The 52,719-nt window shown below is 63.1% G+C and carries 62 protein-coding genes; 11 read left to right on the top strand and 51 right to left on the bottom strand.

Annotation, left to right across the window (positions count from 1 at the left end; all coding sequences use genetic code 11):
* A partial coding sequence (locus tag BLR85_RS15905) for a transposase (RefSeq protein ID WP_170844596.1) occupies positions 1-298 on the top strand: 298 nt, incomplete at its 5' end.
* 12 nt (positions 299-310) lie between these two features.
* Here the strand turns inward: BLR85_RS15905 and BLR85_RS15900 are convergent.
* The 5 genes from BLR85_RS15900 to BLR85_RS15880 all read right to left on the bottom strand — a co-directional run bounded on the left by BLR85_RS15900 (position 311) and on the right by BLR85_RS15880 (position 6,866).
* Positions 311-1,978, bottom strand: coding sequence for a peptidoglycan-binding domain-containing protein (locus BLR85_RS15900; RefSeq protein WP_093158062.1), 1,668 nt, complete (start codon positions 1,976-1,978; stop codon positions 311-313).
* Positions 1,979-2,043: 65 nt separating this feature from the next.
* A complete protein-coding gene (locus BLR85_RS15895) occupies positions 2,044-3,264 on the bottom strand; it encodes a phenylacetate--CoA ligase family protein (protein WP_093158059.1) in 1,221 nt (406 codons plus the stop codon).
* 319 nt (positions 3,265-3,583) lie between these two features.
* A complete protein-coding gene (locus BLR85_RS15890) occupies positions 3,584-4,546 on the bottom strand; it encodes an acetyl-CoA carboxylase carboxyltransferase subunit alpha (RefSeq protein WP_093158056.1) in 963 nt (320 codons plus the stop codon).
* Positions 4,547-4,738: 192 nt separating this feature from the next.
* On the bottom strand, positions 4,739-5,695 hold the full coding sequence (locus BLR85_RS15885) for an L-malyl-CoA/beta-methylmalyl-CoA lyase (protein ID WP_093158053.1): 957 nt from the start codon (positions 5,693-5,695) through the stop codon (positions 4,739-4,741).
* A gap of 193 nt (positions 5,696-5,888) precedes the next feature.
* On the bottom strand, positions 5,889-6,866 hold the full coding sequence (locus tag BLR85_RS15880; RefSeq protein WP_093158050.1) for a zinc-ribbon domain-containing protein: 978 nt from the start codon (positions 6,864-6,866) through the stop codon (positions 5,889-5,891).
* Positions 6,867-7,038: 172 nt separating this feature from the next.
* Here BLR85_RS15880 and BLR85_RS15875 point away from each other — a divergent pair, with 172 nt between their 5' ends.
* Genes BLR85_RS15875 through BLR85_RS15865 form a run of 3 tightly spaced genes read left to right on the top strand, consistent with a single transcriptional unit; the run spans position 7,039 to position 9,342 of the window.
* Entirely contained in the window at positions 7,039-7,716 is a 678-nt protein-coding gene (locus BLR85_RS15875) for a cell division ATP-binding protein FtsE (protein WP_093158047.1), read from the top strand.
* Entirely contained in the window at positions 7,713-8,615 is a 903-nt protein-coding gene (locus tag BLR85_RS15870) for a cell division protein FtsX (protein ID WP_093158044.1), read from the top strand. The genes BLR85_RS15875 and BLR85_RS15870 overlap by 4 nt, the downstream gene beginning before the upstream one ends.
* A gap of 1 nt (position 8,616) precedes the next feature.
* Entirely contained in the window at positions 8,617-9,342 is a 726-nt protein-coding gene (locus BLR85_RS15865; RefSeq protein ID WP_093158041.1) for a lysophospholipid acyltransferase family protein, read from the top strand.
* Here the strand turns inward: BLR85_RS15865 and BLR85_RS15860 are convergent.
* From BLR85_RS15860 to BLR85_RS15840, 5 genes are all read right to left on the bottom strand, one after another.
* On the bottom strand, positions 9,324-10,373 hold the full coding sequence (locus BLR85_RS15860) for a class I SAM-dependent methyltransferase (RefSeq protein ID WP_093158038.1): 1,050 nt from the start codon (positions 10,371-10,373) through the stop codon (positions 9,324-9,326). The genes BLR85_RS15865 and BLR85_RS15860 overlap by 19 nt on opposite strands.
* Positions 10,374-10,450: 77 nt before the next feature.
* Positions 10,451-11,989, bottom strand: coding sequence for a sulfatase-like hydrolase/transferase (locus BLR85_RS15855; RefSeq protein WP_093158035.1), 1,539 nt, complete (start codon positions 11,987-11,989; stop codon positions 10,451-10,453).
* Between the two features lie 229 nt (positions 11,990-12,218).
* Positions 12,219-13,085 carry a carbohydrate ABC transporter permease gene (locus BLR85_RS15850; protein WP_093158032.1) on the bottom strand — a complete coding sequence of 289 codons (867 nt, stop codon included), beginning with the start codon at positions 13,083-13,085 and terminating at the stop codon, positions 12,219-12,221.
* Complete coding sequence (locus BLR85_RS15845) at positions 13,082-13,999, bottom strand: carbohydrate ABC transporter permease (RefSeq protein ID WP_244520752.1); 918 nt, start codon at positions 13,997-13,999, stop codon at positions 13,082-13,084. Before BLR85_RS15845 ends, BLR85_RS15850 begins: the two co-directional genes overlap by 4 nt.
* A gap of 172 nt (positions 14,000-14,171) precedes the next feature.
* Positions 14,172-15,680, bottom strand: coding sequence for an ABC transporter substrate-binding protein (locus BLR85_RS15840; RefSeq protein WP_093158026.1), 1,509 nt, complete (start codon positions 15,678-15,680; stop codon positions 14,172-14,174).
* Between the two features lie 137 nt (positions 15,681-15,817).
* On the opposite strand from BLR85_RS15840, the gene BLR85_RS15835 reads away from it, so the two are divergent.
* Together BLR85_RS15835 and BLR85_RS15830 are read left to right on the top strand one after the other, a co-directional pair.
* Positions 15,818-16,213, top strand: coding sequence for an ACT domain-containing protein (locus tag BLR85_RS15835; RefSeq protein WP_093158023.1), 396 nt, complete (start codon positions 15,818-15,820; stop codon positions 16,211-16,213).
* A 3-nt stretch (positions 16,214-16,216) separates the two neighbouring features.
* Positions 16,217-17,137, top strand: coding sequence for a LysR family transcriptional regulator (locus BLR85_RS15830; protein ID WP_093158020.1), 921 nt, complete (start codon positions 16,217-16,219; stop codon positions 17,135-17,137).
* A 4-nt stretch (positions 17,138-17,141) separates the two neighbouring features.
* Here the strand turns inward: BLR85_RS15830 and BLR85_RS15825 are convergent, their stop codons facing one another.
* The 11 genes from BLR85_RS15825 to BLR85_RS15780 all read right to left on the bottom strand — a co-directional run bounded on the left by BLR85_RS15825 (position 17,142) and on the right by BLR85_RS15780 (position 26,985).
* Positions 17,142-17,507, bottom strand: a complete 366-nt coding sequence (locus BLR85_RS15825; RefSeq protein ID WP_093158017.1) for a rhodanese-like domain-containing protein — start codon at positions 17,505-17,507, stop codon at positions 17,142-17,144.
* Positions 17,508-17,840: 333 nt separating this feature from the next.
* Entirely contained in the window at positions 17,841-18,671 is an 831-nt protein-coding gene (locus BLR85_RS15820; protein WP_093158014.1) for an ABC transporter ATP-binding protein, read from the bottom strand.
* Between the two features lie 77 nt (positions 18,672-18,748).
* Positions 18,749-20,038 (bottom strand): ABC transporter substrate-binding protein, encoded by a 1,290-nt coding sequence (locus BLR85_RS15815; protein WP_093158011.1) that lies wholly within the window; start codon positions 20,036-20,038, stop codon positions 18,749-18,751.
* Between the two features lie 81 nt (positions 20,039-20,119).
* Positions 20,120-21,196, bottom strand: coding sequence for a branched-chain amino acid ABC transporter permease (locus BLR85_RS15810; protein ID WP_093158008.1), 1,077 nt, complete (start codon positions 21,194-21,196; stop codon positions 20,120-20,122).
* The gene (locus BLR85_RS15805; RefSeq protein ID WP_093158005.1) at positions 21,196-21,465 is read right to left on the bottom strand and encodes a hypothetical protein; all 270 of its coding nucleotides are present in this window, start codon (positions 21,463-21,465) and stop codon (positions 21,196-21,198) included. The genes BLR85_RS15810 and BLR85_RS15805 overlap by 1 nt, the downstream gene beginning before the upstream one ends.
* A gap of 64 nt (positions 21,466-21,529) precedes the next feature.
* A complete protein-coding gene (locus BLR85_RS15800; RefSeq protein WP_093158080.1) occupies positions 21,530-22,483 on the bottom strand; it encodes a branched-chain amino acid ABC transporter permease in 954 nt (317 codons plus the stop codon).
* Positions 22,477-22,620: a hypothetical protein gene (locus BLR85_RS29185; RefSeq protein ID WP_170844595.1), complete on the bottom strand. Its 144-nt coding sequence runs from the start codon at positions 22,618-22,620 to the stop codon at positions 22,477-22,479. The genes BLR85_RS15800 and BLR85_RS29185 overlap by 7 nt, the downstream gene beginning before the upstream one ends.
* Positions 22,613-23,431: an ABC transporter ATP-binding protein gene (locus BLR85_RS15795; RefSeq protein WP_068315560.1), complete on the bottom strand. Its 819-nt coding sequence runs from the start codon at positions 23,429-23,431 to the stop codon at positions 22,613-22,615. Before BLR85_RS15795 ends, BLR85_RS29185 begins: the two co-directional genes overlap by 8 nt.
* Positions 23,428-25,401: an AMP-binding protein gene (locus tag BLR85_RS15790; protein WP_244520751.1), complete on the bottom strand. Its 1,974-nt coding sequence runs from the start codon at positions 25,399-25,401 to the stop codon at positions 23,428-23,430. The genes BLR85_RS15795 and BLR85_RS15790 overlap by 4 nt, the downstream gene beginning before the upstream one ends.
* A 203-nt stretch (positions 25,402-25,604) precedes the next feature.
* Complete coding sequence (locus BLR85_RS15785) at positions 25,605-26,177, bottom strand: L,D-transpeptidase (protein ID WP_093158003.1); 573 nt, start codon at positions 26,175-26,177, stop codon at positions 25,605-25,607.
* Positions 26,178-26,331: 154 nt separating this feature from the next.
* Positions 26,332-26,985, bottom strand: coding sequence for a peroxiredoxin (locus BLR85_RS15780; RefSeq protein WP_093157999.1), 654 nt, complete (start codon positions 26,983-26,985; stop codon positions 26,332-26,334).
* Between the two features lie 141 nt (positions 26,986-27,126).
* Between BLR85_RS15780 and BLR85_RS15775 the strand changes: the two genes are divergently transcribed.
* Positions 27,127-28,566, top strand: a complete 1,440-nt coding sequence (locus BLR85_RS15775) for an aldehyde dehydrogenase family protein (protein WP_093157996.1) — start codon at positions 27,127-27,129, stop codon at positions 28,564-28,566.
* A 237-nt stretch (positions 28,567-28,803) separates the two neighbouring features.
* Here BLR85_RS15775 and BLR85_RS15770 read toward each other — a convergent pair whose 3' ends face one another.
* A complete protein-coding gene (locus BLR85_RS15770) occupies positions 28,804-30,042 on the bottom strand; it encodes a urate hydroxylase PuuD (RefSeq protein WP_093157993.1) in 1,239 nt (412 codons plus the stop codon).
* A 220-nt stretch (positions 30,043-30,262) separates the two neighbouring features.
* On the opposite strand from BLR85_RS15770, the gene alc reads away from it, so the two are divergent.
* Complete coding sequence (gene alc / locus BLR85_RS15765; protein ID WP_093158074.1) at positions 30,263-31,285, top strand: allantoicase; 1,023 nt, start codon at positions 30,263-30,265, stop codon at positions 31,283-31,285.
* Here alc and BLR85_RS15760 read toward each other — a convergent pair.
* From BLR85_RS15760 to BLR85_RS15740, 5 genes are all read right to left on the bottom strand, one after another.
* The gene (locus BLR85_RS15760; RefSeq protein ID WP_093157990.1) at positions 31,282-31,986 is read right to left on the bottom strand and encodes a phytochelatin synthase family protein; all 705 of its coding nucleotides are present in this window, start codon (positions 31,984-31,986) and stop codon (positions 31,282-31,284) included. The two genes, alc and BLR85_RS15760, sit on opposite strands and share 4 nt — an antisense overlap.
* A gap of 150 nt (positions 31,987-32,136) precedes the next feature.
* On the bottom strand, positions 32,137-33,492 hold the full coding sequence (gene secY, locus BLR85_RS15755; RefSeq protein WP_093157987.1) for a preprotein translocase subunit SecY: 1,356 nt from the start codon (positions 33,490-33,492) through the stop codon (positions 32,137-32,139).
* A 100-nt stretch (positions 33,493-33,592) separates the two neighbouring features.
* A complete protein-coding gene (rplO, locus tag BLR85_RS15750) occupies positions 33,593-34,066 on the bottom strand; it encodes a 50S ribosomal protein L15 (protein WP_093157985.1) in 474 nt (157 codons plus the stop codon).
* A gap of 137 nt (positions 34,067-34,203) precedes the next feature.
* Positions 34,204-34,770, bottom strand: coding sequence for a hypothetical protein (locus tag BLR85_RS15745; protein WP_093157982.1), 567 nt, complete (start codon positions 34,768-34,770; stop codon positions 34,204-34,206).
* The gene (locus tag BLR85_RS15740; protein ID WP_093157979.1) at positions 34,757-36,604 is read right to left on the bottom strand and encodes a glycerophosphodiester phosphodiesterase family protein; all 1,848 of its coding nucleotides are present in this window, start codon (positions 36,602-36,604) and stop codon (positions 34,757-34,759) included. The genes BLR85_RS15745 and BLR85_RS15740 overlap by 14 nt, the downstream gene beginning before the upstream one ends.
* Before the next feature lie 155 nt (positions 36,605-36,759).
* On the opposite strand from BLR85_RS15740, the gene BLR85_RS29180 reads away from it, so the two are divergent.
* On the top strand, positions 36,760-36,930 hold the full coding sequence (locus BLR85_RS29180; RefSeq protein ID WP_170844594.1) for a hypothetical protein: 171 nt from the start codon (positions 36,760-36,762) through the stop codon (positions 36,928-36,930).
* A gap of 56 nt (positions 36,931-36,986) precedes the next feature.
* Here the strand turns inward: BLR85_RS29180 and rpmD are convergent, their stop codons facing one another.
* From rpmD to rpmC, 11 genes are all read right to left on the bottom strand, one after another.
* Positions 36,987-37,172 carry a 50S ribosomal protein L30 gene (gene rpmD, locus BLR85_RS15735; protein ID WP_068315515.1) on the bottom strand — a complete coding sequence of 62 codons (186 nt, stop codon included), beginning with the start codon at positions 37,170-37,172 and terminating at the stop codon, positions 36,987-36,989.
* Between the two features lie 13 nt (positions 37,173-37,185).
* A complete protein-coding gene (gene rpsE, locus BLR85_RS15730) occupies positions 37,186-37,779 on the bottom strand; it encodes a 30S ribosomal protein S5 (RefSeq protein ID WP_093157976.1) in 594 nt (197 codons plus the stop codon).
* Between the two features lie 115 nt (positions 37,780-37,894).
* A complete protein-coding gene (rplR, locus tag BLR85_RS15725; RefSeq protein WP_093157973.1) occupies positions 37,895-38,254 on the bottom strand; it encodes a 50S ribosomal protein L18 in 360 nt (119 codons plus the stop codon).
* An 11-nt stretch (positions 38,255-38,265) separates the two neighbouring features.
* Entirely contained in the window at positions 38,266-38,799 is a 534-nt protein-coding gene (gene rplF / locus BLR85_RS15720) for a 50S ribosomal protein L6 (RefSeq protein ID WP_093157970.1), read from the bottom strand.
* 12 nt (positions 38,800-38,811) lie between these two features.
* Positions 38,812-39,201 (bottom strand): 30S ribosomal protein S8, encoded by a 390-nt coding sequence (gene rpsH, locus BLR85_RS15715; RefSeq protein ID WP_093157967.1) that lies wholly within the window; start codon positions 39,199-39,201, stop codon positions 38,812-38,814.
* A gap of 14 nt (positions 39,202-39,215) precedes the next feature.
* Entirely contained in the window at positions 39,216-39,521 is a 306-nt protein-coding gene (gene rpsN, locus BLR85_RS15710) for a 30S ribosomal protein S14 (protein ID WP_093157964.1), read from the bottom strand.
* Between the two features lie 11 nt (positions 39,522-39,532).
* On the bottom strand, positions 39,533-40,096 hold the full coding sequence (gene rplE, locus BLR85_RS15705) for a 50S ribosomal protein L5 (RefSeq protein ID WP_093157961.1): 564 nt from the start codon (positions 40,094-40,096) through the stop codon (positions 39,533-39,535).
* Positions 40,096-40,401, bottom strand: a complete 306-nt coding sequence (rplX, locus tag BLR85_RS15700) for a 50S ribosomal protein L24 (RefSeq protein WP_093157958.1) — start codon at positions 40,399-40,401, stop codon at positions 40,096-40,098. Before rplX ends, rplE begins: the two co-directional genes overlap by 1 nt.
* Positions 40,401-40,769 carry a 50S ribosomal protein L14 gene (rplN, locus tag BLR85_RS15695; RefSeq protein WP_068315491.1) on the bottom strand — a complete coding sequence of 123 codons (369 nt, stop codon included), beginning with the start codon at positions 40,767-40,769 and terminating at the stop codon, positions 40,401-40,403. Before rplN ends, rplX begins: the two co-directional genes overlap by 1 nt.
* 77 nt (positions 40,770-40,846) lie before the next feature.
* Positions 40,847-41,077 carry a 30S ribosomal protein S17 gene (gene rpsQ / locus BLR85_RS15690; RefSeq protein WP_093157955.1) on the bottom strand — a complete coding sequence of 77 codons (231 nt, stop codon included), beginning with the start codon at positions 41,075-41,077 and terminating at the stop codon, positions 40,847-40,849.
* Between the two features lie 4 nt (positions 41,078-41,081).
* Positions 41,082-41,288 (bottom strand): 50S ribosomal protein L29, encoded by a 207-nt coding sequence (gene rpmC, locus BLR85_RS15685; protein WP_093158071.1) that lies wholly within the window; start codon positions 41,286-41,288, stop codon positions 41,082-41,084.
* A 281-nt stretch (positions 41,289-41,569) separates the two neighbouring features.
* On the opposite strand from rpmC, the gene BLR85_RS15680 reads away from it, so the two are divergent.
* Both BLR85_RS15680 and BLR85_RS15675 read left to right on the top strand, forming a co-directional pair.
* The gene (locus tag BLR85_RS15680) at positions 41,570-42,739 is read left to right on the top strand and encodes a hypothetical protein (RefSeq protein WP_093157953.1); all 1,170 of its coding nucleotides are present in this window, start codon (positions 41,570-41,572) and stop codon (positions 42,737-42,739) included.
* A 498-nt stretch (positions 42,740-43,237) separates the two neighbouring features.
* Positions 43,238-43,843 (top strand): thermonuclease family protein, encoded by a 606-nt coding sequence (locus tag BLR85_RS15675; protein ID WP_093157950.1) that lies wholly within the window; start codon positions 43,238-43,240, stop codon positions 43,841-43,843.
* A 189-nt stretch (positions 43,844-44,032) separates the two neighbouring features.
* Here the strand turns inward: BLR85_RS15675 and BLR85_RS15670 are convergent, their stop codons facing one another.
* The 13 genes from BLR85_RS15670 to tuf form a co-directional block, all read right to left on the bottom strand.
* Complete coding sequence (locus tag BLR85_RS15670; RefSeq protein ID WP_093157947.1) at positions 44,033-44,368, bottom strand: type II toxin-antitoxin system Phd/YefM family antitoxin; 336 nt, start codon at positions 44,366-44,368, stop codon at positions 44,033-44,035.
* Positions 44,369-44,612: 244 nt separating this feature from the next.
* Complete coding sequence (locus tag BLR85_RS15665; protein WP_093157944.1) at positions 44,613-45,233, bottom strand: 2OG-Fe(II) oxygenase family protein; 621 nt, start codon at positions 45,231-45,233, stop codon at positions 44,613-44,615.
* 152 nt (positions 45,234-45,385) lie between these two features.
* On the bottom strand, positions 45,386-45,799 hold the full coding sequence (gene rplP, locus BLR85_RS15660) for a 50S ribosomal protein L16 (protein ID WP_068315476.1): 414 nt from the start codon (positions 45,797-45,799) through the stop codon (positions 45,386-45,388).
* Between the two features lie 12 nt (positions 45,800-45,811).
* The gene (gene rpsC, locus BLR85_RS15655; protein WP_093157941.1) at positions 45,812-46,537 is read right to left on the bottom strand and encodes a 30S ribosomal protein S3; all 726 of its coding nucleotides are present in this window, start codon (positions 46,535-46,537) and stop codon (positions 45,812-45,814) included.
* On the bottom strand, positions 46,537-46,917 hold the full coding sequence (gene rplV, locus BLR85_RS15650) for a 50S ribosomal protein L22 (RefSeq protein WP_093157939.1): 381 nt from the start codon (positions 46,915-46,917) through the stop codon (positions 46,537-46,539). Before rplV ends, rpsC begins: the two co-directional genes overlap by 1 nt.
* A gap of 6 nt (positions 46,918-46,923) precedes the next feature.
* Positions 46,924-47,202, bottom strand: a complete 279-nt coding sequence (gene rpsS / locus BLR85_RS15645) for a 30S ribosomal protein S19 (protein ID WP_068315468.1) — start codon at positions 47,200-47,202, stop codon at positions 46,924-46,926.
* Positions 47,203-47,205: 3 nt separating this feature from the next.
* Entirely contained in the window at positions 47,206-48,048 is an 843-nt protein-coding gene (gene rplB / locus BLR85_RS15640) for a 50S ribosomal protein L2 (RefSeq protein ID WP_093157936.1), read from the bottom strand.
* Positions 48,049-48,567: 519 nt separating this feature from the next.
* The gene (locus BLR85_RS15635; protein WP_093157933.1) at positions 48,568-49,269 is read right to left on the bottom strand and encodes a hypothetical protein; all 702 of its coding nucleotides are present in this window, start codon (positions 49,267-49,269) and stop codon (positions 48,568-48,570) included.
* 174 nt (positions 49,270-49,443) lie between these two features.
* Complete coding sequence (locus BLR85_RS15630; RefSeq protein ID WP_093157930.1) at positions 49,444-49,740, bottom strand: 50S ribosomal protein L23; 297 nt, start codon at positions 49,738-49,740, stop codon at positions 49,444-49,446.
* Positions 49,737-50,357, bottom strand: a complete 621-nt coding sequence (gene rplD, locus BLR85_RS15625; protein WP_093157927.1) for a 50S ribosomal protein L4 — start codon at positions 50,355-50,357, stop codon at positions 49,737-49,739. Before rplD ends, BLR85_RS15630 begins: the two co-directional genes overlap by 4 nt.
* Positions 50,354-51,091 (bottom strand): 50S ribosomal protein L3, encoded by a 738-nt coding sequence (gene rplC / locus BLR85_RS15620; RefSeq protein ID WP_093157924.1) that lies wholly within the window; start codon positions 51,089-51,091, stop codon positions 50,354-50,356. The genes rplD and rplC overlap by 4 nt, the downstream gene beginning before the upstream one ends.
* A gap of 15 nt (positions 51,092-51,106) precedes the next feature.
* Positions 51,107-51,418 carry a 30S ribosomal protein S10 gene (gene rpsJ, locus BLR85_RS15615; RefSeq protein WP_068315453.1) on the bottom strand — a complete coding sequence of 104 codons (312 nt, stop codon included), beginning with the start codon at positions 51,416-51,418 and terminating at the stop codon, positions 51,107-51,109.
* 134 nt (positions 51,419-51,552) lie between these two features.
* A partial coding sequence (gene tuf / locus BLR85_RS15610) for an elongation factor Tu (protein ID WP_139188422.1) occupies positions 51,553-52,719 on the bottom strand: 1,167 nt, incomplete at its 5' end.

The raw sequence follows: 52,719 nt of genomic DNA, 5'->3' as shown, positions 1-52,719 counted from the left end.
ACTGGGGCCGACGCTGCGCGAAGGCGACGTTGTCATACTCGACAACCTGTCGAGCCACAAAGCCCCGGCCGCAGCGGCGTCCCTACGCGCGATTGGTGCATGGTTCCTGTTCCTGCCACCCTACAGCCCAGATCTGAATCCCATCGAGATGGCCTTCTCGAAACTCAAGACACTGATCAGGAAGGCCGCCGCGCGAACCTATGACCAACTCTGGGCCGCCGTCGGACAGGTCTGCAACCTCTTCTCGGACGAAGAATGCTACAACTACTTCAAAGCCGCAGGCTATGAGGCCGATTAAACGCGACACGCTCTAGAGCGGCCCCAGAAGGAAATTGCCGAGATCGGCGAGCATCTGGGACACGACCTGCTGGCTCATGTAGCCGGTCACCTCCAGCCCTCGCTCCCGCTGGTAGCGCCGCAGCGCGGCGCGGGTATCCGCATCGAAAGTCCCGTCGACACTGCCCGGCGCAAGGTTCAACTGCTCCAGCCGCCGCTCGATCATCGTCCGCGTGACGGCATTCAGGCCCAGCGCCTCTTCGGCGGCACGCGCCTGTTGCATGGCCGCGCTATCGGCCCCTTCCAGTGCCGCAACGCGTTCCCTGGCCTGCGCGGCATGGGCCCCCTCGGGATGAGCCGCGAGATAGGCGTTCAGCGCGGTGACGGTTCCCGCCTCGGACGCCGCCTGCCAATCCGCCAGCTCAAGCGCCTCGGCGCGCGCCTTTGCCGCCGCTTCGATAGCCGCCAGCCGTTCGCGCGCAATCGGCGCGTAGAGCCCCTCGGGATAGCGTTCGAGATAGGTCCGCAGCCCGGCCTCGTCCTCGGCCCCGGTCACCGCGGCCCAGGCCTCCCGGTCCAGTTTTTCCTTTTCAAGCTCCTGCCGCCGCTGCTCGGCAGCCACTTCCGCCGCACGGCGTTCCGCCTGCAGGGCCAGCCGTTCCACCTGGGTTGCATCCAGGTACCCCGTGCCGGGAAAACCGTTCCTGACCTGGAAACGGGTGATCGCCGCTCGCGAGCCCGGCCCGAAAACGCCGTCCACCCCGCGCGGCTCGTAATCCAGCAAGGTCAGTTCGCGCTGGATGCGCCGACGGTCGGCACGGCTCAACGCAAGCTCCTCCTCCGCCAGCCGCGCCAGCCGGTTCGGCTCGGTGCGGATCCGTTCGATGGCCTCGCGCGCCTCGGCAACGAAGAACCCTTCCGGGAAACGCTCCAGGTAGCTCTCATACCCACCGACGCTGTCCTGCGCCGTCGTCGCCTGCCAGATCGCCCGCTCGACCTCCGCCGCGTTCGGCGGCGCAACCGGGCGCTCCTCGCCCACCGGCAGGAAGACGACGCTCTCCGACAGGAACCCGCGCCCACGCAAGCCGCGCGCCGCGGCAATCGCCTCCGGCAGGCTCCGCCCCTCTTCCAGCAGCGGCCCGGCGACAAACCCCGCGACGGCCTCGGCGTTGCCCTCGACAATCGTCACGCCTTGCGGCACCGCGCCCCGAAACAGGCCGGTTCCCAGCCCATCCCCAGCCTCGACCTTGCCGCTCGCCGCGCCCAGCGCCACCACCGCCGCGCCCGGCACCCGCCCGGCCACGGCCAGAACGGTATCCACCGAAAGCCCGATATCGTCGATATTGGCCAGATCCGGACGCGCCACCTTGTCGGCCTCGATCAACCAGCTCCGCTCCGCCCCCTGCAGGAAGCTTCCCGAGAGATGGACGACAATACGGTCCTCTCCCTCGATCCCGGCGAGAAAGCGCGACAGCGCCGCGCGCATCGCGGAGACCGACCCGGCATCCGCCGTGATCACCTCGAACCCGGCATCGCGCAACGCTTGCGCCGTATCCACCCCGTCGCCCGATCCCCACAAGCCGCGCCGCTCGGCTTCCGGGGCGCCGATCACCAGCGCCCGGTCCGCCCAGACGGTCCCCGCCGAGACAGTCATGCCGATAGATGCGGCCAGCGCCGCGAGGTTGGACATCAATCTGCTCATACCCGCCTCCGAGTGTTTCTTTTGGGGCAAGTCTACGCCTGTGGCGTCGGTTATCAAATAGCGGCTCAGTCGTAGACCCGGCGATCCTCGATCACGATTCCGTCTTTCGGCAGCTCGCCCGGCGCAAGAACCTCGATCGACGCTTTGAGCTTCAGCAGGTCCTTCACGTCCTCGCCATATTCCGTCCAGTCGCCACCATCGGCCTCGATCTGGACATGCATCGCATCCATCTCGTTCTCGCGGCTGATGATCACCCGCGCCTTGTGAACATGGGAATGCCGCGCCACCAGCTGCGCCACCTGTTCGGGCCGCACGAACATGCCCTTCACCTTGGCGGTCTGGTCGGCCCGTCCCATCCAGCCCTTGATCCGCGCATTGGTTCGCCCACAGGGGCTCTCGCCCGGCAGCCAGGCCGACATGTCGCCGGTGGCAAAGCGGATCAGCGGGTAATCGGGGTTGAGCGTGGTCACCAGCACCTCGCCCACCTCGCCGGGGCCAACCGGATCGCCGGTGCCGGGGGTGACGATCTCGACGATGACCCCCTCATCGACGATCATCCCCTCCATCGCCTCGCTCTCATAAGCGATATTGCCGAGATCCGCCGTGGCGTAGCATTGCAGCGTGGCAATGCCGCGATCTGCATATTCCTGCCGCAGCGACGGGAACAGCGCGCCGCCCGACACGACGGCCCGGGACAGCTTGAGCGCCTCGCCCATCTCTTCGGCCCGGTCCAGGATCACCTTCAGGAAATCCGGCGTGCCAGCATAGGCGGTCGTGCCCACATCCACCGCCGCGCGCACCTGCAGGTCGGTCTGGCCGGTTCCCGCCGGCAGCACCGCAGCCCCCACCGCACGGGCGCCGTTCTCGAACATCGTCCCCGCCGGCGTCAGGTGGTAGCCGAAGCAGTTCTGCACGATATCGCCCTTGCCGATCCCGGCGGCGTGAAGGAAACGGCCCAACCGCCACCAGTCCTGCGAGGTCATTCCCGGCTCGTAAAGCGGCCCCGGCGACTGGAACACGTGGTCAAAACCGTGCGCGGGCCGCGTGGTGAAACCGCCAAAGGGTTCATCGACCGTTTGCTTCCCACCCAGCTCCGATTTCCGCAAGACCGGCAACCCGGCCAGCGCCCCTGCATCCGTGATCTTCGCCGGATCCACCTTGGCCAGGCTATTGGCATAGCCCGCCAGTGCCTTCGCCGCCGCGATCTGCCGGGGCAATTCTTCCGCCAAGGCCACCGCCCGCTCATCCACGCTGCGCCGTTCCAACCCGTCAAATGGCTTGCTCATGTTTCCAATCCCTCCCTCGTCGCCAGCCGCGCGCCCCTACCGGCGCCGAACACGGCCATGCTCTGCCTTTCGAACTCCCCCGCAGTTCACGCCACCCGCCTTTTGAAATCAACCGCCTAGATCAGAGTCCGGCCAAGGCTTACGCCAGGCAGCGCCGCGAACCGCAACACCTCCATGGCTTCGCCTTTCCCAAAATATCCCGGGGGGAGCGCTCGAACGAGCGCGTGGGGGGCAGCGCCCCCCTTGGCACAAGGCCAACAGCCTGCGATGGCCGCCAGATCTTCCACGCTGGCGGCAAACACCCCGCCGGCGAGAAACGTCAGGCAGCGAGGCCCTTGCTACCGAGCTCGAGATATTTCCGCCGCCGGTCCGCGATCAGCCCCGCCCGGTCCAGCCCATCCAATTCGCCCAGCATCGCGGCAATCGCCGCGCCGACGCTGGCAATGGCCTGCTCCCGGTTACGATGCGCCCCGCCAACCGGCTCGGCCACCACGCGGTCCGTCACGCCAAGCTCCAAGAGGTCCTGCGCCGTCAGGCGCAGCGCCTCGGCGGCCTCGCGCATCTTCTCGGCATCTTTCCACAGGATCGACGCGCAGCCCTCCGGCGAAATCACCGAATAGATCGAATGCTCCAGCATCGCCAAACGGTTGCCGGTCGCAAAGGCCACCGCCCCGCCCGAGCCACCCTCGCCGATGATCACCGAGACGAGCGGCACACCGATGGTCAGGCAGGCCTGCGTCGAGCGCGCAATCGCCTCCGACTGGCCGCGCTCCTCGGCGCCCTTGCCCGGATAGGCGCCGGGCGTGTCCACCAGCGTCACCACCGGCAGGTTGAACTTGTCGGCCAGCTCCATCAAACGGATCGCCTTGCGATAGCCCTCCGGGCGCGCCATGCCGAAATTGCGCTCGATCCGGCTCTGCGTGTCGTGGCCCTTCTCGTGGCCGATCACCACCACGGGCCGATCGTTGAAGCGGGCCATGCCGCCCATGACGGCGTGGTCATCGGCGAAATTCCGGTCGCCTGCCAGCGGCGTGTATTCGGTGAACAACGTCTCGATATATTCTTGGCAATGCGGGCGCTCCGCGTGGCGGGCGACCTGGCATTTCTGCCAGCGCGTCAACTTTCCATAGAGATCCTTGAGCATGGCGGCCGCCTTGGCGTCCAGCGCCGCGGCCTCGGCCTTCACGTCCATCCCCTCGTTCGAACGGGCCATCGCCCGAAGCTCCTCGGCCTTTCCTTCGATCTCGGCCAGAGGCTTTTCGAACTCCAGATAGTTCATCACGCGGCTCCCTTACTGCTCGCACCCATATGCGTCCGAACGGTGGGATTTGCAACAGAACCCGGACCGCCCGACCACGAACACGGAACATCGCCGCACGATCGGGGCGGCGCCCAACCGGGACGCCTGGAAAAAGGTGCGCCCGCCGTGGGTCTCCCCTCCCCCGGCGGGCGCAGCAGGACCTGGTCGAACGGATCAGCCGGCGATAAGCTCAGCCTGCTTCACGATCACTTCGGCCTGCTTGATCGAGGCGATGTCCACGAGACGGCCCTTGTAGACCGTGGCGCCGGCCCCCTCTGCCTTTGCCTTCTCCATCGCCGCGAGAATTTCCTTTGCCTCGGCCACCGCCGCTTCGGACGGTGTGAACACCTCGTTGGCCAGCGCCACCTGCTTGGGGTGGATCGCCCATTTTCCGACCATGCCGAGCGTCGCGGAACGCCTCGCCTGCGCGACAAAGCCGTCATCATCCGAGAAATCGCCGAACGGCCCGTCCACCGGCAGAACGCCATGGGTCCGGCAGGCGGCAACGATCGCGGCCTGCGCCCAGTGCCACGGGTCGGACCAATGCTTCACGCCCTCTCGGATCATGTAGTAGTTTTCCTGCGTGCCGCCGATACCGGTGGTCTGCATGCCCATGGAGGCCGCGAAATCGGCGGCGCCGAGGCTCATCGCCTCCATCCGGGGCGAGGCGGCGGCGATCTCCTCGACATGGGCAATGCCGGCCGCGCTCTCGATGATCACTTCGAAACTGATCGGCTTGGCGCGCGCCTTGGCACGCTCGATCGCGGTCACAAGCGCGTCCACGGCATAGATGTCGCCCGCGCAGCCCACTTTCGGGATCATGATCTGGTCGAGCCGGTCCGAGGCCTGCTCCAGCAGGTCCACCACGTCACGATACCAATAGGGCGTGTCGAGCCCGTTGATCCGCACTGACAGCGTCTTGTTGCCCCAGTCCACGTCGCCAATGGCCTGGATGATGTTCTTGCGCGCTTCCGCCTTGTCGTCGGGGGCCACCGAATCCTCGAGGTCGAGATTGATGACATCGGCCGCGCTCGCCGCCATCTTCTCGAAGATCGCCGGGCGGGACCCCGGGCCAAAGAGCTGGCAACGGTTCGGGCGGGCGGGGGCGGCAGGCTGAATGCGGAAGCTCATGACTCTCTCCGGCAAGTATATTTCGAATCTGGTTCGATACGGGGTAGATTATTGCGCGCACCCTGACAAGACTCTTTTCGCAGTGGCAGCATAACGGCACGCCACGCGCCCCCGAACGCGGGCAATCACGTCGTTTTCAGAATGGGTTACCGGCAGAGACGGCAGGCTGCCGATGCGGCATCGACAGGGCGGGCTACTCGCCGCTTCCCTGCAGCCTGGCCACGGAGGACCGCAGCGCCCGGTCCAGCCGCAGGCGCGCCGCATCGACCGACGTCACATATTGCTCCAGCACCGGCGCCGCCTGCGGCAGCTTGTCCGCAACCGTCTTGTGCTGGCTGTAGAGCAAGGCAAGGCCGCCGAAGACCAGGAACGCGAGCCCCATGCCGATCCGGCGGCCACGGCTGCGCTCTTCCCGGGGAACCCGGTTTTCCGCGCTCCGGGCGGAAGCGGCCTCCTCTGGCCGAAGGGTCGAATTGATCTCCTCGACATCGGGAAGGCGTTCGCGGCGCGGCGCCGGCTTGTCGCTGCGTTCCTCTTCCTCGGCCGGAATCGTGTCCGACGGCACGACCCGCGCCGGTTCGCGCGGGACCAGATCCGGCTCCGGCCGGCGCGCAGCGCGCTCCGGGGCAGGCATGTCCAACTCGCCCTGCGTCTCCAGCGCGCCGCGTTCCGCCTGGCGGGCAGCCTGCTCACGCGCGGCTTCCTCACGCAAAACCGCCATCGCAGCCGCGTCGACGGGCCGGCGGGGCGGAATCGGCTCGGAGTCGGGTGCCTCTTCGGGCTCTTTTTCCTCGACCTCCGGCGTCGCTTCGTCGGGCAGGTCAGCCTCTATGGGCAGATCATCGGGCTCGTCGGGCTCATCGAAAATCCCAGCCGCCGACCCCAGCGCAGGATCCGGAATTTCGTCGGCCGTTTCAGGCTCGGCGACAGCCGCGGAGGCGGGCGCAACGGAGGCTGGCTGCCGCGCGGGTGGTTCGGGCTCGGGGTCCGGCGGGGGCGGCGCGGAAATTTCCGGCTCTTCGACGGGCGTTTCCGGAGCTGACGGATGATCTGGATGATGCTGGAACCACGTCTTGCCGCAATTCGAGCATTGCACGTCCCGACCGGTATCCGGAATCACACGGGCATCGACCGCGTACTGGGCTCCGCAATTTGGACAGGTAAGGCGCATGTCCCCTCTCGACGGGGCTTGCAAACTGCCCCACTGCTCTGACTTTTCTACGTTTATGCCTCGGGATCGGGGGGATGACAAAGAAAATGCACATCCCTTCGGATGCGAACCCCGTTGAAACGCGTCCGTTGCTCAGGCACAACGGGCCGCGCAGGGAGGGGAAGGAGATTTCGTGATCGAACTGAACGATGTTGCCTATTCCTATGGCAACGGCACCCTTCTTGGAGACGTCACGCTGCACCTTGCACCGGGATCGTTTCATTTTCTCACCGGGCCCTCGGGCGCCGGCAAGTCGACCTTGCTCAAGCTGTGCTACATGGAATTGCTGCCAACATCCGGGCAGCTTTCCATTTTCGGCCGCGATGTGAAGTCTATGAGCCGCGATGATGTCGCGCGCACGCGCCGCCGGATCGGCGTGGTGCATCAGGATTGTCAGTTTCTCGACCACCTGCCGCTGACCGAGAACCTCGCCATGCCGCTCGCCGTCACCGGGCGCGATGCGGCCCCGGAGGACCAGAACCTGAAAGAACTCATGGCCTGGGTCGGGCTGTCTTCGCGCGCAGACGCGCTGCCGCCGCAGCTTTCGGGCGGGGAGCGCCAGCGCGCCGCCCTTGCCCGCGCGGTGATCATGGACCCGGAGATCGTGCTGGCCGACGAGCCGACCGGCAATGTCGACTGGGAGATGTCGCTGCGCCTGCTGCAATTGCTGGTGGAGCTGAACCGGATGGGCAAGACGATCCTCGTGGCCACGCATGATCTCAACCTGATCCGCGCCGCCAAGACCCAGGTCTCGGCCCGCGTGCTGCGCATTGCCGGCGGCACGCTGTCTCTGGCGGGAGCGGAGCTATGAGCGTGTTCGGCAAGGCGGGCGCCTTCCTGGCGGGCACGAGCGGGGCCGATCGCGTGGTGCCACCGACCGGCTTCACCGCGCGGCTCACCGTGTTTACCGCCGCCGCCATGGCCTTTCTCGCCGTGTTCGCGCTGGCGCTGTCGCTGGCGACCGACCGGCTGGCGACCCGCTGGTCCGAAGCGCTGGCGCGCACCGCCACCATTCGGATCTCCGCCCCGCCCGAGCAGGCCGCCCAACAGCTGACCAACACCCTGACCGTGCTGGAGACCACCCCCGGGGTGGCAGAGGCGCGCCCGCTCGGCAATGCCGAACGCATGGCGCTGCTGGAGCCGTGGTTCGGGCCGGACCTGCCGCTCGACGCGCTGCGCATTCCGGAGCTGATCGAGGTGGTCGAGACCGAGGAGGGCGTGGACGTGGCCGGGCTCAGGGCACGGCTCGCGGGCGAGGCGCCCGGCGCCGTTTACGACGATCACACCCGCTGGCGCGAACCGCTGGTCCACGCCGCCGAGCGGCTTCGGATGCTGGGCTTGCTGTCGCTTGGGCTGATCTCGGCCGCGACCGCCGCCATGATCACGCTAGCCGCGCAGGCCGCGCTCGCCGCCAATGAACGGGTGATCGCCGCGCTGCGCCTGATCGGGGCGCTCGACACCTATATCGCCCGCGCCTTCGTGCGCCGCTTCACGCTGCGTGCGCTGGTGGGCGCGGCGACCGGCACAGCGCTCGGCATGGCCGCCATCGCGCTGCTGCCAAGCGCCGATGCCGAGGGCGGCTTCCTGACCGGGCTAAGCCTCACCGGCACGAGTTGGCTGCTGCCACTGGCCATTCCGCCCATCGCCGCCATCGTCGCCTTCGCGGCAACACGCTATGCCGCCTTCCGGCAATTGCGAAAGACAACGTGACATGCTGCAATACCTGCGCTCGCTGATTTTCAACACCCAGATGTACCTGATGATGGTGCTGATGGCGCTGTTCTTTACCCCCATCACGCTGGTCCACCGCCCGATGGCCTTCACCGCCTGCCGCACCTATTGCCGCTGGGTGCGCTGGACGGCGTCGTGGATGGTCGGGCTGCGCTCGGAGCTGCGCGGAACGGTTCCCACCGGCGAATGCATCATCGCCTCCAAGCACCAGAGCTTCTTCGACATCATCATGATCGTCTCGCAGGTGCCGCGACCGAAATTCATCATGAAGGCGCAGTTGCGCTTCGTTCCCATCGTCGGGTGGTACGCCAAGTGGATCGGTTGCATTCCCGTCGATCGCGGCAAGCGCGGCCAGGCAGTTCTGGAAATGAAAAAGCGTGTCGCGGCCGGGCTCAGCTCGCCGGGGCAGCTCATCATCTATCCGCAAGGGACCCGCGTCGCGCCGGAGGCAAGGCTGCCCTACAAGATCGGCACCGGCGTTCTCTACGGCCAACTGGAGCAAGATTGCGTGCCTGCGGCCACCAATGTCGGCGTTTTCTGGCCGCGCTTCGGCGTGCTGCGCAAGCCCGGCCTTGCGGTGGTCGAGTTCCTGCCGGTCATCCAGCCGGGCCTCAAGCAGCGTGTTTTCATGACGGAACTCGAAGAGGCGGTCGAAACGGCCTCCATCCGGCTGATGGCCGAGGCTGGTTACCATGTGCCCGAATAGCGGTTCACAAGGGGCGAGAAGCCGCGCAGCCGCGATGCTTCGAGGATAGGCGCCCAGATCTTTGGAAGCTCCGGCAGTTCGCGCTTCACATGCGGACCGATCAGTTCCGCCTTTTTCCGCAGCACCTCCGCCTCCGCGTCCTCCAGACCCGAAACATAGAGAAAACCGCCCAGATGGGCGCAACCGAGCTCCTTGAACTTGTAACGGAAGCCCTCATACGGCGCGATCAGGAGCGTGCCCGCGCGACAGGTCTCGACCACCTGGCTTTCGAGCTGCGCCAGCGCCTTTGGGTAGCGCATGGGGCGGTAGAAATAGATCACGTCCTGTTGCGCGCAGCCTTCGTATGTGCGCGCATCGGTCTCGACGATATCCGCATTTCCGATACGCGCGCGGTGGGTGATGTCGCGGGCCAGCGCGGCATAACCCGGATCGATCTCCACTCCGGTCACGCGCTCGAAACAGGGCGCCGCAGCAAGAAGCTTCTCGCCGCTGCCGCAGCCGATATCGACGAAGCGCCGGTCTTCATGGCGCCCGAGCGCCAGCAGGACGCGGCAAGCGGCGTGGATATTCTCCAGGAAAACGGACAGGGGAAGAGAGATATCGCTGAAAGCCCCTTCCACTTCGGTATCCGCGTCCTGTGTCAGTGTATTGAGCAGCCGGTGCTGCCCATGGGCAAACTGATTGGCAAGCTCAGCTTGGAGCCGGCGCGGATGCAAGGGATCCTCGAACTCGGGAAAGAGCGGGCGGGCAACCGCGGGGCACTGCGCCTGCAAGAGCGCCTCGATGCGTGGCCAACTTGAGATCCACCCCCGGATCACTTGCGCCTTGACGGCATCGGCTTCCCCCAGCGACATGGCGTTGGAGCGCGCCAGGTCGCCTATAGCCCGGCCAAGCTTCAAGATTTCGGGCGGTATCGCCGCGCCGGAATGCGGGAGTTTTTCCAACTCGGTGGCGAGGGACGCCACAAGCCGCCTGATCGCCGCCGTCTCCGGCCAGGCATCTTGTTTCTTCTCGCCAAATGATCGTTGCACGCAGACAGCCTCCAGAAGCCCTTCGGAAAGTCTAGTGTGGCTCCCTGCGAAACTGAATATCCGGTTTTCACCCGCCTTCAGGCCTGCGCCACCCGCGGCGTCTTCATCGGTTCGGAGGCGAGCATGGCCTGCACCATCCGGTGCAACAGCTCGCGCTTGAGCGGTTCGCGCTGTGGATCTTCCCACAGATTGCGGATCTCGCCCGGATCCTCCCGCAGGTCGAAAATCTCGCCGCAATCGCCCTCGCGATAGACCGAGATCTTGTAGCGGGCATCGATAAAGCTCGTCACATGCGGGCGCACCGGGTTGTGCCGGTTCTCGCAAAGGACGAAATCCCGGAGACTCCCGGCCTCTGCCGTCCAGACGGGAAGCTGCGAAATACCCTGCAGATTGTCCGGCGCGCCGAACCCGGCCGCGTCGAGAAAACTCGGCATCAAATCCACCAGCGATTGCAGCGCATCGCTCACCCGCCCCGCCGGCACGCGGCCCGGCCAACGGACGATGAAGGGCAGCCGCAGCATGTCCTCGTAGTGGAACGGCCCCTTGGCCACGAGGCCGTGCTGGCCGAGGAAATGCCCGTGATCGGTGGTGAAGACGATCAGCGTATCCTCTGCCAGCCCGAGCTGTTCCAGGTGGTCGAGGATGCGGCCGATCTCGTGATCGAGGAAGGACATCATGCCGTAATAGACGGCCATGTCCTTTTTCAGCGCGTCTTCGGGGTAAAGGTGGCTGGCACAACCATGGGCCTCATACGGCTCGTGCCAGCCGGCGAAGTCAGGCGCTGCCTGCTGGGTCTTCGCGAAATGCGGTGGGTTGCGGTCGTGCTCACCGGGCGTCAACCGCCCCGGCTCCATGTCCTCGGGGTCGTACATCGTCGCCCAGGGTTCGGGCACCGTGTAGGGCGGGTGCGGATCGGGGAAGGACGTCCAGAGCAGGAAAGGCGTGTCCGCCTCGGCGGCGCGGTCGAGGAAGGCCATGGAACGCTCGCCGATCCAGGTCGTGTAATGCATCTCCTCCGGCAGCGCCCAGACGCGCCCCTCGCGCGCCCAATAGGGCGCACCCTGCGCCATAACAGGCGCTTTCGACGCGGAGTCCCCCGGAAGCGGCTGGAAATACTCTTTCCAGTCCGCCAGCCCGTTATCCTCCATCCACGCCGCGTAATGCTGGCCGACATGGGCCTCGTCGGCGTGGTTTCGGCACAGTTCGATATGATCGAAGCCGTAGAAGGGGCCGTGGAAGCCGCGCCAGAAGTCCAAATCCCGCAGGATCGGCTGTTTTTCTAGCGAGCCCTCGCCCGCCAGCGGCTGGAAATGCGCCTTGCCGATCAGGCCGGTGGCGTAGCCCGCCTCAGAGAGCGCCGCGCCCAGCGTCGGCACCTCCTCGGGCAGCTTGCAGCCGATGGTCCAGGCGCCGTGCTGCGAGGGCATCAGCCCGGTGATGATCGAGGCGCGCGAGGGCGTGCAGGTCGGCGCGGGGCAATAGGCGCGGTCGAACCGCGTGCCCTCGGCACAGAGCCGGTCGAGATTGGGCGTCCGGATCGCCGGGTTCACCGCGCCGAGCGCGCTGAAATGCTGCTGGTCGGTGGTGATGAGCAGGATGTTTGGGCGCTTGGTCACCGGTTTATCCTTTTCGATCTTAGGGCGTTTTGCTCACAATAAGAACTGGCACGGGCGTCCAGCCCGGGCCGCGCCCGACCCTCCCCGCGGGAGGGCGCATTGGTGATGTCGTATGTCGTTGATCCGGCGTCCGGGGCTTTGAGATAAACCGCGTTGAAACTGCGTTGCGGCGCGCCCACCCAGGGTCGGGCGCTGCCCTCATCGCCTATTACGTATGTCGGAAGCATCGTCATCCCTTCACCGCCCCGGCGAGGCCGTTGATGAAATACCGCTGCAACAGCATGAACAGCACAACGATCGGCACGATGGAGATCGTCGCTGCCGCCGCCATGCCGGTCCAGTCGATGAACTGCTCGCCCTTGAAGGCATAGATGCCGACCGAGAGCGTGCGGATCGCCGGGTTGGCCAGCGTCACCACCAAGGGCAGCAGGAAGTCGTTCCACGCATGCAGCACCTGCATGATCACCACCGTCACCACCATCGGCCGCGCCAACGGCAGCATCACGTACCAGAAGATCTTCAGGAAGCTCACGCCATCCACCCGCGCGGCCTCCTCCAGCTCCCGCGGGAGTTGCGCGAAATAACCGGCGAAGAGCACGACGAAGATCACCATAGCGTGGCCGGAGGTGGCAATCGTCAGGCCGAACAGGTTCGAGGAGAGTCCCAGTCGCGACAGCAACTCGAAAACCGGGATGATGGTGAAGCCCTGCGGAATGAAGACCGTCGCCACGAAGGAGAAGAAGAGGATGTTGCGGCCCGGGAAGCGGTAGCGTCCCAGCACATAGCCGAGCATCGAGGTGCAGGTCGTGACGATGACCACCGAGCCAACGGTCACGATCAGCGTATTGAAGAAATAGCTGCCCATATGCGCCTCGGTCCAGGCGCGGGCATAGTTCTCGGTGGCCCAGCTTTGCGGGATCAGGCCGGGGTTGGAGAACATCTCGGCATTGGATTTGAGCGAGGTCGAGATCATCCAGACGAAGGGATAGATCCAGATCAGGCAGATCACCGTCAGGAAAGCCGAGACGAGGCCGATGCGCCAGTTGGCCCGGTGGTCGCCATAGACGATGCGGAGCGGAGAGAGGCGCGATCTCATGAGCGGATCTCCTTGGCCCCGGCGCGGGCGCGCCGCGTGGCGATGGCCTGTCCGATGGTGAGCGAGAGCACGACGAAGCCGAAGAACACGCCCGCCGCCGCCGCGTAGCCGAGCCGCGGGATCGAGCCGTCGCCGGTGGCGAAAGCGGTGCGATAGATGAAGATCTCCATCACCTCGGAGGCGAAGAACGGCCCGCCATTGGTCATGGACATGATCAGCGGGAAGACGTTGAGCGCGCCCACGGCCGAGATCAGCGTGATCGCCACGGCAAAGGGCAGCACGATGGGCAGCACGATATACCAGACGAGCTTCGCGCCCCGGCACCGGTCGAGCTTGGCGCTGTCATAGACATCGTCCGGCACGGTCTGCAGCGCGGCCAGCCAGTAGATCATGGTGATGCCGAGCCATTTCCAGACATAGACGCCGATCACCGAGGGCATCACCGTGTCGGTCGAGCCGAGGAAGTCCACCGGCCGCGAGATCAGCCCGAGATCGAGCAGCAAGCCGTTCACCGGCCCGTTGAAGGGCGAGAGCAGGAAGGTCCAGATGATGCCGATCACCGCGACCGGGGTCACCACGGGCAGGAAGATCATCGTCCGAAAATAGGTGCTCATCTTCAGCAGCTGGTTGTTGAGCAGCACGGCAAGCACGAGCGAGATGGTCATCTGCAAGGGCACCGTGCCCAGCAGGAAGATCAGCGCGCGCTGGAAGGCATCCCAGAAGATCGGGTCCGTGAACAGTTTCACGAAATTCCCCATGCCCACGAAGACCTTGTCGGAGTTGAAACCCGACCAGTCATGCATCGCGTAATAGCAGGCCGCGAAGATCGGATAGAAAACGAACATGCCGCCCAGGATCAGCCCCGGAAGCAGCATGAGGTAGTGATACCTGTATCGGTGCAATGTCTCGAACACGGTTCGCGCCTTGCCTCAAATGGGGGGTGGGGCCGCCCTCTAGGGGAGGCGGGCGGCCCCGGTCAGCCGATCATAGCGTTTTGCCATCAACCTGAGTTATCTCGTATCGTCTTTCGCATTCGAGGCTGTGCCGAGAGACAGCGAAAGACGATTCAGGTCACGGCGAAATGCTTCAATAGTCGGCAGCTCCGAAATCCTCGTTCGGATTCCAGTTCGAGAAGACCAGGTCAGAACGATCCACGGCGGCACCATCCGCCTTGGCCTTGGCGAAGGCGGCGTCGAGCGCGGCGTTGTAGCGGTCCTTGAGGCCCTTCATCTCCTGTGCGACGCCCTTCAGCTCGCCGGCGACAAGCCCCTGCACGGTGCGGGCAAAGTTCACCTCCGGCGCCTGGAAGGCTCCGATCACCTTGCCCAGTTCCGAATTGCCCACCACCGGGTTCGGCCCGACGCGGATCGCCTCGTTGAAATGCTGCAGGATCGCCTTGGAACGGTACGACATCTCTGCGCCTTCCAGCGCTTCGGGGAAGATCGGCGGATCGCCCGCTCCGACGATATTGGCCCAGGCGGTCTGCCCCTCGACCGTGCCGAGATAATGGAAGATATCGCCCGCGATGGGGCCAAGCTCGGAGCCCTTGAAGAGCCACATCGTGTTCGGCGCCAGCGCGCCCTGGCCGATGGTCAGCTTGCCAACCGGGCCCTCATCCGGCACCGGGCCGGAGGAGACGCCGAAATCGAATTCCGGGTTTTGGCCTTCCCAGCCGCCGATATTCCACGGTCGTTGCAGGATCATGCCCGCCGCGCCCTGCGGCATGTAGGCCCGCGCCTGCGGGGCGTTCATCGACATGATGCCGGGGAAGACGGAGCCATCCGCCTGCATGGCGATCAGCAGCTCGATCGCGGCGATATAGGCGTCGCTGTCGAAGACGTAATCGCCGGTGCGGAAATCGATATCCGCCTCGATCACGCTGTCGCCACCCGCGCTGGCACCCGCCATCCGGCCCATGTTGCGCACCGTCTGGCTCCAGCGTCCAAGCTGGTTGCCGCCGATGATGAAGCCGAAATAGCGGCCCTTGCCGGCTTCGGTGATCTTTTTCGCGGCGTCGCGGAACTCGGTCCAGTTGAGCGGCTTGGCCTCCGGATCGTAGCCCGCCTCGGTCATGTAGGCCTTGTTGTAGAGCAGATGCGTGCCGTAGCGCTTGTTCGAGGTAAACGGCAGGCCATAGGTCTTGCCGTCGAACTCGTTGATGCCGGGCAGGAAGGCACCGGCCGGGAAGCTGGCCTTCCACGTGGCAATATCGGGGATGAAATCGTCATAGGGCTGCACCCAGCCCTGCGCCACGGCATCGGCCGGGTTCACGTTCTGCGGCAGCGCGAAAACGTCATGGGCGGAGTTGTTGCGCACGCCCAGCGGCACGACCTGCGCGATCTCGTTCCACGGCAGCGCGTCATAGACCACCTCGATGCCGCGATCCTTGGCGTAATCGGCAAAGAACTTCTTGTAGAACACCGCCTTCTGGTCGCCCGAGTCGATCCAGCGGAAGGTGACGCCCTTGGGAAGATCGCCAATCGGCGCGGGTACACTTGCGGCCGCACGATGCGCCCCAAACGCGGCAGCCCCAATGACGGCGGTGGTTCCCTGGATAAAGGCACGGCGCGAAAGCCCGGTCTTGGCGAATGTCATGAGTTCCTCCCTGGCATGACGGATTCGGTTCTCCTCGCCACCGAGCCTGCGTCAAAGCTTCGATCAGTAAAAGTTGACATTTTTTAAATATCGATAACGATTATGCATCACATGTAGCCGCCAAGTGGAGAGACCTCATGTCCGGAGAAACCAACCTCGACGCGCTTCTCCGCAGCCTTTCGGCCAGACTGGACCCGGATCTTTACGTCTTCGCCACCGTGCGAGGGTTGCGCCCCGCCGACCTGTCCCCCCGCATGGTTTTCGAAGAGGCCGAGGGGACGACGCTGATCCTGCGAAAGGCCGAGGCAGTGGCCCGTGGCCTGGATCACGCGTTTCCCTGCCGAATGATCACGCTCGACGTGCATTCCTCGCTCGAAGCCGTCGGCTTTATCGCCCGCATCGCCACGGAGCTTGCCCGACATGGCATGGGGGTGAACCCGGTCTCGGGCTTCTACCACGATCACCTCTTCGTGCCGGACGGGCGAGAGGACGAGGCGATGACGATCCTCGCCCGCATCGCCGAAACCGCGTGAGTCATGCTTGAGAATCTCGAAAGCCTGAAACGTTTCGTCGCCGTGGCCGAGTCCGGTTCCGTGCGCCGCGCCGCCGACCAGATCGGCCTGACACAGCCAGCGCTCACCCGCTCGATCCGCCTGTTGGAGGAGCAGGTCGGCGCGCCGCTGTTCGAACGCCGCTCGCGTGGTGTCCACCTGACATCGCTTGGCGGCCGCGTGCTGATCCACGCCCGCCACCTGCTGCGCGAAAGCCACCTCGCCGAGATCGAGATTCGCGCCCTGCGCGAAGGCGAGCGCGGCACAATCCGGATCGCTGCGGCGCCGGTCTGGATGCACACGATCCTGCCCTATTGCATTGCCCGCATGCATGCCCGCCACCCGGCCCTTTCCGTCACGCTGGAGCCGATGGACTACACCACCGCCTCCCCGCGGCTGCAAAACGGCGAGTTGGACGCGTTTTTCGGAGGGTTCCAGCGTATCGAGGGCCTGCCGAGCTTCCTCATCCGCCGGGCGCTGATGGCGGCCGAACTCACGGTTATCGGGCGCGACACGCACCCGCTGCTGTCAAAAGGCGTGGCATCGGCGCGGGACCTGCTGTCATGGCCCTGGCTCTCCTACCAGAGCGACCTGGCCTATCTCGATACTGTACGGGACGCGATCCAGGAGGAAACCGGCACCCGCGTCCACGCGGCCATCCAGTGCGAATCCATGATCACCGTGCTGGAACTGCTGCGCGAAGGCGATTTCCTCGCCCTTCTGCCGTCCTCGTCGCTGACCTCCAGCCACGGCACGGGCCTCACGATCATCCCGACGAACCTGAAGCCCATAGCCTTTCAATCCGGTCCAATCCATCGGCGCTCGCTTCAGTCAAACCAGGCGTTTCGCACCCTGCTGAGCCTCGCCGAGGAACGGATAGACGCGCTCGGGCTGCGAGCGCGGTGATCGGTCAGAGTTCGACATCTCCGCCGGAAAATGTCCACTTCTTCAGTTCGCCGAAGTTGAACACCTTCTCGTGGCCCAGCTTGCGAAACGCCTTGCCCGCCATGGTCGCACGCGACCCGGACAGACAATAGAGGATCACGGGCTTTCCCTGCTTCAGCGCCGGATGGCACTCCGCCGAGGCCGGATCCGCCATGCGCGCGACCTGTCCCACCGGGATATTGACCGCCCCCTTGGCATGGCCGCTGCCAAATTCATGCGCCTCGCGCACATCCACCAGCACGGCCTGGTTTTTCTTCATCATCGCGATGGCTTTCAGCGGTTCAATCGGAACCGCGCCCGCCGCAAAAGGGTTCATCATGGTCAGGAACATTCGTCATGCCTCACATTCGTTTGATCGAATATATCTGTCTGCCGACAGATTCTTCAATGGCTTCGAGCGATTCCTTTGCAGTTTTGTCAAGCGTCGAGCGTCGCCCCGTGTGGAAAGGACGCGCCCCGAACGGCCGGCAGCTTTCCGGCGCAGCCGCTCACCAGGCACGCAACCCCTTTCAAAAGCGACCGCAATTCGCCCTGGCCGCGCACACGCCGTGGTGCAACCACGGCTGCAAAGCGCTTTGCACCACCCGCCCAAAAAAACGGGCCGCGCTCCGAAGAACGCGGACCCGCCATGGAGACCGGGCCTCCCCTCCCGGCCGCCGAAACCTCAGCTCAGCCAGCGCTTGCGGCGCCGGTAGGAGCGCACGTCGCGGAAAGATTTCCGCCCGTCGTCGCCCATGCCGAGGTAGAACTCCTTTACATCCGGATTCTCCCGCAACTCCGCGGCCGGCCCGTCCATCACCACGCGGCCCGATTCCAGGATATAGCCGTAATGGGCAAAGCGCAGCGCCACGTTCGTGTTCTGCTCCGCCAGCAGGAAACTGACGCCCTCGCCCTCGTTGACCGCCTTCACGATCTCGAAAATCTGCTCCACCAGCTGCGGCGCCAACCCCATTGAAGGCTCATCGAGCAGGATCGTCTCCGGCCGGCTCATCAACGCCCGCCCGATCGCACACATCTGCTGCTCGCCACCCGAGGTATAGCCCGCCTGGCTCCGCCGCCGCTCCCTCAGCCGCGGGAAGTAATTATAGACCATCTCCAGGTCGGCCTCGATCGCGGCCTTGCCATCGCCGCGCGTATAGGCGCCGGTCAACAGGTTCTCCTCGACCGTCAGATGCCCGAAGCAATGCCGGCCCTCCATCACCTGGATCACGCCCTTCTTGACCAGCTTGGCCGGGTCGAGATCCTGCACGACTTCGCCCTTGTATTTCACCGAGCCTTTCGTCACCTCGCCCCGCTCCGAATGCAGCAGGTTCGAAATGGCCTTGAGCGTGGTCGTCTTGCCCGCCCCGTTTCCACCGAGCAACGCCGTGATCCCACACTTGGGCACCGAGAGCGACACGCCCTTCAGCACGAGGATCACGTGATTGTAGATCACCTCGATATTGTTGACCTCGAGCAGCGTCTCGGCCGTCACGTCAGGAGCAGAATCCAGCATCGCGTTCTTCTTGTTGGAAAAAATACCTAGTTCCCGCCGGCGGCCGAAAAACCGCCGGCGGGCCGTGAGTGGTGGCCTTAGTTACAGGCCTCGTTCATCGGCCAGGGAGCGTTCGCCTCGGCATATTCGAGCGAGTTGGCCTCCTCCAGCGGCGCGATGAATTCCGCATCCGGCATCAGCAGGTCCGATGCCTTGACGAATTTCTCGCCGTCCCATTCCAGCATCCAGGCGCCAGAATGGCCGGTATGGTTGGAGCACGACGTCGAGAAGGGCGGTACCATGCCGGTCATGCCCAGTTCCGCCAGGCGCTCGTCGGTGATGTTGAGGTTCTCAAGCCCCCAGCGAAGCTGCTCGGCATTGATCTCGGCGACACCGAACTCTGCCTGCGCGACCGAGATCGCCTCGGCGAGGAACATCGAAATGACAAGCCCCCGCTGGTAGAAGACCGAGTTCGGATCCTCGACCGTGCTCTTGCCGGCGTCGATCACGTACTTCTTCACATCGGCCATCAGCGGCGAATCGGGCTGCGGCATCGACCATGAGATCGACTTGTAGCCCTTGCCGTCCGCGCCGACCTGCTTGAGATCGGCATCATGACCGGCCCACCAGACGCCGACGAAATTCTCCATCGGGAACTTGGTCTTCACGGCTTCTGCAATGGCGGACGCGTTCATCGCACCCCAGCCCCACATGACAACGTAATCCGGACGCTCGCGGCGGATCTGCAGCCACTGCGCGGACTGGTTCTGCATTTCCTTGAGCCCGACCGGCACAAGCTTCAACTCGAACCCATAGGCCTCGGCCATCGCCTCAAGCACGGGGATCGGCTCTTTGCCGAAGGGGTGGTCCAGATGCAGCAGCACGACCTTCTTGCCGCTCAGGCTGCCCATGTCGCCGCCGGAGAGATACTGCATGATCATCGAGGCGCCGTCCCAGTAGGAGACCGGCGGGTTGAAGGCCCACTGGAACACCTTGCCATTGGCCATCGGCGAGAAGCCGTAGCCCGGCGCCAGGATCGGGATCATGTCGGTATTGGTCTTGGGCAGCACCTGCAGGGTAATGCCGGTGGACCAGGGCTGGGTCACGATCGCATCGGCCTTGGTGCGCTCGTAGCACTCCACGCCCTTCTCGGTGGAATAGCCGGTCTCGCATTCCTCGAAATTGATCATGACACCGCCAATGCCGCCGTCACGCTCGTTGAGCAGCGTCATGTAATCCTTCTGGCCATCCATGAGCGGAATGCCCGTGGAAGCGAAAGGACCGGTGCGATAGGTCAGGTTTGGCGCGAAAAGGCCCTCGGCAAAGGCCGGGGCGGCAAGGCCAAGGCTCAGCGCAGAGGCCAGGGCCAGCTTGGTAAAGGTCTTCATGTTTCTCCTCCCTGATGGAACATGGTCGACGTTGCGGTTGGTGGGGTTTTCCCCGGTTTGTTATTCGGATTGACGATCGCCCTAATGCGGGAAGGGCCAGATGGTCAGCTTCTCCCGGATCAGCCGCCAGAGCTGGTTCAGCCCATGCGGTTCGATGATCAGGAAGAAGATGATGAGCGAGCCCACGATCATGATGTTCAGGTGCTCCAGCAGCGCGGATTCCACGTGGATCCCGAGCGCCGAGGGCACGGTGTTCAGCACCACCGGCAGCCCGACGATCAGGATCGCACCGAGGTAATTGCCCATGATCGAGCCAAGCCCGCCGATGATGGCGATGAACAGCACGCGGAAGCTCAGCGGGATATCGAACAGGTTCGGTTCCGCCGCGCCGCGCCACATGAAGACGAAGAGCGCCCCGGCAACGCCGACGACATAGGAGGACACCGCAAAGGCCGTGAGCTTGGATTTCATCAGATTGATGCCGATCAGCTCCGCCGCGATATCCATGTCCCGCGTCGCCTTCCACGTCCGGCCGAGATTGCCGCGCGTGAGGTTGATGCAGAGATAGGTCAGCAGCGTCACGATGAAGAGCACGACGTAATACTGCGTCATGGAGCTTGCCTGGGGCCCGGCGACATAGAGGCCGAACATGTCGAGATTCGGCACCTGGATCGCGCCCGAGGCATTGTAATTGTAGAGCCAGGCCCATTTCTCGAACAGCCAGACCAGGAAGAACTGCGCCGCCAGCGTGGCAATGGCGAGATAGAAGCCCTTGATCCGAAGCGATGGGATGCCGAACATCACGCCGACACCGGCGGAGAACACGCCCGAAAGCAGGATCGCGATGACCGGGTTCATCCACGGCATCAGCGTGATCATCTTGTAGCAGGCATAGGCGCCCACGCCCATGAAGGCGCCTGTCCCCAGCGAAAGCTGACCGGCAAACCCGGTCAGGATATTCAGCCCGAGGGCGGCCAGCGAATAGATCAGGATCGGCGTCAGGATCGTCTGGAAGGTGAATTCGGATGCGGTCAGCGGAAAGACCACCCAGGCGCAGATCAGGATCACGCCCAGCAGGAACGCGTCCTGCTTGATCGGAAACAGCGCCTGATCGGCCCTGTAGGACGTCTTGAACTGGCCAGCCGTGCGGTAGAGCATCAGGCGTTTTCCTCGTTTTCTTCGTAGAGTTCGGGGTTGCGGTGCTGCTCGGGTACGGCGCGCCGCGGCGGCTTGGCATAGCCGGTGGCCTCGCTATGGCGCACCAGCCAGAGATAGGCCCAGATCCCGGCCCCCGCACCGAGCACGGCGAGGATCAGCGCGGTCATCAACTGCCCGGTCGAGTCCCCGTTCGCTGTCAGGGCGAGGTAGCCGAAGGCCCAGAAACCCGCCCAGGCGACCACGTTCAGAATTGCAATCAGCTTTGCCAAATCCTCGTCCTTCCCATCTCCCCGCCGGGCCGGTTCGCGCGCCGGCCCGGCGGGTTCAAATGCCTCACACCCGCTCGATGATCTTCTCGCCAAACAGCCCCTGCGGCCGGAACAGCAGCACCACCAGCGCCAGCACATAGGCAAACCAGCTCTCGGTATTGCCGCCCAGAAGCGGCGCGCCCCAGTAGATCTCGAACATCTTTTCCAGCATGCCGATCATAAGCCCGCCGATAATGGCGCCGGTGATCGATTCCAGCCCGCCCAGCATCAGCACCGGCAGCGCCTTGTAGGCGATCACTTCCAGCGCGAAGGACACGCCGGCGCGGCTGCCCCAGGCAATGCCCGTCACCAGCGCGATGATCCCGGCGATGAACCACACCAGAACCCAGATCGTCTGCAGCGAGATGCCCACCGACAGCGCCGCCTGGTGGTCGTCTCCCAGCGCCCGGATCGCCCGGCCCATCCGCGTCTTGTTGAGAAACACCAGCAGCGAGACCACCAGCGCGGCGGCCACCAGAACCGCCGTGATGTCGATATGCTGCAGAATCAGCAGCCCGCCGAACGGCTCCAGCACGAAATCGCCCGTGGGAATGCCCAGCTCGGAGGTGATCATCAGCTTGTTCTCGCCACCGAAGATGATCTCACCGAAGCCGATCAGGAACAGCGTGATCCCGATCGTGGCCATGAACAGGATGATATCGGGCTGCCCCACCAGCGGGCGCAGCACGATCCGCTCGATGCTGACCGCCAGCCCGAACATCACCGCCAGCGTCAGCGCCACCGCGATCCAGGCCGGAACCCCCATCTCGTGCAGCCCCACCAGCGTCAGCGCCGCGAAGACCACCATGATGCCCTGCGCGAAGTTGAAGATCCGGCTGGAGCGGAAGATCAGCACGAAGCCCAGCGCGATCAGCGCATAGAGAACGCCCGAAACCAGCCCTTCCCACAGCACCTGCATCAGGAAATCGGGCGCGGCGATCATGTCCGCGAAGGGCGCGACGAAGATCTTGTTCAGGATTTCCAAGGGCTCGCCTCCTCGACACGGTTGGTATTGGCGCTCGTCCGGGGGACCGGCACATTCACGTAGCCGAGCCAGATGCAGGCAGTGCCGCAGCCCAGTCCCAGCCAGCCGGCCTTGCGCTTGGCCTCACTCATGCGGCACCCCCAGGTAAGCGTCGATCACGTTCTGATCGTTGCGCACCTCGTCGGGCGTGCCGTCGCCGATCTTCTTGCCGTAATCCATAACGACCACCCGGTCCGAGAGGTCCATCACCACACCCATATCGTGTTCGATCAGGGCAATCGTGGTGCCGAATTCATCGTTCACATCGAGGATGAAGCGGGACATGTCCTCCTTCTCCTCGACATTCATCCCCGCCATCGGCTCGTCGAGCAGCAAGAGCGATGGCTCGGCGGCCAGCGCGCGCGCCAGCTCGACCCGCTTCTTCAAGCCGTAGGGAAGCCGGCCGACCGGCGTCTTGCGGATGGCCTGGATCTCGAGGAAGTCGATGATCTTCTCCACCTGGTCGCGGTTGAAGACCTCCTCGCGCTCGGCCTTGCCCCACCAGAGCGCCTGCTCCCAGAGCGACGCCTTCATATGGGTCAGCCGCCCGGTCATGACGTTGTCGAGCACCGTCATCCCCTCGAACAGCGCGATGTTCTGGAAGGTGCGGCCCACGCCCATGCGCGCCACCTCGTAGGGCTTCATCGCCGGGCGCACCGCGCCCTTGTACCAGACCTCGCCTTCCTGCGGATGATAGAAGCCGCTGATCACGTTGAGCATCGAGGATTTTCCGGCGCCGTTCGGCCCGATGATCGCCCGGATCTCGCCCTCGCGGATGTCGAAGGAAATATCCTTGATCGCCACCACGCCACCGAATTTCAGCGTGATGTTCTTCATCTCCATCAGGCAGCCGCCAATGGTGCGGCCGTCCGGGGTCTCATAGGGTTCGTACATGTCCTTCATTCGGCGGCAACCTCGTGATGGCGGGGCGTCACGGTCTTGGCGTCGACCAGCTTCAGCGTGGCGGAGATGCTGCCCTTGCGGCCATCCTCGTAGGTCACTTCCGTCTTGGTGAAGATCGTCTCCGAGCCGTCATAGAGCGCCTCCAGCAGATCGGCGTATTTCTCCTCGATCTTGCCACGGCGCACCTTGCGCGTGCGGGTCATCTCGCCGTCATCGGCGTCGAGTTCCTTGTGCAGCACCAGGAAACGATGGATCTGGCAGGCGGAGAGCATGTCGTCCTGCGCGACCGAGGCATTGACCTCTTCCACGTGGGACCGGATCGTCTCCAGCACCTGCGGATGGCCCGCCAACTCCTGGTAAGAGGCATAGGCGATATTGTTCCGCTCGGCCCAGTTGCCGACCGCCGTCAGGTCGATATTGATGAAGGCCGTGCAGCGGTCGCGGCCATTGCCGAACACCACGGCTTCCAGGATGTCGGGGAAGAACTTCAGCTTGTTCTCGACATATTTGGGCGCGAACATATGGCCATCGGCCATCTTGCCCACGTCCTTGGCCCGATCGATGATCCGCAGGTGCCCGGTCCCTTCCTCGAAGAAACCGGCATCGCCCGTGGCGACCCACCCTTCCGCATCCTTGGTCGAGGCCGTGCTCTCGGGATTGTTGTAATACTCCACGAAGGTGCCCGGCGAGCGGTAGAAGATCTCGCCCTTGTCGTCGATCCGGATCTCGACGCCCGGCGAGACGACGCCCACCGTATCGGCGCGCACCTCGTTATCGGGCTGCTGGGCGATGAAGACGCTGGCCTCCGTCTGCCCGTAAAGCTGCTTCAGGTTGATCCCGAGCGAGCGATAGAAATCGAAGATCTCCGGCCCGATCGCCTCGCCCGCCGTGTATCCGACGCGCACCCGGGAAAAGCCCAGCGTGTTCTTGAGCGGGCCATAGATGGCGAACTCGCCCAGCGCGTAACGCATCCGGTCCAGCATCCCCACGGGCTTTCCGTCGAGGATCTGCGGGCCGACCCGCTTGGCAAGATCCATGTAATGCCGGAACAGCCAGCGCTTGAATTTCCCCGCATCTTCCATGCGGATCATCACTTGCGTCAGCTGGGTCTCGAAAACCCGCGGCGGCGCGAAGTAATAGGTCGGCGCGATCTCCTTGAGATCGGTCATCATCGTCTCGGCGCTTTCCGGACAGTTCACGCAGAACCCGTTCCAGAGCGCCTGCCCCATGGAAAAGATGAAATCCCCGACCCAGGCCATCGGCAGATAGGCGAGGATCTCGTCATCCACCCGCAGGTGATCGAATTCGGAGGTATTTTTCGAGGTCTCGATGATATTGCGGTTCGACAGCACCACGCCCTTGGGCTTGCCCGTCGTGCCGGAGGTGTAAAGCATCACGCAGGTGCTGTCGTAGGTCAGTTCCGCCTCGCGCCGGCGCAATTCCTCCTCGTGCCGGTAATGCGACGCGCGGCCTTCCTCCTGGATGTCATGCAGCCAGTTCAGGTGTTCGTGGTCGTATTTCCGCATTCCCCGCTTGTCGTGATAGAGCACGTGGTCGATCTGGTGCAGCTGGTCCTGCACGTCGATCACCTTGTCCACCTGCTCCTGGTCGCCGCAAACGACGAACCGCGCGCCGCAATGGCCGAGCACATAGGCCGCCTCCTCGGCCACCGCGTCGGCATAGAGCGGCACCGGCACCGCACCGCACATCTGCGCGGCGATCATCGCCCAGTAATGGTCCGGCCGGTTGCGCCCGATGATGGCAACATGGTCGCCCCGCTCCATCCCCAGCGCCAGAAATCCGAGCGCCAGCCACTCGATCTCCTGCGCCGCCTCGGCCCAGGTCCAGCTCTGCCATATTCCATATTCCTTTTCCCGATAGGCGGGTCTGTCGCCATACTTCTGCGCATTTCGGCGCAGAAGCGCGGGAACGGAACACAGCTCGCCCGTGGGCGTTGCGGTCGCGTTCAAGTGATGTCCTCCCCTGGTGCCATTTCGACACCTCAGCCTTTGCGGCTTTGGGTTACTATAGGACGGGACGAAGGCGACTCGTCAAATAATTTTTGAACGTACGTTCAAATAAAAATCGCTGCAGCGCAGCGCGTTAGCACGCTGCACACGCAGCAAATCTCGGACCGACCGTGCCGAACCGAGCACCTCTCCGGTCCGTGATCTCAGCTTTTCGGGTAGTGAATGGTCACGCGCGTGCCGATCGAAACCCGCTCGTAGAGATCGACAACAGCCTCGTTGGTCAGCCGGATGCAGCCCGAGGAAACCGAACGTCCGATGGTCCAGGGTTGCGGCGTGCCGTGGATGCGGTAGCGCGTGTCGCGCCCGCCGCGATAAAGGTACATCGCCCGCGCGCCGAGCGGATTCTCTGGCCCGCCCGGCAGCCCGCCGGCCCATTTGGCATAAACCTGCGGTTCGCGCCGGATCATGTTGGCCGTCGGCGTCCAGCTGGGCCATTCCGCCTTGCGTCCGACCACGGCCGAGCCACGCAGGTTGCGCCCCTCCTCGCCAATGGCCACGCCGTAGCGAATGGCCTGTTCCGGTGCGGCGATGTAATAGAGATAGTAGCGTCCAAGCTCGATATGGATGGTTCCGGGCGCGAATTCCGGCCGGACCTTGACCAGCTTTGGCTCGAACTGCTTGTCCAGTTTGAATTCTTTTTTCTGCTTCGCCAGCGCCAGCCCGGGCGCGGCAAGCCCGGCGGTGGCGGTGGCAAGAAAGACCCTGCGAGAAATCATGGCGGCACCTCATCTATACGCGCCCAGCCTGCCACGCCTCGCGCGGAACGATCAACCGCAGCGCTGGGATTGGGTATCACAACGTTGGCACCGTTGAGCCGAAACAACAAGAGCCCCGCCGGGTGGCGAGGCTCCTGCAATAATTTCAATGGCTTCAGACCGGCGACTTGATCTTGCGCAGATAGGGAAGAATGGCGTCGAACTCGCCAAATTTCTCCTTGGCCGCGGCGTCATCCAGCGCCAGAGAGATGATCACGTCCTGCCCCATGGTCCAGTTGGCAGGCGTCGCGATCGGCGTGCCGGACGTGGCTTGCAGCGCGTCCAGCGCGCGCAGCACCTCGGCGAAGTTGCGGCCGACCGACATCGGGTAGGTCATTGAAAGCTGCAGCTTCTTGTCGGGAGAAATGATGAAGACCGACCGCACCGAGGCACTGTCGGCGGCCGTGCGGCCATCGGGCAGGTAAGCCTCGGCCGGCAGCATGTCGAAGGCCTTGGAAACCTCGAGGCTCTCATCGGCGATGATCGGGAACGGCACCGGCGCTTCGGCGTATTTCTCGATATCGGCGATCCACTGCTTGTGCTCTTCCACGCCATCCACCGACAGGCCGATCACCTTGGTGTTCCGCTTCTCCCATTCCCCGGCGAGCTGCGCCACGGCGCCGAACTCGGTGGTGCACACGGGCGTGAAATCTTTCGGATGCGAGAAGAGAATCGCCCAGCTGTCCCCGATCCAGTCGTGGAACTGGATCTCGCCCTGGCTGGTTTCAAATTTCAGATCCGGGACGATGTCATTAATGCGAAGGCCCATTATATGGCTCCCTGTAAGTGTACGGTTCGCGTGTCCCGCGGTTAGATAGGTTCTAGATCGAAGATGTGAAGGCCGATCTTGCGGCCTCTCCTCAGCGGTGACAGTGTGTCGCGAATTGAAGTCTACGGCGAAGGAAACGTCATGATCGAAAAACGCCAGTTCTATATCAACGGCGCCTGGGTGGACCCGGTCGTTGCCAATGATTTCCCTGTAATCGACCCCTCGACCGAGGAGGAGGTCGCGGTGATCTCTCTGGGCGATCAGGCCGACACCGACGCCGCGGTCGCCGCGGCCAATGCCGCCTTCCCCGCCTGGTCCGCGACCGATCCGGCCGAGCGCGTCGCACTGGTCGAGAAGATCCTCGAGGTCTACAACGCCCGCGCCGAGGAGATGGCGCAGGCGATGACGCTCGAAATGGGCGCGCCGATATCCATGTCGCGCAGCTCGCAGGTCACCTCCGGCTCGTGGCATATCGAGGGCTTCCTCGAGACGATGAAGGATTTCGAGTTCGTCCGGAAGCTGAACGACCACTCTCCGAACGACCGGATCATCATGGAGCCGATCGGCACCGTGGCGATGATCACGCCGTGGAACTGGCCGATGAACCAGGTGGCGCTCAAGGTGATCCCGGCGCTGCTCGCGGGCTGCACCATGGTGCTGAAGCCTTCCGAAATCGCGCCGCTCTCCTCGCTGCTCTGGACCGAGATTCTCGACGAGGCGGGCGTCCCGGCAGGCGTCTACAACATGGTCAACGGCGATGGGCCGGGCGTGGGCAGCCAGCTGTCCGCCCATCCGGGCATCGACATGGTGAGCTTCACCGGCTCCACCCGCGCCGGCATCCTGATCTCCAAGGCCGCCGCCGACACGCTCAAGCGCGTCAGCCTGGAGCTTGGCGGCAAGGGCGCCAACCTGGTCTTTGCCGATGCGGACGCCAAGGCGGTGGAGCGCGGCGTGCGCCACATGATGCAGAACACCGGCCAGTCCTGTAACGCGCCCTCGCGGATGTTGGTGCAGCGTGAAATCTATGACCAGACGGTCGAGGCCGCGCGCCAAGCCGCCGAGAACACCGCCGTCGCCTCCGCGCATGAGGAAGGACGCCACATGGGCCCGCTGGTCAGCCAGATGCAGTGGGACAAGGTCCAGGGCCTGATCGAGAAGGGCATCGCCGAAGGCGCCCGCCTCGTCGCCGGTGGTCCGGGCCGCCCGGAGGGACTCAACCGTGGCTATTTCGTCCGCCCGACGGTCTTTGCCGATGTCACCAACGACATGACTATCGCGCGCGAGGAAATCTTCGGCCCGGTCCTGTCGATCATCCCCTTCGATACTGAAGAGGAAGCGGTGCGGATCGCCAATGACACTGTCTATGGCCTGACCAACTACGCCCAGACGCAGGACCCGGAGCGCCAGCGCCGGATGGCCCACGCGCTCAAGGCCGGCATGGTCGAGATCAACGGCGTGAGCCGTGCCAAAACCTCGCCCTTCGGTGGCATCAAGCAGTCCGGCAATGGCCGCGAAGGCGGCGAGTTCGGCCTCGAGGATTATCTCGAAGTGAAAGCCGTCGGCGGCTACCCGGCGGAATAAGAGTCAGCCCGAAGACCGGGCGCCAGCCGACATCCTCGCTTTTGAGCCTTCGGCAGGCTGCAACGAAATTCCCGAATTCGGACATAGCGGCCATACGGGCGCGCGCGCCTTCGGCGCGATACGGTCCTTCGGACTGTGCCTCCGGCGGGGATATTTCAAGAAAGATGATGGCCCTTCTGGTGCATCTATCATCTTTCCGGAAATATCCCGGGGGTTTGGGGGCAGAGCCCCCAAGCGCTATCCTTCCAGCGCCCCGTGATACCAGCGCACCAGCGTCGCCCGATCCGACGCTTCCATGTAATTTGCAACGCCCGGCGGCATGGCATGGGTCACGCCGGCCTGCAGGTAGATCTGCTGCGCATGGCGCGCCACGTCACTCTGGGTGACGAGCTTCACGCCCTTGGGCGGCACACCGAGCCCCTCCCAGGCAGGTTCCGGCGCGTGGCACATTGAGCAGTTGTTTACCACCACCTCGAAGGCATCCTCGAAACCGTCCGCCTCGGCATAGCGCAACTGGGCGGGGCTCAGCGCCTCTTCCTCCCAGCCCTCGTCCTCGCCAAAGAGCGGCACCATGGACAGCGCCACGATGGCCGCGAACAGCAGCGCGGTCGCCCCCCATGTCCAGAGCGGCCCCTTCTTGGGGTGATCGCTCGCGTGCTTGGTGTTGAAGTAATGCCGGATCGTGACGCCCATCAGGAAGACAAGGCTCGCGATCAGCCAGTTCCACTTGCTGGCAAAGGCCAGCGGGTAATGGTTCGACAGCATCAGGAACAGAACCGGCAGCGTGAGGTAGTTGTTATGCGTCGAGCGTTGTTTCGCGATCTTGCCGTATTTCTCATCCGGCACCCGCCCCGCCTTCAGATCCGCCACCACGATCCGCTGGTTGGGGATGATGATGAAGAACACGTTGGCCGACATGATCGTCGCCGTGAACGCACCCAGATGCAGCAGCGCAGCGCGGCCAGAGAAGATCTGGCAATAGCCCCAGGCCATGACCACGAGAATCCCGTAGAGCAGCAGCATCAGCTTGGTGTTGTCCTCGCCGAATTTCGACTTGCAGATCCGGTCATAGGCGAGCCAGCCGAGGGTGAGCGAGCCGGCCGAGATCACGATGGCCAGCCAGCTCGGCATATCCAGCACCCCCGGATCGACGAGATAAAGGTCAGCGCCCAGGTAATAGACAAGCACCAGCATCAGCGCACCCGAGAGCCAGGTCGTGTAGCTCTCCCACATATGCCAGGTCAGGTGATCGGGCAGCCGCTCCGGCGCGACCATGTATTTCTGGATGTGATAGAAGCCGCCGCCATGGACCTGCCACTCCTCGCCACTGGCCAGCGGCGGCATACCCGGCGCCTTTCGCAGGCCGAGATCCAGCGCGATGAAGAAAAAGGACGAGCCGATCCAGGCGATCGCGGCAATGACATGCAGCCATCTCGCCGCAAATTCCGCCCAGGCCCAGAGAATTGTCGTGTCCATCGCTTGCACTCCCGTTCGTCTGTCCCGAGCGTCACGCAATCGCGGCCCAAGATCAAATCGAAAGCAACCGGCAACGGCAGGCTTGCCGCGCGCTACATGCTTCGATTAGGAAATGGGCAACATCCCGGAACTGCCTGCGATTACGGCAGCAGATCGCCGGGACGGAACCCTCTGGCACGTTTCGCCGATACATCCCGAAAAAAATGCCGAAAGTAGCCGCATGCCTACGATTGAATCGATGAACCCCGACATTCCTCTCTTTGCCCGTACGGGTATCAACCTTGCCTCCGCCGGTCTCGGCGCGAAGCCGGTCTCGTCCTCGGACGAATTTTTCGCGCCGGTGGAGCGGATGCTGGCAGATTCGGAGCCGATCTTCATTCCCGACAAGTTCGACGATCACGGCAAGTGGATGGACGGCTGGGAGACCCGCCGCCGCCGCGGGGGGGGCCATGACCACGCGATCATCAAGCTCGCGGCGCCCGGCCGCCTGCTCGGGTTCGACGTGGACACGCGCCACTTCACCGGCAACTACGCTCCCGCCTGCCGGATCGAAGCCGCTTCCACAAAGGAGATCACCGAGGACACCCTCTGGGCCGAGATCCTGCCCCACCAGCCGCTCGGGCCCAGCGCGCAACACTATTTCCGCTGCGCGAGCTTCGAGAGCTGGACCCACCTTCGGCTGCACATCTACCCCGATGGCGGCGTCGCGCGCCTGCGCGCCTTCGGCGTGCCCGAGCTGGACGCGACCGGCGACGGACAGGAGATCGACCTTGCCGCGGCCCTCAATGGCGGCCGCATCCTTGCCATGTCGGACGCCCACTATGGCGACTACATGCGCCTTCTGGCGCCCGGGCGCGGCCTCAACATGGGCGATGGCTGGGAAACCCGGCGGCGGCGCGAGCCGGGCTACGACTGGATCGTCATCGCGCTCGGCGCGCGCGGGCTCATCGACGGACTGCGCGTGGACACGGCCCACTTCAAGGGCAATTTCCCTGACCGCTGCTCGCTTCAGGCCGCCGACCTTCAAAGCTTCGGCGATGGGCTGACCCAGGCTCTGGTGACCGATTCCATGTTCTGGAAAACCGTCCTGCCCGAGGTCAAACTCGGCCCGGACGCGATCCATGATTTCCGCGAGGAACTGCAGGATCTCGGCCCCGTGACCCATGTCCGCTTCAACATCTTCCCCGATGGCGGCGTCAGCCGGTTGCGGGTGCTCGGTCGCCCGGCCGGCCCCGCGCTCTAGCGGGACACGAGCAGGTAGCCGCGCGAACGGTTGTCATTGTCGGAATCGGGCGTGTTCATCGCGTCGAACAGCGTGGCCGCCTCGACCCAGACCGGCGGGTACTTGTAGCGTGATACGTCAAGGATAAGGAACCGGTCCGTCTCGGCGTCATAGGCGCCGAGCGGCGAGATGTGCCCGCCGCGTTCCTGCCCGATACCCGCCCGCAGGTAGTTCACGAGGACGAAGCTCACGTCATCCTCGATACTGGCGGTGGCGGCGCTGCGGAAGGCGTCGAGCGAGCTGTCCTCGGCGTGGTGGACCTTGGCCTGAACCGAATGCGCGCCGAACATCCCCGCCAACTCGTCCAGCGTCAGCCCGGAGCGCTCGAGCACGGCGCGCGGCTTCACGGCCTCGGTCTCCGGCGTGAAGACATTCTCCTGATCGAACAGGCCGAGCCCCAGCGTCATGTCCGATTTCGGCCGTTCCACCTCCAGCGCATTCAGAACCATGGCAATCGTGGCCGGCCCGCAAAAGGCCGGGTGCACCTGGTTGGTGAAATGGATGCCGAGATCGAAATAATCGGCATTGGCCTCGGAGGACAACAGCATCCGGCCGCCCTCGGCGCTGTTGAGCGCGATCAGGCTCTGCGGCAGGGGAAGCGTTTCGGCCGAAGCCACGATGGCACTGCCCAGAAGGAGCAGGCCGGAAAGGAAAGGTCTCATGGGAATCCTCGCGCGGGAAAGGGAAGTTTCAACGTCTTCGCAGCAATTTCCCCAAGGTAACTTCTGTCGGGGATTCGAGCAACGCCCCAAGTCCGAAACGAAAACGGGCGCCCGCAGGCGCCCGTTCGTTCATTCGTTCCGAACCGTCGCTCAGCGGCGCGTGGGCGCCTTGCGCTGGCGTTTCTTGCCGCGCAGGTTCGATTTCTCGATCAGGCCCTCGTACTGGTGGGCCAGCATGTGCGACTGGACCTGCTGGATCGTGTCCATCGTCACCGAGACGACGATGAGGACCGAGGTGCCGCCGAAATAGAACGGGATCGAGAGCTGGCTGCGCAGGATCTCCGGCAACAGCGCCACCAGAGCGAGGTAGGCCGAACCGAGCACCAGCACGCGCATCACGACATATTCGAGATACTCCGCCGTCTTCTTTCCCGGGCGGATACCCGGCACAAAGCCGTTCTGGTTCTTCAGGTTGTCGGCGACATCATCCACCTTGAACGACACGTTGAGCGTGTAGAAATAGGTGAAGAAGACGATCATCGAAGCGAAGAACAGCAGGTAGAGCGGCTGTCCAGGACCGAAATAGGCCAGCAGCGTTGACATGACCGCACCGGTATTGCCGCCCGAGAAGGTCGAGATCGTCGTCGGCAACAGCAGCAGCGAGGAGGCGAAGATCGCCGGGATAACACCCGCGGGGTTCACCTTGACGGGCAGGTGCGAGGAGCCGCCGTCATAGACCTTCATGCCGACTTGCCGGCGTGGGTACTGGATGTGGATCTTGCGCAGCGCGCGCTCCATGAAGACCACGAAGGCCACAAGCGCGACCATCATCAGGATGATCCCGATGATCACCACCGGCGAAATCGCGCCGGAGCGGCCGGAAGCAAGGAAACGTGCCAGGGCCGCGGGGATCTCGGCGACGATGCCAACGAAGATGATCAGCGAAATGCCGTTGCCGATGCCACGGGCGGTGATCTGCTCGCCCAGCCACATCAGGAACATCGTGCCGCCGACCAGCGTGATCAGCACGGCCGCGCGGAAGAACCAGCCCGGATCATGGGCAAGCCCACCCGCCTCGAGGCTGACCGCAAGGCCATAGGCCTGGAAGGTGGCCAGGAACACGGTGCCGTAGCGCGTGTACTGGTTGATCTTCTTGCGGCCCTGTTCGCCCTCTTTCTTCAACTGCTCCAGCGCTGGCACCATGGAGGCCAGCAGCTGGATGATGATCGAGGCCGAGATATAGGGCATGATGCCGAGGGCGAAGATGCCCATCCGGCCAAGCGCGCCGCCGGTGAACATGGTCAGGATGCCGCCCAAACCGGACGCGGCCTGATCCATGAAGTCGCGGAGCGCCCCACCGTCAATGCCGGGCACCGGGATATAGGTGCCGAGGCGATAGACGATCAGGAGCCCGATGGTGAAGAAGATGCGCTGGCGGAGCTCGGTCGCTTTACCAAGCGCACCCCAGCTCATGTTCGCCGCCATTTGCTCTGCTGCAGATGCCATTCGCGGTCTCTCTTGTGCATGCGCCGCCGAACCGTTTCCCGGTCGGCGGCGCTGGAAAACTGAAGGTTAAGTAAGGGGCATCGTCGTCCCCCACAACCTCTTATTCGGCCGCTGCCGCCTTCGTGACAGTCAGCGAGCCGCCAGCCTTCTCGACGGCTTCGACGGCCGACTTGGAGGCGCCGGAGACCTGAAGCTCGACCTTGGCCGAGAAATCGCCCTTGGCCAGAACCCGGACACCGTCCAGTTGACGGCGCACGAGGCCGGAAGCGACGAGCACTTCTTCGGTGACCGGCGCGGAGGTGTCGATCTTGCCGGCGTCGATGAATTTCTGAAGGATGCCGAGGTTCACGACGGCCCAGGCCTTGCGGTTCGGCTTGTTGAAGCCACGCTTGGGCAGACGCATGTAGAGCGGCATCTGGCCGCCTTCGTAGCCGTTCAGAGCCACACCCGAGCGGGATTTCTGACCCTTGATACCACGACCGGCGGTCTTGCCCTTGCCGGAACCGGCACCACGGGCGATGCGCTTCTTGGTCGGGGTCGAGCCCGCGGCGGGGCTGAGTTCGTGCAGTTTCATGTCGCTTCTCCTTGCCGGATGCGGCCCCCAGCGACGGGAGCGGCCGAACACGGCATTTCTTGTTGATTGAGTCGGATCTATAGGGACCACCGGGCGCGTTTACACGCCCGGCGTCCCTGTTTCAAGTGCATTGCCTGCTACTCGTCCGGCTTTTGCCAGCATTGCGGGTAGCCATAGCCCCAACGCCACGGCAGGCCGGTGCAGGGCCCGCCGCCGAGGCGGACCGCCTGGTACATGCCCGCCGCAACGGCGCCATAGGCCGCGCGGACCTGTGGCTCGCTCAGGCCGTATTCGTCGCGAAGAATCGAATCCTGCGCGCTCTGGGTCTCCCGCACGCATTCGCGCAGCACCCGGTCGGCCTCCAGCCGCGCCTCGTAGCTGGCCTCCGCCGCCGGATCCGGCCCGCCCGTGTGATAGGCCCGGTCATGGGTCACGCAGCATTCCTCCCAGGGCGGGTGCCCGCCGAGCGCCTCGACAAAGGACGGGTAGCGCTCGGCGAAGAACGCCCAGAGGCTCGACATGCCGCCGCTACAGCCATCCGTGGTGAAATCGTTCAGCGTCACCTCGGGCGTGCTCCGCAGCGTTTCCAGCCACTGGTGGGAAGGCAGCTCCAGCGTTCGCGAGAGCTGTTCGCTCCAATCCTGCGCGGCAACGCCGCCGCCCGAGAAAACCAACAGCAGGGCCAGGATGTTACGGCGAGCCATCGCGGTACTCCTTGTCGCTGGTCACGAGCCCGAGCCGGCTTCCCAGCGCCAGCACGATCCGCTCCAGCGTCCGCAGTTCCGCGCGCTGCGCGATTACCTGCCGGGCCAGCGCCGGCTCGTCCGTGATCAGGCCGTCCACCCCGAGGCTCAGCATTTCCGACATCGCCAGCGGGTCATTCACCGTCCAGACATGGACCCGTTTTCCGGCCGCCTGCGTAGAGCGGACGAGGCTGTGCGAGACCAGCCCCATGTTCATGGCAAGGAAATCCGCCTCAAGCTCCCATGGCCGCCCAACCGTCGCGGAGGCCAGAAGGCCGACTGTCCAGTCCGGCCGCAGCGCCTTCATCTTCTGCACCGCCTCGTATTTCAGGCTCATCAACTGGACCCGATCCTCCATCCCCGCCGCTTCGACGACATCGGCAACACGTTGCTCCAGCATCTCGTCATGACCGTAATATTTCAGCTCGATCAGCACGCCGGACTCGGTGCCCCGGGTCAGTTCCAGAACGTCGGACAGCAGCGGCGTCCGCTCGCCGGCATAATCCGACGCGAACCAACTCCCGATATCGATCTCCGCCAGCTCCGCCGCCGTCGCATCCCATGCCTTCAGCGGGTTGCCGGCGAGCTTCATGAAATCGCTGTCATGAACGACGATCACCGCCCCCTCGGCACTCTCCTGCACGTCCAGCTCGATCCAATCCGCCTTGTCCTCGATCGCAAGGGCAAAGGCGGCCATGGTGTTCTCCGGCCGCGCGCCCGCAGCGCCGCGATGCGCGATCACCTCGACGGCGTCCTCGGTCTTGAAGGTGAACAGATTCGCCGCGCCAAGAGCCGCAAGCACCGCCGCGACAGCCGCGCCGCCGAGAAGGACGCTGCGCAGCAGGGTGCGGCTTTCCCGGCCGCTCGGGCGCACGCCCTCGGTGCCCGGCCAGCCGGCGCGCTCCATCAACAGGCAGGCCAGCGCGCCCGTGGTCGTCGCCGTGACCAGCAGGTTGACCAGCGACCAGGCCGCGAGAATGATCAGCAACGCCGCCGCCAGCGCCTTCAGGTCCGGCGCGACGGCATCGACCACCAGGTTGGCGGCGACGCTCGCGATGCCAAAGACGATGGACACCGCCAGCGCCGAGATCACGCCCCACGCCAGAACGGCGAGCAGAAGATCCAGCCGCCGCCCCTTCATCTCCGCACTGCTGAGCGCGAAGCTCTCGCCGGGCCGCACACTCTCGAACAGGACCAGCGGAAGGGCGAAAGCCCAGCTGAGCAGGGCGCGGAACAGCAGCACCAGCATCACGGCGAGAACGGCGCCGATGGCCCCGACCGCCTGCAGGAACTCGGGTGGACGTTCGGAGAGGTAATAGTTGATGTCGTACTCCGACAGGTATTTCCCGGCGATCAGCGCCGCGATCGCCACGAATGGCAGCACGATCCCGACAATCCGCAATATCAACCGGACGGCAAAGCCCAGAATGGCCCGGAAGCGCGGCAGGATATTGGCCACGCCCTCCTCGAAACGCCGCTCGCCGTTACGGCGGGCGTGCAGCGCGATTGCCATCATGAAGGCGACGTTGAGCACGTAGCTGGTCAGCACAAGCGCGCCGACCAGCAGCAAGGCCGCGAATCCGACCGGCGAAAACAGGAACATCGCGATGTCGAAATCCGACAACGCCGGTTTGCCGGACAGCGCAATCGCCCCGCGCAGGGCGACGGACGTCACCGGCGCGAGCAGCAACAGCACCAGGAGGCCGAACACAAGCCGCGACAGCAGGAACGGCCAGCGCAGACGCCAGGCGTCGTGAAAAGCATCTGAAACCGCGCGCATTGGCATGTTGATCATGACGTCCCTCCCCTCAGACCACGGGGAGAGGCTAGCCTTACGCACGAGTAACGTCGATCCTCTGCACGCGCGGATCTTGCGGAAAATGCCTTGATCTCAAGTTGGGTTGAGGAATTAGCCTCGTCCAACATTCCGAATCCACGAAAGGAAACCCCATGTTGAAACGGCTTTTTCGCCAAACGCCCCGCGCCCTCCCGCGGGACATCGAATCCGAGATCGCCTCGATCTGCCGCGCCAGCCAGATCGAACGTCTGTCGCTCTCGCCGCATTTGCGGCGCGATGTCGGCCTCGATTGCGGCTGCCAGGGCGAAAACCCGGCCCGTTAAACGAAAACGCCCCGGAGCCAGGCTCCGGGGCGCTTCAAATCAGTTTCGAAGGACGCTTACTCGCGCTCTTCGATGATCTCGACCAGATGCGGGATCTTGTTGACCATGCCGCGCACGGAAGGGGTGTCTTCCAGCTCGCGGGTCTTGTGCATCTTGTTTAGGCCCAGCCCGATCAGCGTCTGGCGCTGGACGGCGGGGCGACGGATCGGAGAGCCGATCTGCTTGACGACGATGGTTGCCATGTCTCGCTACTCCTTACGCTTCGACCGGGGCTTCGGCAGCTTCGGCCGGAGCGTCAGCGGCGGGCACCTCGTCCTTCTTCAGGATATCGGCCACCTTCTTGCCGCGACGCTGCGCGACCATGCGGGGGCTGGATTCCTTCTTCAGGCCGTCGATGGTGGCGCGGATCATGTTGTAGGGGTTCTGCGAGCCGATCGACTTGGCGACGACGTCATGAATACCCAGCATCTCGAACACGGCACGCGTCGGACCACCGGCGATGATACCGGTACCTTGCGGGGCGGTGCGCATCACGACGCGACCGGCACCGTGACGACCTTCGATGTCGTGGTGCAGGGTGCGGCCTTCGCGCAGCGGAACGCGGATCATCTGGCGCTTGGCTTGCTCGGTGGCCTTGCGGATGGCCTCGGGGACCTCCTTGGCCTTGCCCTTGCCGAAGCCGACGCGGCCCTTCTGGTCGCCAACGACCACGAGCGCAGCGAAGCCGAAACGCTTACCACCCTTGACGGTCTTGGAGACGCGGTTGATCGCAACCAAGCGATCTGCAAATTCCGGTGTTTCCTCGCGTTCGCGACGGTTACCCCGGCGTTGATTGGGTTCTCTTGCCATTCGGCATTCCTTTTTCTCATGGGCCGCTTGCGGCCATGGTTTTCTCAATCCAAGTGAGCCCCGCTATTGCGAGGCCCCCGGATCATCGGGAGGGCCCGAAAGCCCTCCGCAGGGATCAGAACTTCAGACCACCTTCACGCGCGGCTTCGGCCAGAGCCTTCACCTTGCCGTGGAAGAGGAAGCCACCGCGATCGAAGTAGCACTCTTCGATACCGGCTGCCTTGGCACGCTCTGCAATCGCGGCGCCCACCTTGCCGGCGGCCTCCACGTTGTTCTTGCCGACGACACCGAGATCCTTCTCCAGGGAGGAGGCCGCGGCCAGGGTCTTGCCCTGAACGTCGTCGATCAGCTGAGCGCTGATGTTCTTGCCGGAGCGGAACACCGAAAGGCGCAGCTTGCCGACATTGCTCTTGCGAAGTTTGTTCCGGACGCGCAGGCGGCGCTTCAGGAACAGGGTCCGTTTGCTGTTTGCCATCTATTTCGTCCTTACTTCTTCTTGCCTTCCTTGCGGAAGATAAATTCGCCAGCATAGCGAATGCCCTTGCCCTTGTAGGGCTCCGGCTTCCGCCACTCGCGAATGTTCGCGGCAACCTGACCCACGAGCTGCGGGTCGATGCCTTCCACGACGATCTGGGTCTGCTTCGGGCAGGTCACGGTCACACCGGCCGGCACTTCGAACTCGACGTCATGCGACAGGCCGAGGTTCAGCTTGAGAGCGTTCCCGGCCATCTGGGCACGATAACCAACACCCTGGATCTCAAGCTCGCGCTTGAAGCCATCGGTCACGCCGGTCACCATGTTGCCAACCATCGTGCGAGACATGCCCCACTGCTGGCGGGCACGCTTGGAAGACCCACGCGGCTCGACGGAGATGGTGCTGTCGTCGATGGTGATGGTCACATCGTCGGTTGCGGTGAAGCTCAGGGTGCCTTTCGGACCCTTCACCTCGATGGTCTGGCCGGAGAGGGACGCGGAAACGCCCGACGGCAGCTCGACCGGTTTCTTACCAATACGAGACATGGTCAGACCTCCTTAGAAGACGGTGCAGAGAACTTCGCCACCAACATTGTTGGAGCGAGCCGCTGCATCCGACATCACGCCCTTGGACGTGGAGACGATGGAGACGCCCAGGCCCTGACGGACCGAGGGGATGTCATTCACGCTCATGTACACGCGGCGACCCGGCTTGGAAACGCGCTTGAGTTCGCGAATGACCGGGGTGCCCTCGTAATACTTGAGCGAGATTTCGATTTCGGGGTGCTGAGTGTCCTCAACCTTCTCGTAGCCACGGATGTAGCCCTCGTCGGCCAGCACATCCAGAACCCAGGCGCGAAGCTTGGAAGCGGGGGTGCGAACCGTGGACTTGCCGCGCATCTGAGCGTTGCGGATACGGGTCAGCATATCACCAAGAGGATCGTTCATTTATATCTCCTCCCTTACCAGCTGGACTTGACCATGCCGGGGATCTTGCCTTCGGAGGCAAGGTCCCGCAGCGCGATCCGGCTCATCTTCAGCTTACGGTAGTAAGCCTTCGGACGCCCCGAGACCTGGCAACGGTTGTGCAGGCGGGTGGCCGAGGAATTGCGCGGCAGCTTGGCCAGCTTCAGCCGGGCCTTGAAGCGCTCTTCCATCGGAAGATCTTCGTCATTCGCGATTTCTTTCAGCGCAACACGCTTGGCGGCATACTTTGCCACCAGCGCCTCGCGCTTCTTCTCGCGCTCGATCATGCTTTTCTTAGCCATAGGTCAGTCCCTCAGCTGTTGAACGGCATGTTGAAATGCTTCAACAGCGCCTTGGCTTCCGCATCCGTCGGAGCGGAAGTGCAGATAACGATGTCCAGACCCCAGTTCTCATCGACCTTGTCGAAGTCGATTTCGGGGAAGACGATGTGTTCCTTGAGGCCCATGGCATAGTTGCCACGACCATCGAACGACTTGCCGGAGACGCCGCGGAAGTCGCGGACGCGCGGCAGCGCGATGGTGATCAGGCGATCGAGGAATTCGTACATCCGGTCACCGCGGAGGGTCACCTTGGCGCCGAGCGGCATACCTTCGCGCACGCGGAAGGTCGCGATCGACTTCTTGGCCATGGTCACGACGGCCTGCTGACCGGCAATCGCGGTCAGATCATCGGCAGCGGTCTTGGCTTTCTTGGAGTCCTTCACGGATTCCGTGCCAGCGCCGATGTTCAGAACGATCTTCTCCAGCTTCGGGATCATCATCTCGTTCTTGTACGAGAATTCTTCCTTCAGCGCGGCGCGGATCGTGTCCTTGTAGACAGCCTTGAGGCGCGGGGTGTAATCGGCAGCGTCAAGCATCAGATCGCGTCTCCCGTGGTCTTGGCGAAGCGGACTTTCTTGCCGTCTTCCTCGCGGAAGCCAACGCGGGTCGCCTTGCCGTTGGCATCGACGATAGCCAGGTTCGACAGGTCGACAGGCATCGCAGTCGCGATACGGCCGCCCTTCGAATTCTGGGTCTGCTTGGTGTGGCGAACGGAGATGTTGATGCCGCCGACGATGGCCTTGCCGGCCTTCGGATCGACTTTCTCAATTTCACCGGTCTTGCCCTTGTCCTTGCCAGCAAGAACAACGACGGTGTCACCTTTGCGGAGTTTGGCAGCCATTACAGCACCTCCGGGGCAAGCGAGATGATCTTCATGAAGTTCTTCGCACGCAGCTCGCGCACGACCGGGCCGAAGATACGGGTGCCGATCGGCTCGCCGTTATTACCGAGAATAACAGCAGCGTTGCGGTCGAAACGAATGGCGGTGCCATCCTCACGACGAACTTCCTTGGCGGTCCGGACGACGACTGCTTTACGCACGTCACCCTTCTTCACACGGCCGCGCGGGATAGCTTCCTTGACCGACACCACGATGATGTCGCCCACGGATGCGTATTTCCGCTTCGAGCCGCCGAGGACCTTGATGCACTGAACCCGGCGAGCACCGGAGTTGTCAGCGACATCCAGATTGGTCTGCATCTGGATCATTAGGTTTCTCCCGACCTTTGGGGGATGTTCTTGCTCTTCCCCCCAGGGTTTCGATCAAACTGGTCTGTGAACCGGCCTCAGGCCGAGATCACCTCCCAGCGCTTCGTCTTCGAAATCGGCGCGCATTCCTGGATGCGGACTTGATCGCCAATCTTGAATTCGTTTTTCGCGTCATGGGCGCGATATTTCTTGGACGAACGAATGGTCTTGGCAAGCAGCGGGTGCTTGTAACGACGTTCGACCAGAACGGTCACGGTCTGCTCGTTCTTGTCCGAGGTCACGGTGCCGGTGAGGATACGCTTGGGCATTGGATCAAGCCTCCGAAGCGGCACCAGCCGCTTTTTCGTTAAGGACGGTCTTCACACGGGCAACGTCACGGCGAACCTGACGCATACGTGCAGTGCTTTCCATGGCGCCTGTCGCCTGCTGGAAACGCAGGTTGAAGGCTTCTTTTTTCAGATCGGTCAGTTTCTCGCGGAGCTGGTCCGGAGTCTGATCGCGAAGTTCAGTGGCGTTCATCGCCATTTCCTTTCTCAAAACGCCAGTGAGCCCCTGGATTGCTCAGGGTCACTCGAGACCTGACGGATGATTAGACGTCAACACACACGAATCCCGTCGCCGGGAATCCGTGAGATGCCGCTCTATAAGGGTGAGTCTACGCGGGGGCAAGGAAAAAAGGCCTGCGATGCCTCCGCGCGCACAAAGCCCTTTGCCATCAGGCGAGTTTGCGCCAATCTCCGGGCCAGAATGCTGCATGCAGGACCGCGAGCGGCAAGTGCATGTCGGCGGAAAGCGATTTCATGACTCACCCCAGACCGCCCGTTGGCGTCGCCCTGTTCCTCGCGCTGTTCATCCTCGTCGTTACAAGCATCTCGCCCGCCTCCTCGCCCTGGACGGCAACGCACTGGCTCTTCACCTATGAGCACGGCTTTATCAAGCGCGGCTTCATGGGGAGCCTGCACGCCCTTGTCTCCGACGAGGTTGGCCTTCGGTCCGTCTGGATGACCCATATCGTCGTTTCCATGGCGGCAAGCGTGGCCTTCTGCACCCTCATCCTTCGCACCGTCCGCGCGAACCAAACTGGCCCCGACGACACCCAAACCGCCGACATGGCGGCATTGGCCTTCGGGCTGATGCTCCTGTCGGGAAGCGGCATCGTTCAGCAGTTCTTCTTCGATACCGGCCGTTTCGACGTCTACGGCTTCCTGCTGCTCTGCGCGGCTTTTCTCGCGACCGGGAAGCTGCACCCGATCCCCGCGCTTCTCACCATCACATTCCTGTCCATACTCGCGATCCTGATCCACGAAGCGTTCTTCTTCTGGATCGCCCCCGCTGCGCTTGCCCTGTGGCTCCTGCACCACCCATTCTCCCGAACCAGCCTCGTTCCCCTCCTCTCCTGCGCCGCCGCAATCGTGCTGGTCACATTCCTCGCCGGCCATTCCAGCCTTTCGGACCACATGACCTTCGAAGAAGCGAAATCCGCACTTCAACAGCGCGCCGATTTCGAAGTCAGCAATCCATCGCTGGAAGTCCACTTCCGGAACCTGGAAGAGAACATGCGCTACACCTTGCAAAGAGCCCTGACCAAGGAACGCGCGTTCCTCGCATTGATCGCCCTGACAATTCTGGGCCTCCAGACCGTGATCTTCTTCGCAATCCTTCAACCGGCCAGAACCGGACTTGGCTACCTGCGCAGCATGAGCGTCCTGCTCTGCTTCTGCCCCATCGCTCTGGTCCTCTTCGGACACGACCACGGGCGCTGGCTCGCAATGATCAACGGGAACCTGGCGGTGATGCTGCTTGCGGCAGCACGCTTGAATCCCGGCATCCTTTCCCGACTGGCCCCGCTGACCATCGCAACCATGCTGCTCGTCGTTCTTGCCCAAGCCAGCCTCGGCCCGTTCGGAATCATGATCCCCTACCCGGAACTCGACCTGTTCAACGCGCTCAAGACCCTCCTCGAAGGGTAAGCCTACAAACGCGACGAGGCTTCGACTCGTATCGGAAACGACCGGGAGACCAGCTCGGGACGCACCCGACCCCGGGAGGGCATCCACTCCGCCGGAGCGAGGCACCTCATTTCCAACCTTGGCCCGGGCGTCCAGCCCGGGCCGCGCCCGACCCTCCCCCCGGGAGGGCGCCTTGGCGATGTCATCCACCGCACAGACGTCTTTCGGGGCTTTAGGATAAATCGCAGGCCACAAGCGCCGCGAAGCGCCCACCCAGAATCGGGCGCGCCCCTACGCGTATCGTTCCCAGTGCACGAACCGGGATGGAAGCTTTCTTCGACAAGCCAATTTGCTCGCGTTAACGATTGCGTCACGGAAGTACGCGACATTCAATCCTATCGCCCCCCTTCTATTTAAAGAGGTAACAATCTCCGTAACCGCATAGACCCGCGGTCTGTTTGTAAACCGACACAAAAAAAGTTCCGACTAGAGAAGGACCGGTGACGAAAGTTATTGCTGATGGAAGTTTTATTTGGCGGTTTGTTCATCCTCGGTGTCTTTTATCTCGCCTTTAGGCCGAGCCGGTTCAAGAACAAAACCAGCACACCAGCAGTTGAGACGCCTTCAGAATTGCGTCCAAACCCAAAGCCTTCCACTGAAACCAAAACGGATCAACCAACGCGATTTGACGAAAAAAGTGCGGAGCAGTCGCATGCGGCGCGCATTTTGTCAGGCCCGGCCTGGATAGTCGATGGCGATACAATAAAAGTCCAGAATACGCAGATCCGCTTGTTCGGGATCGATGCGCCCGAACTGAATCATCCCTACGGAAAGAACGCCAAATGGGCTTTGCATAGGCTGTGCAAAGGACACACCGTCCGAGCAGAGATTTCTGAAATGGATGACTATGGTCGAACGGTAGCGCGATGCTACCTTTCGGACGGGCGAGATCTATCAGCAGAGATGGTCAAACAAGGCTTGGCCATTGATTGGCCAAAATTCTCGGGCGGTCTTTACCGGAACTTAGAGCCGTCAGATGTTCGCAAGAAGCTCTTTCTTGCCGATGCTCGCCAAAAGGGAAAAATGCACGTTTGGAAAAAATTCGAGGAAAGGCAATCTATATAAAAACGTCCTGTCTTTTCGTATCGCCGGACCTCGTCAGCTGCACTGGCAACGTTGGCTTTCTGCTCGGTGCTTTCGCTAACGTGAGCTCGACACAAGAGGACGAGTATATTTCTGTTGCGGGTTCGAGCCGGTCATCCAACAAAAACCATCGGATGACCGGAAGGAGACATTCCAGCGCTTCGCCCCCCCTCAATCCTCAAACACACCACGATACCCGCCCTCCCCGGAGCCGGGATACCCCGCCGCCCGTGCGCCCTCCCGCCCCGCCTCCTGCGCAGCTTCGAACCGGCGGGCCGTCTCCTCGAAATCCTGTCGCAACCGCTCGACCGATCGGCTGTCGAACCGCTCGATCATCTCCAGGTCGCGCATCGAGACCACGGCTGCGAAGGGGCGGCCGTGTTTGGTCAGCAGGATGCGTTCGGAGATATGCGAGACCCGCGCCGTCCACATCGCGATCTGCGTGCGGAACTCGCTGAGCGGGATCATCTGGGTCTTGATATGCGGGGCGGGGGTCATCTCGGCCATGCCCGCATCTGACCCCAGCCCGGTTTCGGGAGTGTTAACCCGGCGCGCGCTGACACCGGCCACGCCTTTCGGTCGAACTATCGGTCAAAACCCCGCCTCGGATTGACCGAAAAAGCGACCCAATCCGGGTTCGGGCCTCTCCAATACGTCTTCCGAGCGGGGTTTCGGTCGCAAAACAGGTCCTATAGGTCCGATTTTCGGTCAAACCCGTCCGCGGTTTCGTGCAAAACGACCGGAATTCCGCTCAATCCCAGCGGTAATTGAAGCTCACGCTGATCCGCTCGTCCTCGGCCATGTTCAGCGGCACCTCGTGGCGCAGCCAGCTCTCCCAGAGCAGCACCTCGCCCACCTTCGGTTTCATGTGGATGAACGTCTGCAACTCCCGCCGCGCCCCTTTTTTTCTTGGCGGCGCCGCCATCATCCGCGCCGACCGCGGGTCTTCCAGCTTCAGCGCAGACGCCCCCTCCGGCATCGACACGTAAGTCGTCCCCGAGATCACCGAATGCGGATGCAGATGCGAGCTATGCGTCCCGCCCTCCGGCAGAATGTTGATCCAGAGATCCTCCAGAACCAGCTTCCGCCCATCGAGGTCGAACTCCAAATCTTCCGCAAATTCAACAACATGCCGATCCAACGCTTCCTTCAGATCGGCAAAGACCGGAAACCGCCAGGGCAGATCCGTCAGCGACGCATAGGACGTGTAACCCGGATACCCATTCTCCTCGCACCAGGTCTGCCCCGCCTCGTCATCCTGCGCGATGACAAGACAGGAATTCTCCAACTCCTGCGGGTCGATGGGCTTCCCGAACTCCCTGAGTTCAGCACGGTAAAGACGGGTAACGAAGAGAGACTCGATCTGGGGCATGGGCTCCTCGGGCAGGTTGTTTGAACTCGGAATAGCCGGAAAGGCCGAAAAAGGAAAACCCCCGCTGCTCTCAGCGGGGGCTCTCTAACTTTACCGGCTGACGGTCCGCAGAAATCGTCGTTTTCCGCAAAACCGTTCGCGTTCTGAAAGACTTACCAGTCTTCCCGAGCAACGATCCGGGTCTTGATCGGCAGCTTCATCGCGGCCAGACGCAGAGCCTCGCGGGCGACCTCGTCGGTCACACCGTCGATCTCGAACATCACGCGGCCGGGCTTGACCTTGGCGGCCCAGTAATCCACCGAGCCCTTACCTTTACCCATCCGAACTTCGGTCGGCTTGGAGGTAACCGGGGTATCCGGGAAGATCCGGATCCAGACGCGACCCTGACGCTTCATGTGACGCGTCATGGCCCGACGGGCGGCTTCGATCTGGCGCGCGGTGATGCGCTCGGGCTGGATCGCCTTGAGGCCATAATGGCCAAAGTTCAGGTCAGACCCGCCCTTGGCTTCGCCCTTGATCCGGCCCTTGTGGAGCTTGCGGAATTTTGTGCGCTTCGGTTGCAGCATTTTTTCTACTCCTTACCGGTCACGGTCACGGCGGCCACCGCCACCGGAACCACGCGGCCCGGGAGCATCCTGAAGCTCTTGAGCCTTGCGATCACGAGCCGACGGGTCGTGCTCCATGATCTCGCCCTTGAAGATCCAGACCTTGATTCCGATGATCCCGTAGGGGGTCATGGCCTCGGAGGTTGCATAATCAATGTCGGCACGCAGGGTGTGCAGGGGCACACGGCCTTCACGGTACCATTCGGTCCGGGCGATCTCCGCACCACCAAGGCGGCCGGCGACGTTGACCCGGATGCCGAGGGCACCCATGCGCATCGAATTCTGGACCGCACGCTTCATGGCACGGCGGAAGGACACGCGACGCTCCAGCTGCTGGGCAATGGATTCGGCGACCAGCGCCGCGTCCAGCTCAGGCTTGCGGACCTCGACGATATTGAGGTGCACTTCGCTGGCGGTCATCTTCGCAAGCTTCTTGCGCAGGGTTTCGATATCCGCGCCTTTCTTGCCGATGATAACGCCGGGGCGGGCGGTGTGGATCGTAACGCGGCACTTCTTGTGCGGGCGCTCGATGATCACCTTGGAAACACCGGCCTGCTTGCATTCCTTCTCGATGAAGTCGCGGATCGCGACATCTTCGAGCAGCAGGTTTCCGAAGTCCTTGGTGTCGGCGTACCAGCGGCTGTCCCAGGTGCGGTTCACCTGCAGGCGCATGCCGATCGGATTTACTTTATGACCCATTAGGCTTGCTCCTCGACCTGGCGGACCTTGATGGTCAGTTCCGAGAACGGCTTGTTGATCCGACCATATCGACCACGCGCCCGCGGACGACCGCGCTTCATGACCAGGTTCTTGCCGACCCAGGCTTCCGCGACGATCAGCTCGTCAACGTCCAGGTTGTGGTTGTTCTCGGCGTTGGCGATCGCGGACTGAAGGCATTTCTTCACGTCCTCGGCGATCCGGCGCTTCGAGAAGGTCAGGTCCGTCAGGGCCTTTTCAACCTTCTTGCCGCGGATCATCGCCGCTACGAGGTTCAGCTTCTGCGGCGAAGTACGGAGCATGCGCACCTTGGCCATCGCCTCGTTCTCCGCCACGCGGCGGGGATTCTTTTCCTTGCCCATGGTGGATTACTTCCTCTTGGCTTTCTTGTCCGCCGCGTGACCATAATAGGTACGGGTCGGAGCGTATTCGCCGAACTTCTGGCCGATCATGTCCTCGGACACGTTGACCGGAATGTGCTTCTGGCCGTTGTACACACCGAAGGTGAGACCAACGAACTGCGGCAGGATGGTGGAGCGGCGCGACCAGATCTTGATGACCTCGTTGCGGCCCGACTCACGGGATTTTTCGGCCTTCTTCAACACGTAACTGTCGACGAAGGGACCTTTCCAAACGGAACGCGACATCTATCAGCGACCCTTCTTCTTGGCGTGGCGCGAACGCACGATGAGTTTCTGCGACGCCTTGTTGGTGTTGCGGGTGCGCGCACCCTTGGTCGGCTTGCCCCACGGGGTGACCGGGTGACGACCACCAGAGGTCCGGCCTTCACCACCACCATGCGGGTGATCGATCGGGTTCATCACGACACCACGGACCGACGGACGCTTGCCCATGTGGCGGACACGACCGGCCTTGCCGAGATTCTGGTTCGAGTTGTCCGGGTTCGACACGGCACCAATGGTGGCCATGCATTCCTGACGCACCAGGCGCAGTTCGCCCGAGCTGAGGCGGATCTGGGCGTAGCCACCGTCACGGCCGACGAACTGGGCATAGGTGCCCGCGGCGCGCGCGATCTGACCACCCTTGCCGGGCTTCAGCTCGATGTTGTGCACGATGGTACCGATGGGCATGCCCGAGAAAGGCATCGCGTTGCCTGGCTTCACGTCCACCTTGGAGCCGGCCACGACCTGGTCACCGATAGCGAGACGCTGCGGGGCAAGGATGTAGGCCTGCTCGCCATCTTCATACTTGATCAGCGCAATGAAGGCGGTCCGGTTCGGATCGTACTCGATCCGCTCGACGGTTGCCGCCAGGTCGAACTTGTTGCGCTTGAAATCGACGATACGATAGAGGCGTTTCGCCCCGCCACCGCGGCGTCGTGCAGTAATACGTCCGGTGTTGTTCCGGCCACCCTTCTTCGTCAGACCCTCGGTAAGGGATTTGACGGGGCGTCCTTTCCACAGCTCCGAACGGTCGATCAGCACCAGCCCGCGCTGGCCCGGCGTCGTCGGCTTGTACGACTTGAGTGCCATGCTTTCTGTCTTCCGTTAGCTTTGCTGGGCTTTGCGCCCCGCTATGTATGGGCCTTGCGGCCTGGGTATAGGGCCCTCGTGAGAGGTCCCCAGGCTATCGTTCTTTCGAACAAAACCAAAGCCCCGGAAGACTCCGGGGCCACGGCGATGGGTCCTCTTATGGAAAGGAGCAGGGCGGGTCAAGCGATTCCCGGCAGAAACCACGTGGAAACCCGCCGCGACCGTAGGCCGTGCCAACACCTGCCCTTGGGGTCAGCCGGGACCGTGGCCCCGGTGGCGCCGCGCAAGCCCGGCGAACGCTCCTACGCCCTTGTACCAACGGTAGCCATGGCATCGCCTGCCCGTGGGATGGCGCTCCAACGCCTGCGCCTCTCCCTTTATCGTGACGATCCGAAGATGCTCGACACGCGGCACTGGCTTCGCCAAAGCGCCAGCCCGCCGGGACGGGCAGGCGCTGGCACGGCGGCTTCGCCTTGATTCCGTGCTGGGATTCCTGAGAATCGGTCAGGAGAAACCAATCTAAAACGGGATTTCATCGCCTAGATCTTGCGCCTTAGGCTTCGGAAGTTCCTTGCGAGGCGGCTCGATCCTCTTTGCTTCCGCGGGCTTGGGCAAATGTGGCTCTCTTTCCTTTGCATCATCCACTTCGCCGAAGATAATCTTAGCCCATTTCCACCACGGCTCAGCACCTTCTCCAGCGAGGTTCCTGCTAATTCCAGCCAAGCCGCGAGCAAGATCGCCAAAGCGTGCCAACGCCGTTCTTGGTTTGCTCACTTCTTTTGCAAGAGTCGCCAGTATTTCGAACAGGCGCTCCTTCTTGCCCGTTTCAGCGTACGACTCTTCAACTGCTGTGCGGATTTTTTCGATCAGCGCATGTATCTTTGTCTTTTGCGCGTCTGTTAGCCCAACAGAATTATGATTCGAACGACGGGAACCTTGAACTCGGATATGGATTAAGACGCTATCAACTTCTCTGTAAAACTCCCAGAAAACCTCATCAAAATCCGAACCGCCCAGATGAGTTCCTTGCCAACGGAACAAAGAATCGATTTCAAGAGCTCTTGCTGCCGCAAGCGTCTTATTCATGTAGTCAGTAGCATCGAATTTCCACGCAGACTGGTTCGAATTTATATTTTCTGTAAAATCTCTTCTGAACTCCGCTTCTAACTGCAAAAACGCGAGTTCATTGTCGTCAGGAAGTTCAGGAAATTCTTCGCTCACTTGTTACGTTCCTTTGTCGCTACCACCGTCCACGGAAGGGCGCTTCGCCAAAACTAAATCCAGCCTTCAGATACTGCAACCATACCTTGGAACGTCGTAACAAGATCCATCGTTGAACAAGAAAGCCCCCCGCCTTCCGGCGAGGGGCCCCATTCTTCCGATCTGTCCCTAGCCTCAGAGGCCGGTGGACACGTCGATCGTGTTACCCTCTTCGAGGGTCACATAGGCTTTCTTGACTGCCTTGCGCTTGCCGAGCTGGCCCCGGAAACGCTTGACCTTGCCCTTGGTGACGGTCGTGTTGACCGCTTTCACCTTCACACCAAAGAGACCTTCGACGGCTTCCTTGATCTGCGGCTTGTTGGCGTCGATGGCGACCTCGAAGACCACGGCATTCGCCTCGGAGGCCATGGTGGCCTTCTCGGTGATGACGGGCTTGCGGATCACGTCGTAAAATTCGGCTTTCACGCTCATTTCAGACGGGCCTCCAGAGCTTCGACACCCGCTTTCGTGATCACGAGCGTGTCACGCTTGAGGATGTCCATGACGTTGGCACCGATCGAGGGCAGCACGTCCAGACCTTCGATATTGGCAGCGGCGCGAGCGAAGTTTTCGTTCACTTCCGAGCCATCGATGATCAACACACGCTTCCAGCCGAGTTCCTTGACCTGCTTGGCCAGGATCTTGGTCTTGGCTTCGTCCAGCGCCGCGGTCTCGATGATCACGAGGTTGCCGGAGGCCACCTTGGACGACAGCGCGTGCTTCAGGCCGAGCTTGCGGACCTTCTTGGGAAGGTCGTGGGCATGGCTGCGCGGGGTCGGGCCCTTGTAGATACCACCCTTGCGGAAGATCGGCGCGTTGCGGTCGCCGTGGCGAGCGCCACCGGTGCCCTTCTGGCGATAGATCTTCTTGGTCGAGTAGCTGGTTTCCGAGCGGGTCTTGACCTTGTGGGTACCGGCCTGCGCCTTGTTGCGCTGCCAGCGGACCACGCGGTGCAGGATGTCGGCACGGGGCTCCAGGCCGAAGATCTCTTCGGACAGTTCCACGTCGCCGGCGGCCCCGCCGTCGAGCTTGATCACATCAAGTTTCATTCTTCCGCACCCCCTTCAGCAGGCGCTTCGGCCGGAGCCTCGGCGACGGCGGCAGCTTCAGCGGCCTTGATCGCGGCCGGGAACGGCACGCCTTCCGGCAGCTTCTTCTTGACGGCGTCCTTGATGGTGACCCAGCCACCCTTGGAGCCCGGCACGGCGCCCTTGACCATGATCAGGCCACGGTCGGCGTCGATACGAACGACTTCCAGGTTCTGGGTGGTAACACGGGCAGCACCCATGTGACCGGCCATCTTCTTGCCCTTGAACACGCGGCCCGGGTCTTGACACTGACCGGTGGAACCGTGCGAACGGTGCGAGATCGACACGCCGTGCGAGGCGCGCAGACCGCCGAAGTTGTGCCGCTTCATGGCACCGGCAAAACCTTTACCGATCGAGGTGCCACTAACGTCGACCTTCTGGCCTTCGATGTAGTGCTCGGCGGAAATCTCGGCGCCGATCTCGATCAGGTTGTCCGGGTCCACGCGGAACTCGGCCACCTTGCGCTTGGGCGCAACGTTGGCAGCAGAGAAGTGACCGCGCATGGCTTGCGAGGTCCGCTTGGCCTTGGCCGAACCGGCGCCCAGCTGCACGGCGGTATACCCGTCGCGGTCCATGGTGCGCTGGTCGACGACCTGCAGGTTGTCGAGTTGAAGAACGGTCACAGGGATCTGCTTTCCGTCCTCGAGGAAAAGGCGGGTCATGCCCACCTTCTTGGCGATAACTCCAGAGCGCATGATCTGATGCCCTCCTTAGTTCAGCTTGATTTCGACATCGACGCCGGCAGCCAGGTCGAGCTTCATCAGCGCGTCCACGGTCTGCGGAGTCGGGTCCACGATGTCGAGCAGACGCTTGTGGGTACGGATCTCCCACTGGTCGCGCGATTTCTTGTCGATGTGAGGTCCACGGAGAACCGTGAATTTCTCAACCTTGTTCGGCAACGGGATCGGGCCACGCACCTGTGCGCCCGTCCGCTTGGCGGTATTGACGATTTCCTGCGTGCTGGCGTCCAGCACTCGGTAGTCAAACGCCTTCAGCCGGATGCGGATGTTCTGGCTTTGCATTGTCAGTCAGCCTTGTTCTCGGCATTGGGGTTGAGAGGTCGAATGCGGCTCATTCCACACCCGGCTTCGAACCCGGATCAAAAGGGTGGGGCAGGCCATGAGGCCCACCCCGAATTCGTCGATCGTTCGAGAGATTACTCGAGGATCTTGGAGACGACGCCGGCGCCGACGGTGCGGCCGCCTTCGCGGATGGCGAAGCGGAGCTTCTCTTCCATCGCGATCGGCGCGATCAGGTCAACCGTGAACGAAACGTTGTCGCCCGGCATCACCATCTCGGTGCCCTCGGCCAGCGTCACCGTGCCGGTCACGTCCGTGGTACGGAAGTAGAACTGCGGACGGTAGTTGGCGAAGAACGGGGTGTGACGGCCGCCTTCTTCCTTGGTCAGGATGTAGGCCTCGGCTTCGAACTTCGTGTGCGGGGTCACGGAGCCCGGCTTGCAGAGAACCTGGCCACGCTCGACGCCCTCACGGTCGACACCGCGCAGCAGCGCACCGATGTTGTCGCCGGCTTCGCCGCGGTCCAGCAGCTTGCGGAACATCTCGACACCCGTGCAGGTGGTCTTCTTGGTGTCGCGGATGCCGACGATCTCGATCTCGTCGCCAACATTGATCACGCCACGCTCGACACGACCGGTCACAACCGTGCCGCGGCCGGAGATCGAGAACACGTCCTCGATCGGCATCAGGAACGGCTGGTCGACGGCACGCTCGGGCGTCGGGATGTACTCGTCGACGGCGGCCAGAAGCGCACGGATCGAGTTCTCACCCATCTCCGGATCACGGCCTTCCATCGCGGCCAGCGCGGAACCGGTGATGATCGGGATATCGTCGCCCGGGTACTCATAGCTCTCCAGAAGCTCGCGGATTTCCATTTCCACCAGCTCGAGCAGCTCGGGATCGTCCACCTGGTCGGCCTTGTTCATGTAGACGACCATGTAGGGGATGCCGACCTGGCGGCCGAGCAGGATGTGCTCGCGAGTCTGCGGCATCGGGCCATCGGCGGCCGACACGACCAGGATCGCGCCGTCCATCTGGGCAGCACCGGTGATCATGTTCTTGACGTAGTCGGCGTGGCCGGGGCAGTCAACGTGGGCATAGTGGCGGGTGTCGGTCTCGTACTCGACGTGGGCGGTCGAGATCGTGATCCCGCGGGCCTTCTCTTCGGGCGCGCCGTCGATCTGGTCATAGGCCTTGAAGTCGCCAAAATACTTCGTGATCGCCGCCGTCAACGTCGTCTTGCCGTGGTCAACGTGACCAATCGTGCCGATGTTCACGTGCGGTTTGCTGCGGTCAAACTTTTC

This window comes from Aliiruegeria lutimaris (assembly GCF_900099935.1).
Taxonomy (GTDB): domain Bacteria; phylum Pseudomonadota; class Alphaproteobacteria; order Rhodobacterales; family Rhodobacteraceae; genus Tropicimonas; species Tropicimonas lutimaris.
This window is presented reverse-complemented; position numbering and strand designations above follow the sequence as displayed.

What these genes read in the sequence shown, in the direction of transcription:
- BLR85_RS15900 (WP_093158062.1), bottom strand. Translation starts at nt 1,978, where the DNA reads ATGAGCAGATTGATGTCCAACCTCGCGGCGCTGGCCGCATCTATCGGC.
- BLR85_RS15895 (WP_093158059.1), bottom strand. Translation starts at nt 3,264, where the DNA reads ATGAGCAAGCCATTTGACGGGTTGGAACGGCGCAGCGTGGATGAGCGG.
- BLR85_RS15885 (WP_093158053.1), bottom strand. Translation starts at nt 5,695, where the DNA reads ATGAGCTTCCGCATTCAGCCTGCCGCCCCCGCCCGCCCGAACCGTTGC.
- BLR85_RS15880 (WP_093158050.1), bottom strand. Translation starts at nt 6,866, where the DNA reads ATGCGCCTTACCTGTCCAAATTGCGGAGCCCAGTACGCGGTCGATGCC.
- BLR85_RS15870 (WP_093158044.1), top strand. Translation starts at nt 7,713, where the DNA reads ATGAGCGTGTTCGGCAAGGCGGGCGCCTTCCTGGCGGGCACGAGCGGG.
- BLR85_RS15865 (WP_093158041.1), top strand. Translation starts at nt 8,617, where the DNA reads ATGCTGCAATACCTGCGCTCGCTGATTTTCAACACCCAGATGTACCTG.
- BLR85_RS15850 (WP_093158032.1), bottom strand. Translation starts at nt 13,085, where the DNA reads ATGAGATCGCGCCTCTCTCCGCTCCGCATCGTCTATGGCGACCACCGG.
- BLR85_RS15840 (WP_093158026.1), bottom strand. Translation starts at nt 15,680, where the DNA reads ATGACATTCGCCAAGACCGGGCTTTCGCGCCGTGCCTTTATCCAGGGA.
- BLR85_RS15835 (WP_093158023.1), top strand. Translation starts at nt 15,818, where the DNA reads ATGTCCGGAGAAACCAACCTCGACGCGCTTCTCCGCAGCCTTTCGGCC.
- BLR85_RS15830 (WP_093158020.1), top strand. Translation starts at nt 16,217, where the DNA reads ATGCTTGAGAATCTCGAAAGCCTGAAACGTTTCGTCGCCGTGGCCGAG.
- BLR85_RS15825 (WP_093158017.1), bottom strand. Translation starts at nt 17,507, where the DNA reads ATGTTCCTGACCATGATGAACCCTTTTGCGGCGGGCGCGGTTCCGATT.
- BLR85_RS15820 (WP_093158014.1), bottom strand. Translation starts at nt 18,671, where the DNA reads ATGCTGGATTCTGCTCCTGACGTGACGGCCGAGACGCTGCTCGAGGTC.
- BLR85_RS15815 (WP_093158011.1), bottom strand. Translation starts at nt 20,038, where the DNA reads ATGAAGACCTTTACCAAGCTGGCCCTGGCCTCTGCGCTGAGCCTTGGC.
- BLR85_RS15810 (WP_093158008.1), bottom strand. Translation starts at nt 21,196, where the DNA reads ATGCTCTACCGCACGGCTGGCCAGTTCAAGACGTCCTACAGGGCCGAT.
- BLR85_RS29185 (WP_170844595.1), bottom strand. Translation starts at nt 22,620, where the DNA reads ATGAGTGAGGCCAAGCGCAAGGCCGGCTGGCTGGGACTGGGCTGCGGC.
- BLR85_RS15795 (WP_068315560.1), bottom strand. Translation starts at nt 23,431, where the DNA reads ATGAAGGACATGTACGAACCCTATGAGACCCCGGACGGCCGCACCATT.
- BLR85_RS15785 (WP_093158003.1), bottom strand. Translation starts at nt 26,177, where the DNA reads ATGATTTCTCGCAGGGTCTTTCTTGCCACCGCCACCGCCGGGCTTGCC.
- BLR85_RS15780 (WP_093157999.1), bottom strand. Translation starts at nt 26,985, where the DNA reads ATGGGCCTTCGCATTAATGACATCGTCCCGGATCTGAAATTTGAAACC.
- BLR85_RS15775 (WP_093157996.1), top strand. Translation starts at nt 27,127, where the DNA reads ATGATCGAAAAACGCCAGTTCTATATCAACGGCGCCTGGGTGGACCCG.
- BLR85_RS15770 (WP_093157993.1), bottom strand. Translation starts at nt 30,042, where the DNA reads ATGGACACGACAATTCTCTGGGCCTGGGCGGAATTTGCGGCGAGATGG.
- alc (WP_093158074.1), top strand. Translation starts at nt 30,263, where the DNA reads ATGCCTACGATTGAATCGATGAACCCCGACATTCCTCTCTTTGCCCGT.
- BLR85_RS15760 (WP_093157990.1), bottom strand. Translation starts at nt 31,986, where the DNA reads ATGAGACCTTTCCTTTCCGGCCTGCTCCTTCTGGGCAGTGCCATCGTG.
- secY (WP_093157987.1), bottom strand. Translation starts at nt 33,492, where the DNA reads ATGGCATCTGCAGCAGAGCAAATGGCGGCGAACATGAGCTGGGGTGCG.
- rplO (WP_093157985.1), bottom strand. Translation starts at nt 34,066, where the DNA reads ATGAAACTGCACGAACTCAGCCCCGCCGCGGGCTCGACCCCGACCAAG.
- BLR85_RS15745 (WP_093157982.1), bottom strand. Translation starts at nt 34,770, where the DNA reads ATGGCTCGCCGTAACATCCTGGCCCTGCTGTTGGTTTTCTCGGGCGGC.
- BLR85_RS15740 (WP_093157979.1), bottom strand. Translation starts at nt 36,604, where the DNA reads ATGATCAACATGCCAATGCGCGCGGTTTCAGATGCTTTTCACGACGCC.
- BLR85_RS29180 (WP_170844594.1), top strand. Translation starts at nt 36,760, where the DNA reads ATGTTGAAACGGCTTTTTCGCCAAACGCCCCGCGCCCTCCCGCGGGAC.
- rpmD (WP_068315515.1), bottom strand. Translation starts at nt 37,172, where the DNA reads ATGGCAACCATCGTCGTCAAGCAGATCGGCTCTCCGATCCGTCGCCCC.
- rpsE (WP_093157976.1), bottom strand. Translation starts at nt 37,779, where the DNA reads ATGGCAAGAGAACCCAATCAACGCCGGGGTAACCGTCGCGAACGCGAG.
- rplR (WP_093157973.1), bottom strand. Translation starts at nt 38,254, where the DNA reads ATGGCAAACAGCAAACGGACCCTGTTCCTGAAGCGCCGCCTGCGCGTC.
- rplF (WP_093157970.1), bottom strand. Translation starts at nt 38,799, where the DNA reads ATGTCTCGTATTGGTAAGAAACCGGTCGAGCTGCCGTCGGGCGTTTCC.
- rpsH (WP_093157967.1), bottom strand. Translation starts at nt 39,201, where the DNA reads ATGAACGATCCTCTTGGTGATATGCTGACCCGTATCCGCAACGCTCAG.
- rpsN (WP_093157964.1), bottom strand. Translation starts at nt 39,521, where the DNA reads ATGGCTAAGAAAAGCATGATCGAGCGCGAGAAGAAGCGCGAGGCGCTG.
- rplE (WP_093157961.1), bottom strand. Translation starts at nt 40,096, where the DNA reads ATGCTTGACGCTGCCGATTACACCCCGCGCCTCAAGGCTGTCTACAAG.
- rplX (WP_093157958.1), bottom strand. Translation starts at nt 40,401, where the DNA reads ATGGCTGCCAAACTCCGCAAAGGTGACACCGTCGTTGTTCTTGCTGGC.
- rplN (WP_068315491.1), bottom strand. Translation starts at nt 40,769, where the DNA reads ATGATCCAGATGCAGACCAATCTGGATGTCGCTGACAACTCCGGTGCT.
- rpsQ (WP_093157955.1), bottom strand. Translation starts at nt 41,077, where the DNA reads ATGCCCAAGCGTATCCTCACCGGCACCGTGACCTCGGACAAGAACGAG.
- rpmC (WP_093158071.1), bottom strand. Translation starts at nt 41,288, where the DNA reads ATGAACGCCACTGAACTTCGCGATCAGACTCCGGACCAGCTCCGCGAG.
- BLR85_RS15680 (WP_093157953.1), top strand. Translation starts at nt 41,570, where the DNA reads ATGACTCACCCCAGACCGCCCGTTGGCGTCGCCCTGTTCCTCGCGCTG.
- BLR85_RS15675 (WP_093157950.1), top strand. Translation starts at nt 43,238, where the DNA reads ATGGAAGTTTTATTTGGCGGTTTGTTCATCCTCGGTGTCTTTTATCTC.
- BLR85_RS15670 (WP_093157947.1), bottom strand. Translation starts at nt 44,368, where the DNA reads ATGGCCGAGATGACCCCCGCCCCGCATATCAAGACCCAGATGATCCCG.
- BLR85_RS15665 (WP_093157944.1), bottom strand. Translation starts at nt 45,233, where the DNA reads ATGCCCCAGATCGAGTCTCTCTTCGTTACCCGTCTTTACCGTGCTGAA.
- rplP (WP_068315476.1), bottom strand. Translation starts at nt 45,799, where the DNA reads ATGCTGCAACCGAAGCGCACAAAATTCCGCAAGCTCCACAAGGGCCGG.
- rpsC (WP_093157941.1), bottom strand. Translation starts at nt 46,537, where the DNA reads ATGGGTCATAAAGTAAATCCGATCGGCATGCGCCTGCAGGTGAACCGC.
- rplV (WP_093157939.1), bottom strand. Translation starts at nt 46,917, where the DNA reads ATGGGCAAGGAAAAGAATCCCCGCCGCGTGGCGGAGAACGAGGCGATG.
- rpsS (WP_068315468.1), bottom strand. Translation starts at nt 47,202, where the DNA reads ATGTCGCGTTCCGTTTGGAAAGGTCCCTTCGTCGACAGTTACGTGTTG.
- rplB (WP_093157936.1), bottom strand. Translation starts at nt 48,048, where the DNA reads ATGGCACTCAAGTCGTACAAGCCGACGACGCCGGGCCAGCGCGGGCTG.
- BLR85_RS15630 (WP_093157930.1), bottom strand. Translation starts at nt 49,740, where the DNA reads ATGAGCGTGAAAGCCGAATTTTACGACGTGATCCGCAAGCCCGTCATC.
- rplD (WP_093157927.1), bottom strand. Translation starts at nt 50,357, where the DNA reads ATGAAACTTGATGTGATCAAGCTCGACGGCGGGGCCGCCGGCGACGTG.
- rplC (WP_093157924.1), bottom strand. Translation starts at nt 51,091, where the DNA reads ATGCGCTCTGGAGTTATCGCCAAGAAGGTGGGCATGACCCGCCTTTTC.
- rpsJ (WP_068315453.1), bottom strand. Translation starts at nt 51,418, where the DNA reads ATGCAAAGCCAGAACATCCGCATCCGGCTGAAGGCGTTTGACTACCGA.